General features: G+C 36.5%; 41 protein-coding genes, 2 pseudogenes and 1 riboswitch. Of the genes and pseudogenes, 17 read left to right on the top strand and 26 right to left on the bottom strand.

Annotation, left to right across the window (positions count from 1 at the left end; all coding sequences use genetic code 11):
• Positions 1–463: 463 nt before the first annotated feature.
• Complete coding sequence (locus V179_RS0124805) at positions 464–1,267, bottom strand: alpha/beta fold hydrolase (protein WP_028393860.1); 804 nt, start codon at positions 1,265–1,267, stop codon at positions 464–466.
• A 137-nt stretch (positions 1,268–1,404) separates the two neighbouring features.
• On the opposite strand from V179_RS0124805, the gene V179_RS0124800 reads away from it, so the two are divergent.
• Positions 1,405–2,673, top strand: a complete 1,269-nt coding sequence (locus V179_RS0124800; RefSeq protein ID WP_028393859.1) for a dicarboxylate/amino acid:cation symporter — start codon at positions 1,405–1,407, stop codon at positions 2,671–2,673.
• Between the two features lie 377 nt (positions 2,674–3,050).
• Here the strand turns inward: V179_RS0124800 and V179_RS0124795 are convergent, their stop codons facing one another.
• Complete coding sequence (locus V179_RS0124795; RefSeq protein WP_028393858.1) at positions 3,051–4,244, bottom strand: class I SAM-dependent rRNA methyltransferase; 1,194 nt, start codon at positions 4,242–4,244, stop codon at positions 3,051–3,053.
• Between the two features lie 303 nt (positions 4,245–4,547).
• Here V179_RS0124795 and gdhA point away from each other — a divergent pair, with 303 nt between their 5' ends.
• Complete coding sequence (gdhA, locus tag V179_RS0124790) at positions 4,548–5,927, top strand: NADP-specific glutamate dehydrogenase (RefSeq protein WP_028393857.1); 1,380 nt, start codon at positions 4,548–4,550, stop codon at positions 5,925–5,927.
• A gap of 360 nt (positions 5,928–6,287) precedes the next feature.
• Here the strand turns inward: gdhA and V179_RS0124785 are convergent, their stop codons facing one another.
• Positions 6,288–8,522 carry a HAMP domain-containing sensor histidine kinase gene (locus tag V179_RS0124785; RefSeq protein ID WP_028393856.1) on the bottom strand — a complete coding sequence of 745 codons (2,235 nt, stop codon included), beginning with the start codon at positions 8,520–8,522 and terminating at the stop codon, positions 6,288–6,290.
• Positions 8,500–9,195, bottom strand: coding sequence for a response regulator transcription factor (locus tag V179_RS0124780; protein ID WP_028393855.1), 696 nt, complete (start codon positions 9,193–9,195; stop codon positions 8,500–8,502). The genes V179_RS0124785 and V179_RS0124780 overlap by 23 nt, the downstream gene beginning before the upstream one ends.
• Before the next feature lie 241 nt (positions 9,196–9,436).
• On the opposite strand from V179_RS0124780, the gene V179_RS0124775 reads away from it, so the two are divergent.
• Complete coding sequence (locus V179_RS0124775; RefSeq protein WP_028393854.1) at positions 9,437–10,900, top strand: alpha-amylase; 1,464 nt, start codon at positions 9,437–9,439, stop codon at positions 10,898–10,900.
• 83 nt (positions 10,901–10,983) lie between these two features.
• On the opposite strand, the gene V179_RS28695 is transcribed toward V179_RS0124775, so the two are convergent.
• Positions 10,984–12,018 (bottom strand): hypothetical protein, encoded by a 1,035-nt coding sequence (locus V179_RS28695; protein ID WP_034302579.1) that lies wholly within the window; start codon positions 12,016–12,018, stop codon positions 10,984–10,986.
• Between the two features lie 249 nt (positions 12,019–12,267).
• Between V179_RS28695 and pepT the strand changes: the two genes are divergently transcribed.
• Entirely contained in the window at positions 12,268–13,500 is a 1,233-nt protein-coding gene (gene pepT, locus V179_RS0124765) for a peptidase T (protein ID WP_028393853.1), read from the top strand.
• A 131-nt stretch (positions 13,501–13,631) separates the two neighbouring features.
• Here the strand turns inward: pepT and V179_RS0124760 are convergent, their stop codons facing one another.
• Positions 13,632–13,955 (bottom strand): MGMT family protein, encoded by a 324-nt coding sequence (locus V179_RS0124760; protein ID WP_028393852.1) that lies wholly within the window; start codon positions 13,953–13,955, stop codon positions 13,632–13,634.
• A 269-nt stretch (positions 13,956–14,224) separates the two neighbouring features.
• On the opposite strand from V179_RS0124760, the gene V179_RS0124755 reads away from it, so the two are divergent.
• From V179_RS0124755 to V179_RS0124745, 3 genes are all read left to right on the top strand, one after another.
• Complete coding sequence (locus V179_RS0124755; protein WP_028393851.1) at positions 14,225–16,006, top strand: sensor histidine kinase; 1,782 nt, start codon at positions 14,225–14,227, stop codon at positions 16,004–16,006.
• Positions 15,984–16,721: a LytR/AlgR family response regulator transcription factor gene (locus tag V179_RS0124750; RefSeq protein ID WP_028393850.1), complete on the top strand. Its 738-nt coding sequence runs from the start codon at positions 15,984–15,986 to the stop codon at positions 16,719–16,721. The genes V179_RS0124755 and V179_RS0124750 overlap by 23 nt, the downstream gene beginning before the upstream one ends.
• Before the next feature lie 131 nt (positions 16,722–16,852).
• Entirely contained in the window at positions 16,853–18,658 is a 1,806-nt protein-coding gene (locus V179_RS0124745) for a carbon starvation CstA family protein (RefSeq protein WP_028393849.1), read from the top strand.
• 52 nt (positions 18,659–18,710) lie between these two features.
• Here the strand turns inward: V179_RS0124745 and pulA are convergent.
• Positions 18,711–20,918: pseudogene (pulA, locus tag V179_RS28690) on the bottom strand (type I pullulanase); the annotation flags it as partial.
• Positions 20,919–21,424: 506 nt separating this feature from the next.
• A complete protein-coding gene (locus V179_RS0124735; protein ID WP_028393848.1) occupies positions 21,425–22,810 on the bottom strand; it encodes an MATE family efflux transporter in 1,386 nt (461 codons plus the stop codon).
• 458 nt (positions 22,811–23,268) lie between these two features.
• Here V179_RS0124735 and V179_RS0124730 point away from each other — a divergent pair, with 458 nt between their 5' ends.
• Positions 23,269–23,976 carry a pseudouridine synthase gene (locus V179_RS0124730; protein ID WP_028393847.1) on the top strand — a complete coding sequence of 236 codons (708 nt, stop codon included), beginning with the start codon at positions 23,269–23,271 and terminating at the stop codon, positions 23,974–23,976.
• 143 nt (positions 23,977–24,119) lie between these two features.
• Here the strand turns inward: V179_RS0124730 and V179_RS0124725 are convergent, their stop codons facing one another.
• From V179_RS0124725 to V179_RS0124715, 3 genes are all read right to left on the bottom strand, one after another.
• Positions 24,120–25,424 carry a sensor histidine kinase gene (locus V179_RS0124725; protein ID WP_028393846.1) on the bottom strand — a complete coding sequence of 435 codons (1,305 nt, stop codon included), beginning with the start codon at positions 25,422–25,424 and terminating at the stop codon, positions 24,120–24,122.
• Between the two features lie 364 nt (positions 25,425–25,788).
• A complete protein-coding gene (locus V179_RS0124720; protein ID WP_028393845.1) occupies positions 25,789–26,658 on the bottom strand; it encodes a DUF3298 and DUF4163 domain-containing protein in 870 nt (289 codons plus the stop codon).
• Between the two features lie 23 nt (positions 26,659–26,681).
• On the bottom strand, positions 26,682–27,161 hold the full coding sequence (locus tag V179_RS0124715; protein ID WP_028393844.1) for a sigma-70 family RNA polymerase sigma factor: 480 nt from the start codon (positions 27,159–27,161) through the stop codon (positions 26,682–26,684).
• A 213-nt stretch (positions 27,162–27,374) separates the two neighbouring features.
• Here V179_RS0124715 and V179_RS0124710 point away from each other — a divergent pair, with 213 nt between their 5' ends.
• Together V179_RS0124710 and V179_RS0124705 are read left to right on the top strand one after the other, a co-directional pair.
• A complete protein-coding gene (locus V179_RS0124710; protein ID WP_034302560.1) occupies positions 27,375–28,805 on the top strand; it encodes a polysaccharide deacetylase family protein in 1,431 nt (476 codons plus the stop codon).
• A 320-nt stretch (positions 28,806–29,125) separates the two neighbouring features.
• A complete protein-coding gene (locus V179_RS0124705) occupies positions 29,126–30,808 on the top strand; it encodes an MFS transporter (RefSeq protein ID WP_028393842.1) in 1,683 nt (560 codons plus the stop codon).
• Positions 30,809–30,885: 77 nt separating this feature from the next.
• Here V179_RS0124705 and V179_RS0124700 read toward each other — a convergent pair whose 3' ends face one another.
• Positions 30,886–32,298 (bottom strand): MFS transporter, encoded by a 1,413-nt coding sequence (locus tag V179_RS0124700; RefSeq protein WP_028393841.1) that lies wholly within the window; start codon positions 32,296–32,298, stop codon positions 30,886–30,888.
• Between the two features lie 608 nt (positions 32,299–32,906).
• The gene (locus V179_RS0124695; protein ID WP_028393840.1) at positions 32,907–33,956 is read right to left on the bottom strand and encodes an NAD(P)/FAD-dependent oxidoreductase; all 1,050 of its coding nucleotides are present in this window, start codon (positions 33,954–33,956) and stop codon (positions 32,907–32,909) included.
• Between the two features lie 187 nt (positions 33,957–34,143).
• Here V179_RS0124695 and V179_RS0124690 point away from each other — a divergent pair, with 187 nt between their 5' ends.
• From V179_RS0124690 to V179_RS0124675, 4 genes are all read left to right on the top strand, one after another.
• Positions 34,144–34,989 (top strand): ABC transporter ATP-binding protein, encoded by an 846-nt coding sequence (locus tag V179_RS0124690; RefSeq protein WP_028393839.1) that lies wholly within the window; start codon positions 34,144–34,146, stop codon positions 34,987–34,989.
• Positions 34,940–35,866, top strand: a complete 927-nt coding sequence (locus tag V179_RS0124685; RefSeq protein WP_028393838.1) for an iron-hydroxamate ABC transporter substrate-binding protein — start codon at positions 34,940–34,942, stop codon at positions 35,864–35,866. Before V179_RS0124690 ends, V179_RS0124685 begins: the two co-directional genes overlap by 50 nt.
• 93 nt (positions 35,867–35,959) lie before the next feature.
• Complete coding sequence (locus tag V179_RS0124680) at positions 35,960–36,970, top strand: FecCD family ABC transporter permease (protein ID WP_028393837.1); 1,011 nt, start codon at positions 35,960–35,962, stop codon at positions 36,968–36,970.
• On the top strand, positions 36,967–37,974 hold the full coding sequence (locus tag V179_RS0124675; RefSeq protein ID WP_028393836.1) for a FecCD family ABC transporter permease: 1,008 nt from the start codon (positions 36,967–36,969) through the stop codon (positions 37,972–37,974). The genes V179_RS0124680 and V179_RS0124675 overlap by 4 nt, the downstream gene beginning before the upstream one ends.
• Before the next feature lie 287 nt (positions 37,975–38,261).
• Here the strand turns inward: V179_RS0124675 and phnX are convergent, their stop codons facing one another.
• The 5 genes from phnX to V179_RS0124650 are packed head-to-tail and all read right to left on the bottom strand — an operon-like array spanning position 38,262 to position 43,576.
• Entirely contained in the window at positions 38,262–39,077 is an 816-nt protein-coding gene (phnX, locus tag V179_RS0124670) for a phosphonoacetaldehyde hydrolase (protein WP_028393835.1), read from the bottom strand.
• Positions 39,074–40,168, bottom strand: a complete 1,095-nt coding sequence (gene phnW, locus V179_RS0124665; protein ID WP_028393834.1) for a 2-aminoethylphosphonate--pyruvate transaminase — start codon at positions 40,166–40,168, stop codon at positions 39,074–39,076. Before phnW ends, phnX begins: the two co-directional genes overlap by 4 nt.
• A 21-nt stretch (positions 40,169–40,189) precedes the next feature.
• A complete protein-coding gene (locus V179_RS0124660; protein WP_028393833.1) occupies positions 40,190–41,182 on the bottom strand; it encodes an extracellular solute-binding protein in 993 nt (330 codons plus the stop codon).
• A gap of 26 nt (positions 41,183–41,208) precedes the next feature.
• Entirely contained in the window at positions 41,209–42,831 is a 1,623-nt protein-coding gene (locus V179_RS0124655) for an ABC transporter permease subunit (protein WP_028393832.1), read from the bottom strand.
• Positions 42,824–43,576: an ABC transporter ATP-binding protein gene (locus tag V179_RS0124650; RefSeq protein WP_028393831.1), complete on the bottom strand. Its 753-nt coding sequence runs from the start codon at positions 43,574–43,576 to the stop codon at positions 42,824–42,826. The genes V179_RS0124655 and V179_RS0124650 overlap by 8 nt, the downstream gene beginning before the upstream one ends.
• A gap of 249 nt (positions 43,577–43,825) precedes the next feature.
• On the opposite strand from V179_RS0124650, the gene V179_RS0124645 reads away from it, so the two are divergent.
• On the top strand, positions 43,826–44,590 hold the full coding sequence (locus V179_RS0124645) for a DeoR/GlpR family DNA-binding transcription regulator (protein ID WP_028393830.1): 765 nt from the start codon (positions 43,826–43,828) through the stop codon (positions 44,588–44,590).
• 419 nt (positions 44,591–45,009) lie between these two features.
• Here V179_RS0124645 and queF read toward each other — a convergent pair whose 3' ends face one another.
• The gene (gene queF, locus V179_RS0124640) at positions 45,010–45,510 is read right to left on the bottom strand and encodes a preQ(1) synthase (protein ID WP_028393829.1); all 501 of its coding nucleotides are present in this window, start codon (positions 45,508–45,510) and stop codon (positions 45,010–45,012) included.
• Between the two features lie 125 nt (positions 45,511–45,635).
• Positions 45,636–45,682: riboswitch (PreQ1 riboswitch) on the bottom strand.
• Positions 45,662–45,793: a hypothetical protein gene (locus V179_RS32110; protein WP_268745219.1), complete on the bottom strand. Its 132-nt coding sequence runs from the start codon at positions 45,791–45,793 to the stop codon at positions 45,662–45,664. It overlaps the preceding riboswitch by 21 nt.
• 293 nt (positions 45,794–46,086) lie before the next feature.
• Here V179_RS32110 and V179_RS0124630 point away from each other — a divergent pair, with 293 nt between their 5' ends.
• Positions 46,087–47,490 carry a purine-cytosine permease family protein gene (locus V179_RS0124630; RefSeq protein WP_028393828.1) on the top strand — a complete coding sequence of 468 codons (1,404 nt, stop codon included), beginning with the start codon at positions 46,087–46,089 and terminating at the stop codon, positions 47,488–47,490.
• Between the two features lie 496 nt (positions 47,491–47,986).
• Here V179_RS0124630 and V179_RS0124625 read toward each other — a convergent pair whose 3' ends face one another.
• Positions 47,987–48,871: a LysR family transcriptional regulator gene (locus tag V179_RS0124625; protein WP_028393827.1), complete on the bottom strand. Its 885-nt coding sequence runs from the start codon at positions 48,869–48,871 to the stop codon at positions 47,987–47,989.
• 120 nt (positions 48,872–48,991) lie between these two features.
• Between V179_RS0124625 and V179_RS0124620 the strand changes: the two genes are divergently transcribed.
• Positions 48,992–50,182 (top strand): coenzyme F420-0:L-glutamate ligase, encoded by a 1,191-nt coding sequence (locus V179_RS0124620; protein ID WP_028393826.1) that lies wholly within the window; start codon positions 48,992–48,994, stop codon positions 50,180–50,182.
• A 59-nt stretch (positions 50,183–50,241) separates the two neighbouring features.
• Here the strand turns inward: V179_RS0124620 and V179_RS0124615 are convergent, their stop codons facing one another.
• The 5 genes and pseudogenes from V179_RS0124615 to V179_RS0124590 all read right to left on the bottom strand — a co-directional run bounded on the left by V179_RS0124615 (position 50,242) and on the right by V179_RS0124590 (position 56,905).
• Positions 50,242–51,492: a nickel pincer cofactor-dependent isomerase, group 22 gene (locus tag V179_RS0124615; RefSeq protein WP_028393825.1), complete on the bottom strand. Its 1,251-nt coding sequence runs from the start codon at positions 51,490–51,492 to the stop codon at positions 50,242–50,244.
• Positions 51,493–51,693: 201 nt separating this feature from the next.
• Positions 51,694–52,038, bottom strand: a pseudogene (locus V179_RS32590) (4-hydroxythreonine-4-phosphate dehydrogenase PdxA); the annotation flags it as partial.
• Between the two features lie 285 nt (positions 52,039–52,323).
• On the bottom strand, positions 52,324–54,096 hold the full coding sequence (locus V179_RS0124605; protein WP_028393823.1) for a sigma-54-dependent Fis family transcriptional regulator: 1,773 nt from the start codon (positions 54,094–54,096) through the stop codon (positions 52,324–52,326).
• A 272-nt stretch (positions 54,097–54,368) separates the two neighbouring features.
• Positions 54,369–55,178, bottom strand: a complete 810-nt coding sequence (larE, locus tag V179_RS0124600; protein WP_028393822.1) for an ATP-dependent sacrificial sulfur transferase LarE — start codon at positions 55,176–55,178, stop codon at positions 54,369–54,371.
• A gap of 380 nt (positions 55,179–55,558) precedes the next feature.
• Positions 55,559–56,905, bottom strand: coding sequence for a gluconate:H+ symporter (locus V179_RS0124590; protein ID WP_028393821.1), 1,347 nt, complete (start codon positions 56,903–56,905; stop codon positions 55,559–55,561).
• Between the last annotated feature and the right edge of the window lie 766 nt (positions 56,906–57,671).

Raw genomic sequence — 57,671 nt, 5'->3', positions numbered from 1 at the left:
CAAAAATCATTTATAACTACACTACTTCTCAATCCACTTTTCACAAATAAACTGACCTCGTTTTGTAAATAGGCTAATTTCAGTAACCCCTTTCTTTGCGAGGTATTTCATCAGTATATAGACCTCTTCATTACCTTTAATCCCTTTTCTACATTTCGAACATTTTGGTTTAATTTTAAACCTGTCTATTCCCCCATCTATCTGATTTCTATTCGTTAGATCGTTCTCTCATAAAAGTAAAGCGAACAGCAGCGGTAGTACCGGATATCTCCTGAGTAAAAGACGAAAATCACTTTCCAAATTAGTTTTAAAAAATTTTCTGCTTTCAAGCTTAATTGTTTTGTATTATATTTAACCACCATTTCCCTCCCTATCCTTTTTAAGAAAATTCTGGTGGGAAGATTCATTAATAAATGTATTCGATGAAAAAAGCATGGCAAGATAACCATGCTTTTCGTATCAGCTATTCTGTTTGTATAAACCGATCAACCACCTCATTAAACCTTTCTGTTTCTTCTATAAATGGACAGTGGCAGCTGTTTTCAAAGATTTCGAGTTGTGAACCTGATATTTTTCCCTTCAGATATTCACCAGCTGCTACAGGAATAACCTTTTCTTCTCGACCGAAGCAAAGCAGCGTAGGTACCGTGATACTTGGCAAGAACTCGCGGTAATCCACTATTGACTGGTCAAATAGAATTGCACTCGCAATAGATTCAGGCATCTTCGTTACTTCTTCAAGCATCCAGGCTGCCTCATCCGGTTTCAATTCATCTTTAAACATGGATGTTAGAAATCCTGTCAAAAACTTAGAACGGTTCGTCTGGATTTCCGTCATGAAGGCACTTAATGTCGCAATATCGAAGGCTCCAATTTCAAAGTCGGGCCATTTAAAGTCCGAAGCAAGCTCATCGACTATGATGGTTGAATGTATATTTTCTGATCCAAACTGCTTTATATAATCCCATACGACGAAAGCACCCATCGACCAGCCAACGAGCACAACACCCTTTAAATCCATTTTTTCAATAAATGTATGCAAATCCTTAGCATAAGTCGCTACTGTATTTCCATGGTGTACATGAGTAGAACGTCCATGACTTCGAAAGTCTAATAGAATAGAGCGGTAATTCTCTGCAAAAAACGATTGCTGCTTTTCAAAGAAGCGACTGCTCATCCAAACACCATGCAGGAAAATCACAGGTCTTCCTGTCCCCTTTTCTTCATAATATAAGTCAATTCCTTGCTCAATCGTTACATAAGCCATCGTACCCCTCCCATTCCTAATAATATTAAACAGTTTTTCTACAGCCCTTCAAAAAATAGATTGAAAAGCTGTATTTTACATATGATAATAAACTCTATGTATCGTTATCATTTTTCATGAAAGAAGGATTAAATATTTTGAAAAACTTTTTTTCCAATTATAAATCATCGCTGATGTTACTTATTGCAATCATAATTGGTGGTTTTGCTGGCATTATTTTCGGAACAAAGACATCTGTTGTACAACCGTTAGGTGACCTGTTTCTTAATTTAATGTTTATGATGATTGTTCCTCTCGTATTCTTTAGTATAGCTGCAGCCATCGCCAATATGGGTGGTATGCAGCGCCTTGGTAAGATTATGGGGAGTATTTTCATTGTCTTCCTTGGGACTGCCATTATTTCTGCTTTTCTCGCTTTTGCGGGAACAAGTATTATAAACCCATTAGAAGGCACGGATACTTCTGCCATTAGAAGTTTAATGGATCAAGTGGAAAAACCAGAAACTTCATTAGAAGATATCTCTGTGCTCGAGCAACTTGTAAATACCTTTACCGTTTCCGATTTTTCTTTATTATTATCACGAAGTAATATGCTTCAACTTATAGTTTTCTCTGTTCTTTTCGGCCTGGCTACAGCATTGGCCGGTGAAGTGGCCAAGCCAGTAGCTGCATTTCTAACAGGCGGAACAGCAGTTATGATGAAAATGGTCAAGATTGTCATGTATTATGCTCCCATTGGGCTTGGTGCCTATTTTGCGGCGGTGATCGGTCAACTCGGACCACAGATTCTTGAAGGATATGCCAGAGGATTTATTCTTTATCTCGTATTAACTCTCGTATACTATTTTGGATTCTTCACGTTATACGCTTATCTTGCAGGGCGCAGTGAAGGTGTTAAGATTTTCTGGAAAAATGCATTTACGCCATCGATTACGGCCATCGCTACTTGTTCAAGTGCTGCCAGCATTCCTGCAAATCTTGAATCTACTCGTAAGATGGGAGTACCAAAGGATATTGCTGAAACGGTAATTCCGCTTGGTGCAAACATGCATAAGGACGGCTCTGTTTTTGGCGGTGTATTGAAAATTGTCTTCTTGTTTACTTTGTTTGGCAAAGACATGACAAGCCCGTCAAACATCTTAAGTATTATTGCAGTCTCTTTCTTAGTCGGAGCGGTAATGGGGGCCATCCCTGGAGGTGGCTTGATTGGGGAAATGTTGATTCTTAGCATTTTTGACTTCCCACCAAGTGTTCTGCCAATTATCGCCGTAATTAGTACGATTATTGATGCTCCTGCAACCCTTTTGAACTCAACAGGCAACACAGTATGTGCCATGATGGTCACACGACTTGTTGAAGGGAAGAATTGGTTGAGGAAGTCTTTTTCACCAAGTGAAACCGTATAATGTTATGAAAAGAGGATGTCCCAAGTAAGGTCATCCTCTTTTCTTCTTAATAAATTTTGTATGAAGAACATGGGTCCGGGGCTTCGCAACTTACTAACCTAGCCAATCTACATGGCAGAAAAACGTACTTTCATTTCAAAATCCTGCTCCACACCGCCACCATTGTGATTAGGAGCTTGTAGCGTGCTTCATGATATAACCTTCATAATAAATAGTAGCGATTTAACGCCATATTAGTTTTGTATGTGTTCCATGTGAAACGAAGATGTTCCAAAAGAAAGAGCCTGGCCTTTTACTCTAAACAACATTTATTGTGTTATCTACTCATATTATTAATAATATATTGTAGGAATCTGATTGGTCATCACCATTTGTGATCACTTCAGCTTTCTAATGAAAACAACCTTCAAATAATTTCCTTCTTTAAATTCCTTTATTGTTTTAAAATCATCCGGCAACGAGAATTGCTCTTCTATTTTATATGTAGATCCACTTTCTTTAAATGCTGCATCAATGAAGCCTTTAAATTTTTTCATATCAAAGGAGCTGCTGTTCGTTGAAGCGACAATGATTCCATCATCCTCTGTGATGGCAATCGTGTCATTTAGCAAATTTTTATAATCCTTGGCTGCACTAAAGGTAAATTTCTTTGATTTAGCAAAGCTTGGTGGGTCGAGAATCACCAAATCAAACATTAACTTCTTCTTGATTGCATATTTAAAATAATGGAACACATCCATTACAACAATATTCTGTTCTTTAGGGTCAATACCATTTATACTAAATTGCTCGCTCGTTTTCGGAAGGCTGCGATTGGCAAGGTCAACACTTGTTGTTTTAATCGCTCCACCCAATGCTGCAAAAACAGAAAAAGCTCCTGTATAAGAAAACATATTCAGCACCGTTTTTCCTTTTGAATATGTATCACGAATGGTCTTTCTGACGTCTCGTTGATCAAGGAATACTCCAACCATCGCTCCATCATTTAAATACACAGCAAAATTCACACCATTTTCCTTAACAATTAGCGGAAATTCCGGTGGTTCTCCCATGACGAAATCATCTTCATCCATATACTGTCCCTTCGTATCGAAGCGTTTCTTTTGATACACTGATTTAACCACAACACTATTAATCAATGCCTTTAGCACAAACTCTTTAAATGCATAAATTCCCGCACTATACCAGTTGAGGACGAAATGACCATCATAATAGTCAATGATTATGCCGCCAATGCCATCGCCTTCTCCATTAAAAATTCTAAAAGCAGTCGTATCAGGGTCTTCAAAGAAGGATTTTCTTAATGCAATCGCCTTTTGCAGCTTTTTATCAAAAAAGGACTGATTTACTTCTTCCGATTCGCTATTAGTAAGAATCCAGCCAATTCCTTTGTTTTGAATACCATAATACCCTTTACCTAAGAATTTCCCTTTCTCATCCGTTACTCTGATGATCTTTCCCTCTTCTTTAAGGTCTTGACTATTTATTACAGCATCTTTTTCAATTAATGGATAACCTTTAACCAACTTATTGATGAAATTGTTTTTTATTTTTATATTCATTTGAAACATCCTTTAAAATAGTTTTCACGCTTATTTCTATCATCTCATGCTTTGTAGGAAAAATGCAAAGGGGGCCATGTCTTTACAACCACGACTTATTAGAATTTGCAACAATGTGGTGATTAAAATTGGCCTTCTTAGTCCTTTGAAAAAAGGGCAGAGTGAGGCGTTTTTATCAATTATTCAATAGGTCATTTCATTCTTTCATCTCAAAAAGACATGATTATTATCTATTATTCAGATTGTTAAGGTTAACCGTAAGAGATAAAATATATTCAAAGCAAAAGCAAACTATTTAAGGAGTGATACATCATGGTGGTTCAAGAACCATTACAAGGTCAATTACAAGCAGCAGAAGAGTATGTAAACAACGTATATGAGCTTGTTAAACAACGCAATCCGCATGAATCTGAATTTCATCAAGCCGTTAAAGAAATCTTCCTCTCTCTTACTACAGTATTCGCAAAATACCCACAATATATTGAACATAACATACTTGAAAGAATGGTAGAACCTGAGCGAATGATTACCTTTAGAGTACCATGGGTTGATGATAAGGGAAAAGTTCAAGTAAATCGCGGCTTCCGTGTTCAATTTAATAGTGCAATCGGTCCATACAAAGGCGGACTTAGGTTTCACCCGACTGTGAACGCAAGCATTATTAAATTCCTTGGCTTTGAGCAAATTCTGAAAAACTCCCTTACAGGTCAAGCAATTGGCGGTGGCAAAGGCGGATCTGACTTTGATCCGAAAGGAAAATCAGATCTTGAAGTCATGCGTTTTACACAAAGCTTCATGACAGAGCTTTATCGCCATATCGGTCCTGATATTGATGTTCCAGCAGGGGACATTGGTGTTGGAGCGAGAGAAATCGGCTACTTATTCGGTCAATACAAACGCATTCGCGGCAGTTATGAAGCTGGAGTTCTTACTGGTAAAGGCATCAGCTATGGCGGTAGCCTTGCTAGAACTGAAGCAACTGGATATGGTGCCGTTTACTTTGTACAAGAAATGCTAAAAAGCAAAGGCTTGAGCTTCGAAGGTAGTACAGTAACCGTATCAGGTTCAGGAAATGTATCGATTTATGCGATTGAAAAAGCGACTGAGCTTGGAGCGAAAGTTGTTGCTTGCAGTGATTCAAATGGATATATTTACGATGAAAAAGGCATTGATTTAGCTACTGTTAAACAACTGAAAGAAGTCGAAAGAAAACGACTTAGCGTATATACAGACATTCATCCGCATGCAATGTATTTTGAAGGTAGCAAAGGTATCTGGACGGTTCCTTGTGATATCGCATTACCGTGTGCTACTCAAAACGAATTGGATGAATTTGATGCAGAAATCCTTATTTCGAATCAAGTAAAAGCAATCGGTGAGGGAGCAAATATGCCTTCTACATTAGAGGCGATTGATCTTTTCCACAAAAATGACGTTCTCTTTGCTCCAGCAAAAGCTGCAAACGCTGGTGGAGTAGCTGTATCTTCTTTAGAAATGGCACAGAATAGTTCACGCATTGCTTGGACATTTGAAGAAGTTGATGCAAAACTGCAAACGATTATGAAAAACATTTATGAAAATAGCTTAAGCGCATCAGAGGAATTCGGTGAACCAGGAAACCTAGTTCTTGGATCAAACATCGCTGGCTTTATTAAAGTTGCGGACAATATGATTGCACAAGGTGTCATCTAATTCGAATCCATTATGTTACAAAAAGGGTGTCCCATTAGAAAATGGTGACACCCTCTTTCTTTATTTAAAGCGCAACTTGTTTAAAAAATTCCATGTAAAACCTATCTTTAACCATCTATTTTTTCTGTTATAAATAACAAAACTAGATTGATAACATTAAAAGAAGCGCATCGATTCATTTATTCATGTCGAAATAAAATTGAGATCAATAATATTTCCTTGTTTGCTATTTTATCAGCCGATTCATGTACTATATCAGCCGAATTCCTAATTTATCGGCCATTTTCTATATTTTATCAGCCAATCTCCTCATATTTCAGCCGTTTCAATAAATAACGGAAATTCCCCTTCTTTTATAGTTCACATCGTATTTATTTTCACGGTCACTTTAAATAAATCTCCATCAATTTCAAGATTCAAATCTCCGCCATGCATATCCATAATGGACTTGGCAATGGCAAGCCCTAGACCTGATCCCTCTGTATGACGCGACGTATCTCCTCGTTTAAATCGGTCAAACATTTCATCGACACTGTCACCAAGCTCATACTTTGTCACATTTTTAAACGTAATTACGGCTTGACTGTTCATTTTTTCAACCGATATATAGACTCTTGTTTGTTCCATCGAATACTTCAGAATATTGCCGATCAGATTATCAAATACCCGCCATATCTTTTGCCCATCAACAACGGCATAGACGGGATAATCTGGGCAATTGACACGGAATTGCAACGTTGAATTTTGGATGTTCTCGTCATACTCAGCAAGCGTTTGCTGTAGAAGCTGGACAATATCTGCCTGTTCCTTGACAAGATTAATACTCCCACTTGCCATTTTTGAAGCTTCAAAAAGATCTTCAATCAATCCTTGCAATCTTTTGGATTTGCGATTGACGATTTCAATATAAGCATTCCGATCTTCATCTGCTAGATTTGGATTCTTCAACAACTCAGAATAAGTGATGATTGACGTAAGCGGTGTACGTAAATCATGACTAACATTTGTAATTAACTCTGTCTTTAATCGTTCACTTTTAGCCTGTTCAGACTTCGAAGATTTAACACCTTGTTTCATACTATTAATATCTCGAGCTAATCCAGCTAACACCGATTTCCCCTTCATCTCTATATCAACGTTCATATTTCCATTTACAAGCTCATTCGTATGCTTAATGATCCTATTAAAATAACCGGTGCGATTGAATATATACAATACGGTCGGCAGCCCAATAAATAGTAACCCTAGGACATAACCGAAAATAAGTCTAGGTTCCCAAACTACAGCAGAAAAGGCGAAACCACAAGTGTAAATAATAAATAGTATAATCGTTATCCGAACACCAACACTTGTATATAGAAACGACTGCTGCAGTGATTGAAACAAACGGGATAGAACGGATCGCTCCCATTCAACTTTTAGATGACCACTGCCCTTTTTATAAACATGGATTAATTCGACTGCTTGGAACGTGATTAACATCATTATCATTATCGTAAGGAAAAAAAGTCCAAGTACATCTATTACCCAATCTACCGGATTACCATCCCCATAATTACCCAGGCCCCCATAGCTGCCAGGTTCCAGATTAGTAGCCAAAGTCGGTACAGCTATTGTCAGCATAATTCCGAAAATAACCATCCTGAGATCGATTGGAATCCGCTCATAATGGGTAATCCACTTAACTTCAACCATCCGCTGAAAAGGCCTGATTTTTTGATAAAAATACAAGCATAAAAATATAGCCAAAACGGTAAGTCCAAGAATTGTATAAAAGTAAACTTTATCAATTTGATAATTTTTGTAATCTAGTATCACTGGATTGTTTTCTGGAGCAGATTTTGAAACGCCTATTTTTCCTTCAAATCGATTATTTGTTCTGTTTATTGTAATGCCTTCTAATTCCGAATTATAACTTCCTGGCTTTAGATAGCCATATTTACCGGACGGAAATGTCCGTACATACCACATACTTTTATTTGTAAAAATAGTATCAAGATGGTCACCTTCATCCATATTCACATTGGTGAACACTTTACCCGTTGATGTGTCTTTCAGATAATACTTAAACACATCCTTATATTCATTCAATTCATTATGATAGTTATCCTGAAGTTCTTGAAAGGAACGATCTATCTGCTGCTCTTTTTCCTTCCGGATCTTGGCTTCTACATACTCATCACTATTAAAGTTTTTCGTGATGTCTGCTATTTTTTTATCACGTTCTTTCGTATAGGCTTCAGCTGATTCCTTATTTCCAGCTAGATTCGCGTCCGAAATGCGACTCTCGTATTGATCTTTTATATTTTGAATCTGTTCAGATAATCCGCCATATCGATAACGGTGTTCTTCAATTTCCTCAGGTGTAACAACCAGTTTTTTTTTCACATCTTCTGCTGTTACGCCATTTAATTCAAGCAAATTAATAGTATCCACAAACTGACTGAAATGATTTTCAAAGAAGTCTGTTTCATAGTATTCCTTGTTTATATATCGGCTGCTATGATCGCCAATAAAAAAGACCCCTTTTAAACCACACGTAAATAAAACCAACCAAATTATTAATAGATAGTTACTTTTCCATTTTATACCCAATTCCCCATACCACCTTTAAATACCTTGGATTTTTCGGATCAATTTCAATTTTTTCACGGATTTTCCGAATATGTACGGCAACTGTATTTTCCGCATTATAGCTCGGTTCTTTCCAAACACGTTCATAAATGTCTTGAATCGAGAAAACTCGGCCGGGGTGATTCATAAGTAGTTTAACAATTCTGTATTCAATCGGAGTTAACTTTACTGCCTCTCCATTGACCTCAACAATCTTCGCTTCCGGGTCCAGAGTCAGTCCGTTCAAATTGAGGATCTTATTGCTATCTTCATACGTCCCAAGTGTCACATACCTACGAAGCTGTGATTTAACGCGAGCTATTAACTCAAGCGGATTAAAAGGCTTTGTCACATAATCGTCTGCACCAACCTGAAGCCCCAATACTTTATCGGTGTCTTCACTTTTTGCACTTAAAATAATAATCGGGATATTCTTTTGTTCACGAATTTTGAAAGTCGCGGCAATCCCATCCATTCTAGGCATCATCACATCTAGGATAATAAGATGAATCGGATGCTCATCCAACTTTTCTATGGCCTCAATACCATCACAAGCTTGAACGACTGTAATGCCCTCATATTTCAAATATATTTCGATCGCATCGCGAATTTCTTTTTCATCATCTACTACCAATACAGAAAAAGGTTTTGTCATTTTTTTCACACTCCTTTCTTTACTATATCAGAGTTAGTTTGAATTAATTTACATTCTAAAGGGTAAATCTTAACATTTACTTACTAGAATTCTTAAGAATTTCTTAAGGTTTTCAGTAACAGCTATCTAGGGTACAATTTAAGGTAACTTGGTTCATGCAAAACCTATATGGCGTTAAAACGCCACCATCTACCATGAAGGATCAATCGTGTAGAACGAAGTGTCGAGACGGGGGATAATAATGAATCGGAATCATACAATGATGCAGTTTTTTGAATGGCATGTTGAGGCAGACGGTACACATTGGAAACGGCTAACTGAAGCCGCTCCAAAATTGAAGGAATGTGGCATAGACTGTATATGGATTCCTCCAATTACAAAAGGACAATCTGTTAAAGATAACGGTTATGGAGTATACGATGTTTACGACCTTGGCGAATTTAACCAAAGAGGAACGGTACGAACTAAATATGGCACGAAAGATGAATTGCACGAGGCAATCGCTACCTGCCATGATCACAAAATCAGTGTCTATGTCGATCTGGTCATGAATCATAAAGCAGGAGCAGATGAAACGGAAGTATTCGAGGTAATTGAAGTCGACCCATTCAATCGAAAAGATGAGATTTCCGAGCCATTTGAAATTGAAGGCTTTACAAAATTCACTTTTCCGAATCGTGGCGGTCAATACTCTACCTTCACTTGGAGCTATGAACATTTTAATGGTACCGATTACGATGCCAGAACTGGCAAGAGAGGCATCTACCGCATTTTACATAAAAAATGGAATGACAAAGTAGCTGATGAATTTGGAAACTACGATTATTTAATGTTTGCGAATATTGATTATGAGCACCCCGATGTTGTCCAAGAGATGATCTCATGGGGAAAATGGCTGATCGATACTGTTGGATGTGATGGGTTTAGATTAGATGCCATTAAACATATTAACTACGACTTTATTCGCGACTTTTCGAATACCATGCTTGAACATACTAAGGAAAATTTTTATTTTGTCGGGGAGTTCTGGAATCCTGATTTGGAAGCTTGCCGCTCCTATCTTGACCATACCGAATACAATATTGATCTCTTTGATGTGGCTCTTCATTATAAACTTTGCGAAGCTTCCAAAGCTCGGGGCAAATATAATCTCCAAACGATATTTGACGATACTCTCGTCCAATCCCATCCAATGAATGTCGTAACTTTTGTTGATAATCATGATTCACAACCTAACGAATCATTAGAATCATGGGTAGAAGATTGGTTCAAACAAGCTGCCTATGCAATGATTTTGCTTCGAAAAGATGGCTATCCTTGCGTTTTTTATGGCGATTATTATGGAATTGGGGGGCCTGAGCCCATCCCAGGAAAACAAGCAGACATCGATCCTCTTCTCTTTGCCCGTTATCATAAAGCATATGGCGATCAAGAAGATTACTTCGATCATAAGAATGTCATTGGCTGGGTTCGCCGTGGCGTTCGAGAAATTGAACATTCTGGCTGTGCTGTTATTGTTTCTAATGGTGATAGTGGTAAAAAAAGAATGTTCGTTGGTGAAGACCGTGCTGGTGAAGAATGGGTGGATCTGACAAATAATCGGCAGGATAGGATTACGATTGCAGATGACGGCTTTGCTGAATTCCCTGTTACTGGCGGAAGTGTCTCGGTTTGGGCGTTGGCTGAAGTGAGCAAAAAGGAGTAGAACTGATACTCTACAGTCATTTTGAGTATGAGGAAAAGGGGTTTCTCAAGGGTCAGACCCTTACGAGACCCCCTTCTTTCTCTCTAAAAAGAACCTTTCTTAGCATCTGCAATCTTACGCCAGTTTTCCAGTTTTGGATGATCATGCCCCATGAGCTTATAATAGCTGTATGCTAGCTGTTCTGATTCAATCATAATTGATTCAATGCCTTTTTCCATATAGCCGTCAATGAATGGTTTTGCCTTTTCAGTTAACTGGTGCGCTAGTGCTTCAATGAGAAAAGCTGCATCCTCTTCATACTCTAATGCATTAAATGCTTGCATCAGTTTTTGTACAGCCAAATCTGATTTAATCGTCCCAAGTATGGACGTTCCGTAAATAATGGCATCAGGATTCGTAATATAAAACGAAACCTCATTCACCACTTGATCGCTTTGAAAGCTGATCAGTACATCCGCTGTCACTTCCAATAATACATCATCTTCTCTCGTCAATAGGCCTGCGAGTAATGATAGATACTCATTCTTTCTGAGTACTCCTATTAAATAGACCGTAAAGATCCCTGCAAAATTGAAATAGTCCTCATTCAAATTTTCGTTTAATAAATGAGCAAGCTCCGCATCTGTAATCCAACCCTTTTTTGCGAGCACATCTGCTGTATGTTTCGTCTGTTGAAAAAGGGCTTCATTATATTCCTGGGAATGGTCTAATGCATCAAGTAACCGGCTATACTCCATCCATACTTGGCGCTCATCTCCATACAGGAGAATGTCATATAATCGAATGACATCCTCAGGTAAGAAAGCTGATAATTCTCCTTTGTACTTCATCGCTAACTCTGGCTTCACTACCGCAAATAACTGCTGATACATATGTAGCTGTTCTGGAGTTGCAGCTTTTGCTCCTTCTAATAGAATCCTTACTGCTTCTTCGTTCATTGGATGCTTTTTTAAATCCTCAAGCATAGAAATAGAATGAGTATCAACCATCCATTTAATCAGCTTTACCGTCCACTCTTCTGGAATATTTGGAAAATCACGCAATGCTTGTAAGACGAATTGCTTAATATGAATATCTTCGCTTAATAGGTGAGGTTGAATTTTTTCTAAAAAATGCAATAGTTCTGCTCCCTTCAATTGTAAATCGTACTACAGTTATAACATAGGAAGTGTAGAAATCCCATCACTGAACAATATCATTCACTTTTTGCTGAAGAACACCCGTTATAGAATAATCTTCGGTAACGTACTACCATTCATTCTCGTTCTGAAACTTTTTAAGTAAATGCTGTCTCAGAACCCCCTATGTGAACATGCAATCTAATCGTGATAAGATAATACTACATATCTAAAAGGAGCTGAACTAAAATGAACAAAGAAATCATTGAGCGCTTTACTTCTTATGTAAAAGTGGATACTCAATCCAATGAAGAAAGTCTATCTTGTCCGTCAACGCCTGGTCAACTGAAGCTGGGTCATATGCTTGTTGATGAGCTAAAAGAAATTGGAATGACAGAAGTGTCGATGGATGCCAATGGATATGTGATGGCAACTTTGCCTGCGAATTCATCGAAGAACATACCAACAATCGGCTTTTTAGCCCATCTTGATACAGCAACAGATTTCACAGGGAAAAATGTCTTGCCAAAGCTCGTTGAAAATTATGATGGAAATGATATTATCTTAAACGAAACCCTACATATCATCCTATCACCAAGAGATTTCCCTTCATTATCGAACTATAAAGGTCACACCCTCATTACAACAGACGGATCGACACTTCTTGGCGCTGATAATAAAGCGGGAATTGCCGAAATTATGACAGCCATGCGTTATTTAATTCAACATCCTGAAATTAAGCATGGGAAAATCCGTGTTGCCTTCACACCTGATGAAGAAATTGGACGCGGCCCTCATAAATTTGACGTCACAGCTTTTAATGCGAAATACGCGTATACAGTAGATGGTGGTCCACTTGGTGAATTGGAATATGAAAGCTTTAACGCAGCTGGTGCCAAAATTACCATTAAAGGTACGAATATCCACCCTGGTACAGCAAAGGGGAAAATGATCAATTCGATGAAAATTGCTATGGAGTTACAAAGCAAGCTGCCTGCTGAACAAACACCTGAGCTTACGGAAAATTACGAGGGCTTTTATCACTTACTTTCATTCCAAGGAGATGTTGAACAAACGAAGCTCGTTTATATTATACGTGACTTTGATAAAGTTGAATTCCAAGCGAAGAAAACGAAACTTGAAAACATCGTAAACGAATTAAAAGAAAAATACGGTGATAACAGCATTGTTCTCGAAATGACGGATCAATATTACAACATGAGAGAAAAAATTGAACCTGTCAAAGAAATTGTAGATATTGCTTATGAAGCAATGAAAAAATTAGATATCGAACCGAAAATCTCACCGATTCGAGGTGGGACAGATGGGTCTCAGTTATCCTATATGGGATTGCCTACACCGAATATCTTTACAGGCGGCGAGAACTTCCATGGAAAATATGAATTTATTTCAGTGGACAATATGATCAAAGCCGTAAACGTAATTGTTGGAATTGCTGAGTTATTTGAAAAGAAAGCGTAACAAGATAAAGAGGGTGCCCAAAGGGTCTGACCACGCTCGCTATACACCAAGTTCATAAGTAGTACTTACACTTAATTTGAACGGTATACCGCGGGGGCTGACCCTTTCTTTATGGAACCTTCCTTATTTTTTTAGTCTTCATACATGACCTCTGAATGGAACTGAAATTCCTGAAGATCAATGGAACCATCTATCCTGAATTCAACCCCTTCACTTTGTAGGGAAAGCTTTTGAATCTGAAAATGCTCATCATCTTTTATACCTATCAAGCCTTTCGAATTAACGACTCGATACCATGGCAGACGATGTTTTTCGCTCATAGAGTGAAGGATTCTGACAACCTGCCGCGCCCCTCGTGGACTACCAGCTAATTTAGCAATTTGGCCATAGGTCATCACATTACCTTCTGGAATATTTTGAATAATCGAGATAACTTTTTCAGTAAATGGTTTCATGTTCTTCCTTTCATTATTACTCTGATTAATCATAGATTTATATGAAAGAGTGTGGAACTTCTCCTTCGCTTTATTGGGAAAAATTTTTCATACTACTATAGTATACTAGCTCTTATTAGATAACAGCCTCGTTTAAGAAGTTAATTGATATGCTTATTATTAATTATCATCTTTAGTGTGTGTAAAAAATCCCTTATAATGAGGTGGAAAAGGTGAATTTATTTCCATAATCATACTCGTGTTTGAATAATAATAAAGGAAGGATGACAATGTTCAATTTAGCACCATTAATGCTTGAAAAAGTCGGAATTATTGTTATTGTTGCTTTTCTATTCGCACAAATGAAATCGTTTCGCCAAATTGTACAAAATGAGCATAAAACAAATGAGAAAGTCATGCTCATTTTGCTATTCGGGGCATTCGGAGTCATCAGCAACTACACAGGCATTGAAATTCATCATAACACCATCGCGAAAGCTGAATGGCTTTCAGAAATAGACCCAGAAAGTGCCCTGGCCAATACTAGGGTGATGGGTGTCGTCATTGGTGGGTTGCTCGGTGGTCCTACCGTTGGTATTGGAGCAGGTCTAATTGCAGGTATCCACCGGTATACACTTGGAGGATTCACAGCATTTTCTTGTGCACTCTCTACGATCTTGGCTGGAATTGCTGCTGGATATTTTGGCAGAAAGCGAAAGCAAAATGGGAAAAAAATAACATCTACTTTTGCCGTCTTAATTGGAATGACAGTAGAAACTGGACAAATGTTGATTATTTTACTAAGCGCTAAGCCGTTTGAGCATGCATTAAGTCTTGTTCAAATTATTGGCTTTCCCATGATTGTCGTCAATGGATTCGGTACATTGCTGTTTATGTTCATTATTCAATCGATGATGCGTGATGAAGAACGTGCACGTGCAAACCAAACTAACCAGGCCTTTCATATTGCCGATCAAACTTTGCCATTCTTTCGACAAGGTTTAAACATTCGATCCTGCAAGGAAATATCAAAAATTATGCTGAAATTGACAGATGCCGATGCTGTTGCGATAACAGATGAACATCAAGTCCTTGCCCATGTTGGGGAAGGTTCAGACCATCATATACCTAAGTCGCAACTTGCTACAGGTTTAACCAAACGAGTCCTTGGAAGCGGCACCATTTCTGTTGCAAGATCAAGAGAAGAAATCTTCTGCTTTCATAATCATTGTTCGTTACAAGCCGCCATCGTCTTACCTTTAAAGGTGCAAAATAAAACCGTAGGTACTTTAAAAATGTACTTCACCCAACCAGATAAGTTAGACAAGGTGCAACAGCAGTTAGCAGAAGGTTTAGCTAACTTATTCTCAACACAATTAGAACTTGCTGAGGCAGAGAGACAAATGAAACTGTTGAAAGATGCAGAGATTAAAGCTTTACAAGCACAAATTCATCCGCATTTTTTATTTAACAGTCTGAATACAATTTCCATATTATGCCGAACAGATGTAAGTAAGGCTCGAAAATTACTTCTTGATCTAAGTTCATTTTTTCGGGGCAATTTACATGGGGCGAGACAGATGCTCATTCCCTTAGACAAGGAATTAGAAAATGTTAAAGCATACTTGTCATTAGAGCAAACTAGGTTCCCAGACAAGTACAACATTGAACTTCAACTAGAACCTGGACTAGAAAAAATACTTATCCCGCCATTTACATTGCAGCCTATCGTTGAGAACTCCATTCATTATGGCTTTAAGAAAAGCAAGGATGAAGGTAACATCACCATTCAAATTTTCACTAAAAATAATACGATGCGAATTGTTGTCGCAGATAACGGAAATGGAATTCCAGCAGAAAAGATTAAATTACTCGGTAAACAGATTATGCAGTCAAAAAAAGGGACAGGCACTGCCATTTTTAATATAAGTCAGCGGCTAAATGGCATCTATAATGGTCAAGCTAGTTTAGCTATAAACAGTGAAGTAAATGTTGGGACAACCATTACGATTTCCATCCCTCTTGATAGTAAAGGAGTTTTTGATCAAAATGTTGAAAGCCTATATAGTTGATGATGAACCATTAGCAAGAGATGAATTGAAATATCTACTTATTCGAAGCAAACAAGTCGAAATCTTAGGTGAAAGTGATTGTCTCGAAGATGCAATTGTAGATATTCCTAAGTTAAAACCAGATCTAGTATTCTTAGATATTGAACTTGCTGAAGATAACGGCTTACAGCTAGCCAGGCATATTCTCACCCTAGATCCATTACCAGCCATTGTCTTTGCAACAGCCTATGACGAATATGCACTACAAGCCTTTGAATTGAACGCATTAGACTATTTATTAAAACCATTCGATGAAAATCGGATTCAAAAAACATTGGAGAAAATCCAGCATATGCAAAGAATAGGTGAAAAGGAAAACAACTCTCACCTTATATTGAAAAAAGATCATAATGGGAAAATTGCTGTCCTAGTTGATGAAAGATTTGTTTTATTAACATGTGATGACATTGTTTTCATAGAGTCATCTGAAGGAAAATCCATTATCCAAACGACGGAACAAACATACAAAGTCAACGAGGCATTGGTCGTTCTCGAAAAAAAGCTAATTGGGGGCAAATTTATCCGAGTTCATCGCAGTTTCATCGTGAATATAGACCATATTATCGAAATTGAGCCATGGTTTAATTCTACCTATAATTTAATTATGAAAGACAGTTCGAAAGTTCCTGTGAGCCGTACCTATGTAAAGGAATTGAAGCATCTTCTTGGTTTCTGAATATTTTGTAGCTCACCTTTCCATTTCTGCAACTCAACTTTCTATTTTTGTATTTCAAATTGAAAGGCTCTTATTTTTGTTTTTATTTAGTATGATGGGACTAGAGCATTAAGGAATGGGGGAACAGAAAAATGAATGCGATTACAATTGTTATTGGTTCTATCTGCATACTCTTAATTGTATACCGTTTATATGGTACATTCATGGCGGCCAAGGTTTTGAAGCTTGATGATTCAAAGCCGACACCTGCTCATAAATTAAAAGATGGGCAAGATTATGTACCTACTAATAAATGGGTTACGTTTGGACACCATTTTGCAGCGATTGCTGCAGCGGGACCGTTAGTTGGACCAATATTAGCAGCTCAATTCGGTTATTTACCAGGATTGCTTTGGCTTCTAATTGGGGCAGTAGTCGGTGGAGCTGTCCACGATATGGTTGTTCTCTTTGCTTCGATGCGAAGAGATGGAAAATCATTATCAGAAGTAGCAAAAGAAGAGCTTGGGCCTGTTGCGGGTTTCTGTACTGGCTTAGCAATGTTATTCATCATTACCATTACTATGGCAGGACTTTCATTAGTAGTTTTGAGCGCATTAGAAAGAAACCCATGGGGTACATTCGCTGTCGGAATAACGATTCCGATTGCAATGGGGGTTGGCTTGTATCATAAAAAAACAGGTAACTTAAAGGTGGCGACGATTGTAGGTTTTGGCCTCATTATGGCTGCTATCGTCTTTGGGCCAAATATTCAAGGCACGGCATTTGGCGATTTGTTAACATTTGAAAAAAGCACACTTGCTCTTATTCTACCAATCTATGCATTCTTTGCAGCCGCTTTACCAGTCTGGTTATTGCTAGCACCACGCGATTATTTAAGTACATTTATGAAGATTGGTGTATTCGCAGCATTAATCCTTGGCGTATTCTATGTAAATCCCGCTGTTCAATTCCCAGCATTTACGGAATTTATTAATGGCGGTGGGCCAATTATCGCAGGACCTGTTTGGCCATTCATCTCCATTACGATTGCTTGTGGAGCAATCTCAGGCTTCCATGCATTCGTTGGTTCTGGTACAACACCGAAAATGATCAATCGTTGGAGTGATATTAAAGGTGTTGCTTTTGGGGCCATGCTTGTTGAATGCTTAGTTGCGATTATGGCTTTAATTGCTGCAGTTTCCCTGCAACCAGGAGATTATTTCGCAATCAACTCAACACCAGAGAAATATGCAACACTAGGAATGGAAACGGTTAACCTTGATAAACTGAGTGAAGAAGTTGGGATGGATCTCGAAGGAAGAACAGGTGGAGCCGTTACACTCGCTGTCGGGATGACATACATCTTTACGGAAATTCCAATTTTCGAGAAAATGGCATCCTACTTTTATCAGTTTGTTATTCTATTCGAGGCTGTCTTTATTTTAACGGCTATCGACTCAGGAACTCGAGTTTCACGTTATTTGATTCAAGATTTCCTTGGAGACTTCATTAAACCGTTAAAACGGACAGATTCACTTCCTGCTAATATTTTTGCAAGTGCGCTAGCATGCTTTATCTGGGGATATCTCCTTTTCTCCGGTGACATTAGTTCCATCTGGGCGTTATTCGGAGTATCGAACCAATTAATGGCTGCTATCGGGCTTATTGTCGGTGCAACTGTAGTTCTTAAGATCGCTGACAAGCGTTGGTATATGTTAACATGTCTGGTTCCACTGGCTTACTTGTATGTAACAGTTAACGTCGCAGGGTACTGGATGATTACAAATGTATACTTAAACACAGAAAACGCTGGATACAGTGTGTTAAATGGAATCCTTTCTATCATTATGCTAATTCTAGGTCTTGTAATCATTATTGCTTCCATTAACAAATGGACTCAACTATGGAAAATTCCACAAACCGTATTAGTAGAACGGTCAAAAACGGAAGCTTCCTAATAATATAAGTAGGGGATGTCCCTTTTGGGACATCCCCTACTATATTCTACATTCACTTTGTTTCCAGCACAAAAGTAGTTAATGCTGGAACTGTAATTTCATTGGATTGGATTTTTGCAATTGTTTTTGTTCCAGCTTTTTGTCCATTTACAAGCAGAGAGAATTTCCCGTAATTTGGCAATCTTAGATTGATGGCCTGCATGTTTGCGTTATGAACGACAGTTAGTACGGTTTTTGACTTTTTTTCCGGACTTGTTAAAGTATAAGCAATTACATTTTTCGGTGCTTCCAAGAAAGTCAAATGTTGATGAATTTCCTCCGCTGTTCCAAGGCGAAATGCAGGATATTTTCCCCTTAAATGAATAAGACCTTTCATATATTCAACTTCTTGATGGTATTCCGCTCTCCGCTCCCAATCAAGTTGATTGATTGTGTCTGGCGACTTATAGCTATTATGATCTCCGCCTTTTGTACGCATAAATTCCTGACCAGCATGAATAAACGGAATTCCTTGCGAAGTGAGAATAATCGATGATGCTAGCTTATGCATTTGTTTCCGTTCCTCTTCTGTAGCATCAAGATTCGTTAACGCAAGCTTATCCCAAAGAGTGTGGTTGTCATGGGATTCTACATACGTTACAACTTGACCCGGATCAAGATAACTGTCCATACTTTTGGCAACAATACCTTTTTTAATCGTTTCTTCAAGCCCAGATTTCCCATTTACAAAACCTGCATCACGTTCTTCAAAAACACTTCCCTTTAAGCCATCGCGAATCTGATCATTAAAATGAGCGATTCGAGGCATCGCAGCTGCATTCTTTTGGTTTGCTTTCTTCTCGGCAGCTAGTGGAGTGTTTAAGTCCCAGCCCTCACCAATTACAATGATGCTTGGGTCAATTTTATCCAAAGCCAAACGCACTTCATTCATCGTTTCAACATCGTGTATGCCCATTAAGTCAAAACGAAAGCCGTCAAGATGATATTCCTTTGCCCAGTAAGTAACTGAATCGACAATGAATTTGCGCATCATTTTACGTTCAGAGGCTGTATCATTGCCAACACCAGATCCATTTGCTAATGTTCCGTCTTCGTTATAACGGAAGTAATATCCTGGCACTAATCGGTGGAAATTCGATTCACTAACAGAATACACATGGTTATACACAACATCCATAACAACACGAAGATTCTGCTTATGAAGCGCTTGAATCATTTGTTTCACTTCAGTGATTCGCACCTTTGGATTATATGGATTTGTTGAATAAGAACCCTCTGGTGCATTATAATTCTTCGGGTCATAGCCCCAATTATATTGCGGCACATCCAGCTTTGTTTCATCAACAGTTTCATAATCGTACATAGGAATAAATTGAACATGAGTAACGCCCAAGTCTTTAATATGACTAAGACCCGTTTTCACACCTTTTGGACCCTTTGTGCCCAGTTCGGCAACTCCCAAATATTTCCCTTTTTGCTTAATCCCGCTTTCTTCTTGGATCGATAAATCACGAATATGAAGCTCATAAAAAATAGCATCCTCTGCTTTTTTCAAAGCTGGTTTCTTAGTTGACCAATTCTTTGGATTTGTACTTGTTAAATCCACAACCACGCCTTTTTCACCATTTACGGTAACGGCACGTGCATACGGATCGACTGCTTCTGACCACTTGTCACCAATCCTCACTTTATACGTATAAACCAACCCATCCTGGTTTCCTTGCATTTCAAATTTCCATGTTCCCTTTTCCGCCTGTTTCATGGTTATTTCTTTTCCCGTTTGGTCGTCCCATTTGTTATATATAACAAGCTTAGCCTCGCTTGCAGTAGGTGCCCAAAGCCGAAAAGCAGTCATGTTTTTGGCGTACACACTCCCTAAATCATTCCCATCGTAATAAAAGAGGCGATCAAATTCTTCTGAACGAATCACTGTACCCATCTCTACAGTCGAAGTTCCGAAGTGTTGCTTCGATACTTTATACGTTTTTTTCAAATCAAGATTTTCTTCTGTTATTATTTTTATTTTGTTTGTCGTTGTTTCACTTTGATTATGGGCTTGAATTTCCTTAATTTGTACTCCTTCAAAAGTGATTCCAGCAAATTTCCCATCACTTAATGAAAATGGAAAATTAGTTTCTAACGTAATTTCATTCATTTTATCTATTATTGCACTGACGATTTTTGGCGTACGGTCTATTTGTGATGAGTTATAATACACCAGTTCAACCCCTCGTGTAATCCAAATTTCCTCCGGTCCTTCTACCTTTCATTTCGTAATAATGCATTCATTGAATTCCCTAAGTCAATCGTTACGTTGACGAAATTCAATACCTTTCCAAATTCAAGTTCATCTTATCCATCAGCCTACCCAAAGATTCCGCTTTTTCTTGGTTTACAGTTTCTTGATTTTAGACCGTTGTGTTTTGGTAGCAAACGTTTGCACAGAATTGCTAGAAAAAACAAAGTGTAATCTGTCCATCGTTGACATTTGCACTTTTATTACCCTAATATTGCCCCTTTCCAATTTTTTAAATATTCTATATTTTAATTATAATCAAAATATTGAAATTTGCATATGGTGATTTTTAAATAACTAACTTTAGTAGTAGTACGTTTATAAGATCGTTGCTGCTCTAAAAATGGGCCAAAAAGCAAAGAGTCTGACTCCGCAACGACTAAATTCAGTATAAGATACGTGTAAGAACACGACATCCTGATTTAGAGTGCGAGGTCAGACCCTTATGAGACGCCCTCATTGCTTCATTTTTATGGAGAAACAACTGGTTCTATCTTTATGTCATCTTGCTTTACGAGCGCATGCTTCTCCCATTTCCGGCTCTTCCATCTGAAAAACATAATGCATGCTCGTGTCCACTCGTCAGCAGCAATGGCAAGCCAAATTCCTGGTAAACCAAGACCGAGGTGGAAGACAAAGAAATATCCTAGCGGAAGACTCATTCCAACCATTGAAAATGCGCCTATCAAGACGGGATATTTAGCATCCCCTGATGCACGTAATGAATTAATTAGAACAATGTTTATCGTACGACCCGTTTCAAGCAGGATACTTAAAAGCAAGACACTTGCACCCATTCGAATAATTTCAGGATCATCAGAGAATAGGCCCATCAATGGTTTTCGAAGTAGAATAACAAGCATAACCATAGATAAAGTAACGACTAATGCCCACTTCACGCTTTTCCACACCCGGAAGTACGCGTCATCTTTCCGATTTCCACCGACATAACGACCGACTATAATTGACGTTCCCATTCCAATAGCCATAGCAAACAAGTATATGAACATAGAGATATTTGTAGCATATTGTCTTGCAGCTAGAGAACTAGCACCAAGATACGTTGCATAATATAAGAACACGATTTGACACGTTTGATACATGATCTGCTCAAAGGCAGATGGCAAACCGATTTGTAGTATTTTACGAATGTACTCCCACGATAAAGAGAAATAATACTTAAGTTTCACGCGAACTTCCATCACTTGATACAGAAGCCAAAAGAATACAAGCAACGCAAGGAATCGGCTAATGACTGAAGAAATAGCCGCACCTTGAACACCTAACTCAGGAAACCCAAACTTCCCGAAAATGAGTGCATAATTTCCTATTATATGAATCACGTTCATTCCAAGGGAAACAAACATTGCTTCCTTCGTAAAACCATGAACCCGAATTATGGCAGCTAATGAATTAATAATTGCTTGTAGGAAAATAGCTCCTCCAACAATCTTCAAATAACTATGAGCATAAAAGAGGATATCCCCCGATAAGTTCAAACCTTGCATCAATCTCTCACTATAAAAAACAAAAACAATACTTATCAAGATACCAACTATTAAATTAAGGACAACTGCAATTGCAGATATTTTAGCAGCTTCCAAAATTTTTCTTGAACCGATATACTGAGCAATAACGATGGCAGCACCATTACCAATCACTTCTAAAATAAGGATAGCGATATGGAGATATTGATTGGCAGCACCTACACCAGAAACTGCATCATCAGAAATTGCACTCAACATAAACGTATCGACAATCCCCATTAACATGAATAGAAATATCTCTAAAAAAATAGGCCATGTAAGCGAGAATAGATTAAGATCTTTCTGTATCTTCGATGATTGTTTTACCAAAAATTCACCTTCTTACTCTCTATACTTTATTAAACAAATAGTATCGTATCACAGTTGAATTGCAGTTACACGAACTTTTTGAAGTGTTAACAAAACATTATGATTATTATCAAGATAGAGGGTGTCCCCAAAGAAGGGACAGACTCCGCAACGGCTAAATACAGTATAAGATAAAGAGATGAAACACGATATACTGAATTAGAGTGCGAGGTCAGACCATTATGCCCACATCCTCAACCTTTATAATAATTTTTATGGTGATTTTTTCATACTAAAAAGTGAATTTTCAATCAGTGGGTTACTGCCCCATTAATACGGGATAAACTAAGATCTTTCATCCTATATGTATAGATCGGAAATGGGAAGGAAATTGAAGATTATTACGTACTACCTTGTGCAAAGACATGCATTTGCGTTATCTTAGAATCACAAATCTAAATATAAAGGTGTGCGTACTTTTGCGAATTAACAAGTATATTAGCGAGTCTGGGATTACATCAAGACGAGGTGCCGATAAGTGGATTGCTGAAGGCAAAGTAACAATTAATGGCGTCACCGCTGAGTTAGGCAGCCAGGCTCAGCCAGGAGACGATGTGCGAGTGGATGGAAAACCGGTTATTATCGAACAACAAGGAATATACCTTGTCCTCAATAAGCCAGTTGGTATTACAAGCACTACTGAAAAACATATCAAAGGAAATATTGTAGACTTCGTAAACCACCCATTGCGCATTTTTCATATAGGTCGACTTGATAAAGATTCCGAAGGATTAATCTTACTCACGAATGATGGCGATATCGTAAATGAAATTCTACGCTCTGAAAATAAACATGAGAAAGAATATATTGTACAAGTAGACAAACCAATTACAGACTCATTCTTAAGGAATATGGCTTCAGGCGTAGAAATCTTAGATACTAAGACACTTCCATGTAAGGTCACTCAACTTGGTAAAAACCGTTTCAAAATTATTCTAACACAAGGTTTAAATCGACAAATTCGTCGTATGTGTTCTGTACTCGATTATCAAGTAGTAAGTTTGCAGCGGATTCGAATCATGAATATTAAGCTAGGCGAACTTGCAGTTGGCCAGTGGCGTGATCTTACTAAGACTGAAAAAGAGCAATTATTCTCCGAGCTTAACTACACGCCTCGAAAACGATAATTCTATAAAAAGAAAGGTGTCCTCAAACAAAGGGTCTGGCTCCGCAACAAATACATACCGTATAAGGTATGTGTATGAAACAAGACATATTATATTGATTTAGAGCGCGAGGTCAAACCCTTATGAGACACCCTTTTTCACGATTATGACTTAGGTATATAACATGTAACAACTATTTCACGATCCAGTACATGAAACTTAATCTGTCCATCATATCTTTTAACAATTTCCTTTACGATAAATAACCCCTGTCCTCTTATCTTGCCCGCCTTTTCTTTTTTAGTTGAAAAGCCTCTTTCAAAAATATTGTCGATCACCTTTTCATCCACATCATGTCCGGTATTCGTTACTTCAAAAAAATATTGACTGTTACTTACTTTACAGGCTACTTTAATTCTCCGATCAGACTCTGGCAATTCTATTGTAGCTTCAATCGCATTATCGATTAAATTAGACATAATTTTTATCAAATCAGTTGATTTAATTTTTGAAAACGAATCATCGCAAATATCAAACGCAATTTCAATGGAATGGTTATTCGCAGTAATTCTTTTTGTTTCAATTAATACAGATAGTCCAGGGTTATTGACATTCAATTTAATATTCTCAATCGCATGTACTTCTTTAAAGAGATACGTTAAATACTCTAAAGCTTGTTCATGATTGCCCAGTTTCAACAAACCGTGGATGACTTGAATATGGTTTGAAAAATCATGACGTAAAGACTGCACAGAAGAGATTAAAGAACGGAACTCCGATTGATACGTTACTTCTGTCTCTCCCACTTCTTTTTTCAACTCTTTTTGATACCACTTTTCGATGATTAAAAAGGATAAGAGCAAGACAACTACGAATAGGCCATTAAAAATCAGCATATATGAATTGTTTTTTATTACATCATCACCGATATTATTGAGCACTTGTGTACTTATATCAATGCCTAGAAAGCCGATTATCTCATTTTGGTTATCAATAATTGGCACCCCGACGGAAAGATATTGTCCATATACCGGATCATTAATAACGCCCGTATAATACGTTTCCCCCTCATATGCTAGTGATACCTGCTTTTCTGGTACAGTACATTCTAAGCCTATTTCTATATTGTCTGACTTTAACATCCCTGGTACCATTACTCTCGAAACTCTAGGATTATCGACGGCTAGTGAATAGAGATGTAAAGCACCGATTTTTTCTTTCGCATCATTAAAGTATTCATTGATAGCATGATACTCTTTTCCTTTTACCGGATTTTCAAGAAACTTCTTGTACAGCTCTATATCCATGGAAGCTGCGATGCTCTTTGCTGTCTCAACATTGTGGACAGCAATCGATTCTTCTATTGTCTTTTTAATAGTAAGATAAGATGCAAGTATATTCACACCCGTGAAGAATATGACTAAAAATAGGGCCAATCCAAAAATCAATTTTATCTTTGTCTTTTTCATAAGAAAGTTTTTTCCAACCTTTATTATGGATTTCTTGAGCAGAGCGAAACATCAATCAGTTGGGGTTTTCTTCACCCCCACCTTCGTTTCTTCGAGTCCTCTTAGCCTTGAGGTGGGCGGTCTTACTGCCTGTTAATGCGGGATAAATTACCCTATATCAACTTAATGATATCGTACGTTTATTCTACTATACTTTAAAAGGGTTACATAACAAAAAAAGGATTATCTATAAAATCAAATTTTTTTCATTTTAATAAGATTACTAGCTTTTAAAGCCGTCTAATAATATGGAGAGTAATAAATTGAAAGGAATACAAAGAGGGGAAATGGAAGAATAGAATCTTCTATCCTTCCACTGAAATTATTACTTAATATACTCTTTTCCGACAAGAATATCCGAAATTTCATCTGTCGGAATGATAAATTCTACTGGTCCCATATAGCCTGGTGCTACCTCATATTGATCAAAGGCGATAACGAGCTTGTTCTGTTCATTAATGTAGAATTTTTGATTTCTATCAATTTTTTCAAATCTTACCGGATCGTCTTCACTAACCCAATAGATTTTATTCGGATCACTTTTCATCTGCTCAGCTATCTGAGCTTTGATATTTTCACTTAATACATCTATATAGCTTTCATTTTTAAATAAACTTTTTAAGGTGAGTAAGACTTGATTTTTTTTATCTACCGTATCGAACTGCATTTCCGTAGAAGAAGATGCCTGGGTAATGACGTTATAGCGGCGAATTGAGAATATGGAATCATTGTCAGTCAGCACTTCATACCCACTAGTGACAGCCATATTTGCATTTTCTCCTTCTTTCAGTTCTGCCAACGTCTTTGTAAACTCTTGATACAATTGCTTACTTTCTGCAATATATTTTTCATTCAATGAAGCTTCCAGACCTGAATTGTCCAAACCAGAAATCGCAGGAACTTTAATATCCATACTTGCTTGGTTATCCTTCTCTTCTTTCCACTCCTGAAATGTGATTACATCAATGACCTTGCCTATAATCGGAATATTAGACATCGCATTAGCAGCCGAAGGACTCGAATTGACCGTTGCGATTAACAAAATAGCGGCAGCCACTGTACCTATTGACCATTTATACGCTACCTTCCTTTTTTTAGTGGAAGTTTGAAGCGCTCGGTTTACAACATCATCCAACTCCTTTGGAATAGGTATGTCCATATAATGATCTTTTAATTTTTCCAACTTTTTATCCATTTTCTATGGCCTCCTAGGATCAATTAATCCATTTTAATACGTAGTAATTCTAGTGCTTTATACAATCTCGTTTTAATGGTATTAATGTTTTCTCCTAAAATTATTGCAATTTCTTCTAGCTTAAGATCTTCAAAATAACGAAGGATGATGATCGATTTATATTTAACTGGTAAATCGTCAATCGCCTTTTGTAAGTCTATATTTTGATAGTCATCCTCATGGCCTTGACTGAAAAACTCTAAAGTATCCACATCTGCAAGTGTCACTTTCTTATGTTTACGCAAAAAATCCAATGCAGTATGAACAATAATCTTATAAAACCAGCTGTTAATCGACTGAGAATCATTAATCTTGTCGACCGAGATTAATGCCTTTTTAATGGACTCTTGAATAATATCAAGGGCATCATCTTTATTTTTTACATAACTATAAGCAAGCCGGTAGTAGTTTTCCTTTTTTTCAGTTATTGTTGTAATAAGTAATTGACGGATATCCTGAACCATTACATGAAAGAGCTCCTTTTTCTTGAAGTTGGTACGTACCATTTAGTGTTACATTGGATAGACGTGTGAAAATCTAAGAAAGTTTGTACCACCAACAAAAAAAGATTGGCTAAATTTACATATTAAAAAAGTAAGAAATTTGCAGTTTTTTGAAACAAATCTTTTCCTCTAAACGTCTATCTGATAGACTAATAGTATAAGGGGACTCGTATTATGAAAATAAAAATAGACCAATTAAAAAGAATTAAATTTAAACGTGTTTTTACATTATTAGTATGTATATTCGTACTAGTTTTATCCATAAGATATGTCATTTCTGAAAAAGCTCAGGCCACAATTAAAAAAGAACCAGAAATTAATTCAGACAGAAAATACCCTACGGTAGAGATACAAACATTGATTAAAGACCAAACCCATGGCGGATATTCCGTAAGTTATCCATCATTACATATAAAAAAAATTGATCAATCGTTAAAAACATATGTAAAAAAAGAGATTGCCAACTATCAGCAAACGCTTGCACAGAATGCTATCTCGAAAAACATCTCAACAGAATTAACAATTACATATGATATTACACATTATAGTGAGCAAACGGTAACCATTCTATTTAACAAGTATATATTTACAGGTGGTAAATGGGGAGAACCATCCATTCAAACATTTACCTTCGATCTTCCTTCAAAAAAGCAGATTTCACTACAAGATATTTTCTATGAAAATAGTGATTATTTGAACAGCTTATCAATGATTGCTTTTACTGAATTGAAGCAGAATAAAAATCTTACAGAATTAGAACAGTTAAAAGAAAAAACGAAACCATCGATTGAAAATTTCAGCGAATTTTCTTTGCTCGAAAATACGATCGTCTTATACTTCCAGCCATTTCTAAAGCCAACTGGCTATTCTGAACCACAATCAATCGCAATAAAAAAAGAAATATTCGATTCAATATTGCTAGATCAATATAAAAACACCGAAGCGAATAAAAACAAAATTAAAGAAACGCCTCCAAGCCATATCGTGACGGAAATTCCAAATTCAAGTGGGATTGATCCAACAAAAAAAGTCATTGCTCTTACCTTTGATGACGGTCCAAGTAAAGGACCAACAACTTTAATCCTGGATGCATTGAAAGAATCTGACAGTCACGCCACGTTCTTTGTACTTGGAAGTCGTGTTCAATATTATCCAGAAATCATTCAAAGAATGCTTGAGGAAGGCAATGAGGTTGGCAATCACTCTTGGGACCATCCCCAGCTGTCTCGCTTGACCGAAGAGCAGGTACAACACCAAATTTTAGACACTCAAGCGATCATTAAAAAAGTAAGCGGTCATGAACCTATTCATCTTCGTCCACCTTATGGCGCGATTAACGATAACGTTCGGCAGTACTTAGGGGGGGGATTGAGCGTTACTTTGTGGAATGTCGATACAGAAGATTGGAAATCACGAGATAAAGACCAGATTGTCCAGTCAGTGATGAGCAAAGTTGCAGACGGCAAGATTGTCCTTATGCATGATATTTATGCTACGAGTGCCGAAGCTGCCATCGAAATCATTAAACAGCTTAAAGCTCAAGACTATCAATTAGTGACAATTTCCGAGCTTGAAGAAGTGAAGAAACAGCGGCAAGAAGCTTAGCTATACCTAACAAAGGGTAAAAACACAGCATACTATTTACGTTGAGCCTATCCCGTATTCCTGCCATACCATATAATAAATGCCTCGCCTAGATTTGTGGCGGGGCTTTCATTTTGCTAAAACTGATCAATCAGTGAGGGGTTCTTCATCCTACCGAATGTTAGTTCTATTCTCTATATGTACTCTATTGTAGTGTTGAAAACTGTACCTCCCTTTCATTCATATTTCAAGGCAATTCTATTGTAAAAATTTCTACGAATCTTTTGACTAGGTTATCCGTATTAATCATTAGGACAATAGATTTTGAAAGGAGTTACTTTATGGAAAACATCTTTCTATTTTCACTCATTATTGGGATAGTATCTTCACTTATCCTAGTACCCATTTACAAACGGGAAAAATCAAATGAAAATGAGGATAAACAGCTAAAATTAGGAGCCTTAATAGCCACTTTGATCCTGTTAGTACTAATTATGTTTTCATTCTATTATCTAAGTAATCTGGATAGGAATCTATCTTCTTTATGGTTGTTAGCCATTATTATTACCGCTTTGGGCGCAGTACTTGCAACCGGTAAGGAAAGAATCATTAAAGCCATTCTATTCGCTGGAAGTCTTATCCTCGCAGCCTTTTTCCTAACCGCAGGTCTGTTTAATGCCGATGAAAAGTATGACCAGGCAAAGATGGAAGAGAAAGTCGAAATCAAAACGTTTGATGAAAAGGCGACGCCTGCAAGTGTTCCACCACAATTTGCACGCAACAAAATGAGAAAGGCATTCGGCCAAGTTCCAAATACAAGCTATTTCGAGCTCGGAAGACTACAAATTCAAAAAGTAAACGGGGATTATGTATATATTGCGCCGGTTGAATTTTCAGGATTTTTCAAATGGTGGAAAGGAGAACAAACACCTGGCTACTTTATTTTAAGCGCTACTGATTCTACAGCCAATCCTAAATTCATAAAGGAAGAGATGATTTACACTCCCTCCTCTTATTTCAATAAAAATATTGAGCGTCATATTCGAATGCAATATCCGAAACATATCTTTTATGGAGAGGCACAATTAGAGATTGATGATGAGGGGAAACCTGTTTACGTACGTTCGTTTGGTGACTTTATTTCTGCTCGGAATGGATTTACTGTAAAAGGCCTAGTTGTTGTAAATCCTAAAACGGGGAAAACGACTGCATATAATTTAGCTGATGTCCCAGAGTTTATAGATGGCGCTGTTTCACCTGAAGTAGTCAGCTTACAAAATAGTTATTTCGGCAATTATGTACATGGTTTTTGGAATAGCAAATTTGGTAAATCGGATGTAAAACTTCCATCAGATGAAGGTACAGTAGCCAATGTAACACCGATTTTTAGTGAAGATGGAGATATGTATTATTTCACTGATTTCACAAGTCCAAAAGAAGGCGTGGATTCCATGCTCGGTTACTCACTTACAAACTCAAGAACTGGAATAGCGACGTACTATACAGGCAATCTTGAAGAATCGTACATGGATTCACAAGGAGCTTTGCAAATTATCGAAAAGAAATTTATTGAAAAGAAATGGCATGGAGAGATGTCAGTTCTTTATAACTTCTACGGCGAAGCAAGCTGGTTAACACCTGTACTTGATTCTAATGGTTTTCTACAAAATTACTTTATCGTATCTGCAGCTAATCCGGAAATTTCCACATATGGGATCACTCCAAACGAAGCATTAAAACAATATAAGACAGCCTTGCAAAGAGGTGGAGGTACTGTCGATGGAAGCTCAAAAGCAGAAGAAAAGCAGTTAAGTGGAACTGTCGTAAGAGTCTATAAAGAAAAGTCTGGGGACTTCACTGTTGTTTCTTTTTTATTAGACAACCACCAAAGCTATATGATTTCTTCTGAAAAAAATCCGAAGTCCATCTACTTAAAAGAAGGAGATAAGGTGAACATTACCTATTTAGCGACGGGTGAAGATTTCTTGCCTGTGAAAAGTCTAATAGTTGAAGGACTGGACTAATCTTATCCCTATAGAAATGCAAAACACGATGAAGCTATCAAAGCCTTCATCGTGTTTTTATTGATAATTTAGTTGATTTAATTTGAAGCTTTTCTTTTTTCAGCCAAATCAACAGCAAGTTGAAGCGTACGTTTCTTACTCAACGGATATAAAAATGTTAAAATTAAGAACACAATTAGAAGGATGACCGCCGGCACTAAAGTAGCTAGTGCATGAATACCATCTAATGCGCCTTGTGTTTGCGCTTCACGAGCTGCATCATATCCAACAGCTGCAATCGCAAAACCACCAAGACCACCAGCAATGGCTTGCCCTACTTTACGAGCAAATGAATAGATCGAGTAAACGGTTCCATCTTCACGTAATCCTGTTAAATATTCATGATAATCAATTACGTCTGTTACGAATGCCCAAACTACTAAATTAAAGAATCCATATCCGAACATTGCAACAGCTAATAGAGAAATAAATTGAGTCGCAGATAAGTTAGGTAAGAAGTATAAAAGAGCATATACAGCGGCTGCCAATAACACACCTGCTGCTGCTACTTCTTTTTTGCCAAACCTAGCAACTAATGGTTTCACCATTGGCATAGCAATAAATGTAGTAGCTGTTCCAACAAAACCTACGATACTTAATGCTGCAGCCGTACCAAAATAATCTTTAAATAAATACACGTTAACTGCGCCCGTAAGCATGAAACACACTAAAAATATTAGAGCCATAGCAAGAAGCCAAATTAACGGTTTGTTTTTCATAAGACCTTTTAATGTTTGACCTAAATTACCTTTTGGCTTTTCAGTTTCAGGTGCGACAATACGTTCAGTTGATAATTTATAACATGCCATATAACAAGAGATAGAAAGAATACCAAAGATAATGGCTCCCATTAGAAAACGGCCTGAATCTGCTTTATTATCTACAAATAAGATCAATGGACCAACTACATTAATAATTAGACCTGCCAACGCACCACCCAAAGCTCTGAAAGTAGATAAAGTTGTACGTTCAACTGGATCACTTGTGATGACAGATGCCATCGAACCATAAGGAATATTAACAGTACTATATAAAGTACCCCAAATGATATAAGAAGCAAAAGCATATGCCAGGTAAAAACCATCAGACATTCCTGGAATATGAACAAACATTAATATCCCTGAAATAACAAGCGGGAATGACATTCTGAAAATCCACGGTCTAAATTTACCGTTTTTACCCGCTTTCCTTGTGTCAATGAAACGTCCCCACGTAACATCCGCTATCGCATCCCATAAACGAGCAACTAAAAAGAGTGTACCAACTATTCCCGCATTAATATGGAAAACATCTGTATAATAAACCATTAAGAATGAAGAAACAAGAATAAAGAAGAAATCATTCCCGAAATCACCAAACAAATAACCAAGTTTATCTCTCATACCAAATTTTCTACTTACCCCATTTGTTGCCCCTGTTTCTTCAACTAATTTTCTGGCAGCCTGGCCCATTTTTACCCCTCCATTTAAAAGCATAATTCCCCAATCAATATTGGCAAATCCCCAATTTTCTATAAGTAGTTTGAAAATCTCTACTAAATCAGGAATTTACAACATATGGATCTCCATTTCCCTTTAAAGACTGTTCTAAATTAATAATTGGAAGCCTTTTCAAAAAGTATTAAAAAATTTTTATTACATCTCGAGATTCGCAGGTAATTAGTTTAATAAACTAATTAATTTCTGTATGAGTAGAATATCACCCTTCATTCACTTCCGTCAACATTTTTTTGTAAGCGCTACAAAAATATTTTCTAGGACTATATTCCTATTCTTAGAATATAATTGATCCTTTTGATTGGATCATTTAGATCAGGATATGTTAAAAACACACTGTTGCTTTTGGCATACCTAGCTCCACAGAAAGCGAACGCCTAATCTGAAAAGCAGCAAGCGAGCTTCTGATAGCTAAAAAAGTACCTTTGCATAATCTTAACCAGTAAAATATAGATGAGGAGACCATCTCATACATATGGTGTCTGACATATTGGCATTTAAGACGGCCTCCTCTATTTATCTTAACAATTATATATCTCGTTAAAAGATACTAAAACAATGATTTAATAAATCAATTGTTTAATTAAATCCCTATTCCGTTTTTTAAAAATTTCATTATGTGAAGAGACCATCGCACTTTTACTAGCGTCAGGTTGAATGAATCGCTTAGCCTTGTTAACGGCGTTTGCTGCATCTTGGAAAGCACCAGCAATTAAATGAACTTTTCCTTCATAATGAAGAATATCACCAGCGGCATATAATCCATCTATTGAGGATTCGCTCGTAGCATTACCTGCAATATAAAAATTCTCTACTAAATCAATATTTAATGGACTATTTCCAAGTAGTGCCGAATCACGTTCATAACCATGATTAATGATTACATCATCAATGGACAAATGTGAAACATTGCCTGTTTCGGAATTCGTCAATTCAACACGTTCTATTACTTCATGATTCTCACTAGCCATTAGCTTGGTAATAGATGTATTATAAAAACATTCTGTGGAACTTTGCATTAATTGTGTGACTTGTGCTTCGTGACCTGTAAATGTATCTTTCCTATATGTGATATACACTTTCTTTGCAATAGGCTCTAGCTCATTTGCCCAATCTATGGCAGAATTCCCTCCGCCTGAAATAATGACTGTCTTATCTTTGAATCGTTTCAAAGACTTTACTGTGTAATGTAAATTCGATATTTCAAATCGTTCTGCGCCTTCAATTTGTAACTTTTGAGGATTCAATATGCCACCTCCAACAGCCACAATGACTGTTTTTGAGAAATGCCTTTGACCAGAAGTAGCTTCTAAGACAAAAAAACCTTCTTCATTACGTGTGATTGACTCTACCTTTTCATTCAAGACAACTTCAGGGCTAAATGTTAATCCTTGCTTAACAAGTTGTTCGATCAATTTTTCTCCCGGAATGGGTGCCAGACCTCCAACATCCCAAATCATTTTCTCAGGATATACATGTATTTTCCCACCTAATTGTGGTTGGAATTCAATAATCTTCGTTTTCATTTCTCTAAGTCCACTATAAAAAGTTGAATAAAGCCCTGCTGGACCTCCTCCAATGACAGTCACATCAAATAATTCCGGTTGTTCCATCGCAATTCACTCCTCAGCATCTAATTATAACTGATTATCATTCTCATTTAAAGATACATCCTATTTATTATTTTTACAATAGAAATAATAGTTGACAGCATAAATATATAGACTTATATTAGGGTTGTACTTTGAAAATGATAATCATTATCATATATACTTAGATGTTCCAAAAGGAGGTTTCATCGTGGCACGTCTATATACAGATGACCTAAATATTGGTTATGGAGAACGGTTAATTGTAAAAAATCTCAATATAGTCATTCCCGATAAAAAAATTACTACCATTATTGGTTCCAATGGATGTGGAAAATCAACACTGCTGAAAGCCATTACTCGAATCATTTCACACCAGTCTGGAACGGTTGTATTAGATGGGGAAAATATCTCAAAGGAGAACACAAAAGTACTTGCAAGAAAAATGGCGATCTTGCCGCAAACACCAGAAAGTGCTAGCGGATTAACAGTTGGCGAGCTAGTATCTTATGGCCGTTTCCCTTATCAAAAGGGCTTTGGCCGCCTAACTAAAAAGGATTATGAAGTCATTGATTGGGCTCTTGAAGTTACAGGAACGAAGGACTTTAAATACCGTTCGGTAGATGCACTATCAGGAGGTCAGCGTCAACGCGTGTGGATTGCAATGGCTCTTGCACAGGAAACCGAAATGATTTTTCTAGATGAACCAACAACTTATTTAGATATGGCACATCAGTTAGAAGTTTTGGAACTTTTACAAAAACTAAATCAAGATCAAAAGCGCACAATTATTATGGTCCTACATGACTTAAACCAAGCTGCCCGATTTGCTGACTATATTATTGCTTTAAAAGATGGGGAAATCGTAAAAGCAGGAAGTTGTGAAGAAATTATCACCCATGATGTGTTAAGAAAAGTATTTCAAATCGATGCTGAAATCGGCAGAGACCCAAGAACTAATAAACCAATGTGTTTAACTTATAATTTATTAAAAGGAGATTCATATCATGAAGAAATTATACTTTCCGATTATCCTACTACTATTGCTAGTTATTAGTGCTTGTAGTAATAACACAACACAAGATGAGAGTAAAAAGGACGAGAATCAAGAAAAAAAGCCGGAAACCATTACATACGAATCTGAAAATGGACCGATTGAAGTCCCAGCTGATCCACAACGTGTAGTCGTGCTGTCAAGCTTTGCTGGAAATGTCATGTCATTAGGCGTTAACCTTGTAGGTGTTGATGAATGGTCTAAAATGAATCCAAATTTTGAAGAAAAACTTAAAGGCGTCGAAGTAGTAACAGATGAAAGCTTGGAAAAACTTATTGAATTACAACCAGATTTAATTATCGGTTTAGACAATGTTAAAAATATTGATAAACTACAAGAAATTGCCCCAACTGTTGTTTACACATACGGAAAAGTGGATTATTTAACACAGCATATTGAAATTGGTAAACTGTTAAATAAAGAAAAAGAAGCACAAGCTTGGGTGGATGATTTCAAACAACGGGCACAAGCTGCTGGAAAAGAAATTAAAGCTAAAATTGGTGACGACGCGACTGTTTCTGTCATTGAAAACTGGGATAAACAACTATATGTTTACGGCGATAATTGGGGGCGCGGAACTGAAATATTATATCAAGAGATGAAATTAAACATGCCAGAAAAAGTTAAGGAAACTGCATTAAAAGATGGTTGGTATGCATTGTCCTTAGAAGTACTTCCAGAGTTCGCAGGTGATTACGTCATTTTAAGCAGAGACTCTGAAACAGACAATTCATTCCAAGAAACAGATACGTATAAAAACATTCCAGCTGTTAAAAACAATCGAGTATTTGAAGCAAATTCAAAAGAATTCTACTTTAATGACCCACTAACTTTAGAATTACAATTAGACTTCTTTAAAAAATCATTTCTAGGTAACTAATTTTTTTGAAAGAGGATATCCCATAAAGAAAGGGTCAAAGCCCTATTACTGGGACATCCTCTTTCATTTTAAAAAAGGAAAGATGAGAGACTAATGAAGAAGGATAAACAACAATCTATTCAACTATTATTAAAGTTTTTAGCAGCATTCATTTTATTTGTTAGCATGTTTCTTGTTTCAATCATATTTGGTGCTGCCGACACTACTATGAAAGATGTTTGGCTCACACTTACATCTAATGCCACTAGCAGTGCTATTTCGATTATCCGCGAAATTCGTTTGCCGCGGGAAATTGGAGCAATTTTTGTTGGAGCAGCATTAGCTGTCTCTGGTGCTATTATGCAAGGAATTACAAGAAATCCCCTTGCTGATCCAGGTTTGCTTGGTTTATCAGCAGGAGCGAATACAGCTTTAGCAATCACCATTGCCTTTATTCCTTCCGTAAATTACTTTGGTATAATGGTTGCTTGTTTTATTGGAGCAGCTTTAGGTTCCTTCTTGGTTTTTGGGATTTCCACCATGAAAAAAGGCGGCTTTTCTCCACTCCGAATTGTCCTAGCTGGTTCTGCTATTTCTGCTTTTCTATATGCAATCGGCGACGGGATTAGTATTTATTTTAAAGTGGCTAAAAATGTTTCTATGTGGACGTCTGGAGGATTGATCGGAACAACTTGGGGGCAACTTCAAGCTATTATTCCTGTCATTTTAATTGGTATTATTATTTCTATTGTTCTCTCAAGACAATTGACGATTCTTAGTTTAAATGAAGAAGTCGCTGTAGGATTAGGTCAAAAAACAGCACAAATAAAAATTATTCTTTTTGTTGTTATTATCCTTCTTGCAGGTGCTTCTGTGGCGCTAGTCGGAAATATGGCCTTTATCGGCTTAATGATCCCGCATATTGTTCGAGCAATAGTAGGGACAGATTATCGCTACATTATTCCTATGTCTGCCATTTTAGGCGCTTCTTTTATGCTTCTAGCTGATACACTCGGACGGACTCTGCATTCTCCATATGAAACACCGGTGTTTGCCATCGTTTCACTAATAGGCTTACCTTTCTTCCTAATTATCGTTCATAAAGGGGGCAAGGCATTCTCATGATTCAGTCCGCATTAATTAGAAAACAAAGAATCATTTTATGCACTTTACTAGTACTCATTTTACTAACAATTATAATAGGTATGGGATTAGGCTACGCTTCACTTTCCTATGATCGCCTTCTTCCAACTCTGATTGGTCAAGGCACGTTTAAAGAGGAATTTGTTCTATTTTCTATTCGACTGCCCCGAATTTTTATTACAGTATTAGCAGGAATGGCGCTTGCCCTATCTGGTGCTATTTTACAAGGAGTCACTCGCAATGATCTAGCTGACCCCGGCATTATTGGCATTAACTCTGGGGCAGGTTTAGCAATCACGGTTTATTTTCTATTTTTCCCGATAGATGTTAGTTCATTTGTCTATATGCTACCATTAGTCGGGTTTTGCGGGGCATTAGTAACTTCCTTCTTCCTATACATCCTGTCCTATAATCGCAGGGAAGGCTTACTGCCGACAAGATTTGTATTAGTTGGAGTTGGTTTATCAATGGCTTTTTCCGGAGCCATGATTGTCCTGATATCATCTTCTGAACGGGAAAAAGTCGACTTTGTTACTAAATGGCTAGCCGGTAATATTTGGGGAACGGATTGGCCTTTCATTTTGGCTATGCTTCCATGGCTAGTCATTCTCATTCCATTTACTTTATACAAAGCAAATCGCTTAAATATTCTTGGCTTAAGTGAACCTGTCGCAATTGGTGTTGGTGTTTCCATCGAAAAGGAACGTATCAGTTTGCTTTTAACAGCCGTTGCTTTGGCTGCTTCTGCCGTCTCCGTTACAGGGGGAATTGCATTTATTGGTCTTATGGCTCCACATATTGCTAAAGCATTAGTCGGCCCGCGAAATCAATTATTCATTCCTGTCTCTCTTCTAATGGGAGGATGGTTATTATTACTCGCAGATACAATCGGCCGTAATTTAGTCGATCCTGACGGAATTCCTGCTGGCATTATGGTTTCATTAATTGGTGCTCCTTATTTTATTTATTTGCTATTTAAAAAATAGCTCACATATGGTGATGTTCAATACAAAACTTAAATGGCGTAATAAGTACTAAACCGTGTACAACGCTACACTCACCTAATCACAATGGCGGCGGCGCGGAGCCTGAATTTTCGATGATATCTTAATAAAAATAGTATACCTGATAAATAATTTAGGCATAGTAGTAAGTCGCGGAGCCCCGCCCCATGTCCTCATACAAAAAGGTAAGCCCCCATACTCTACTTTATAAGCAGATTATGGGGGCTCTGTATTGCATATAGCTTGCTTACTTTATTAATGTCTTATAATTATCCTGCATTCGGTCGCTTACCTTCTGCAATAAGACCATTTATATGCTCAATTAAACTTGGAAGTTCACTCATTGTTTTAATCGTAAAATCAGCTCCATTTTCTTTGAAAACTTGTTCTGTTTTAGTCATGACAGCTTCCTTTTCAGCTTCAGATAACTGATTAAATTCAGTTAAGCTTAATCCCATTTCTGAGCTACCAACGATCACGCCGACTGACCAAACCCCTGCATGAACTCCCTCTTTAATATCAGAAACTGTATCGCCTACTTTAACGACCTTCCATGATGCTGTTAACTGAAGCTTCTCCATGTTTCGATAAATCATATAAGGATATGGTCTTCCAAACGAGTTTGTTTCATCAGCGGTAATATAACAATCCGGACTGTAGCCTTTTTTCAACGCATTAGGAACAACAACATCCATCATCGTATTCGTATAACCTGTTGTTGAACCAATTTTTAAGCCTTGATTTCTCAATACTTCAACCGTTTCAATCACCTCAGGAATTGGGTCCGTATACTCTGATAATGAAGCCATAAGTGCAGGTTCGAATTCAGCAAATAAATCATTTACATCTTGGTCATTAAATGCTCGTCCGAATTTCTCTTCCCATAAGGCAGATACTCTAGGCATGGACAACATCGCACGAATATGGTCAATTTTCAACATTCCCATTGGAGCCCTTGCTTCCTCCATCGTAACATCAATACCTACATTCTTAAAAATATCTACAAATACATTTACTGGTGCAAAGCAACCAAAGTCAACTGTTGTTCCTGCCCAATCAAAAATTACACCTTCAATTTTGTTCATTTTGTCACCACTCCCATATATTCTTCAATAATATTGCATAATTCATGGATATCTTCCTCGTAGATTTCACCAATATTGCCAATGCGGAATGTATCTACATCTGTTAACTTCCCTGGATAGATGACAAACCCTCTCTCTTTCACATATTGGTAAAATTCCCCAAAGTTGAATTGTTCGTTCGGAAACATAAATGTAGTAATAATCGGTGATTGTTTTTCAGCTGAAATATAAGCACGAATCCCTACTTTTTCAAGTCTCTCTCTTAAAACCCCGTTATTCGTTTGATAACGAGTAAATCTAGCAGAAACACCGCCTTCTTCTACCAATTCATCAATGGCTTTAGAAAATGCTGCTACTACATGTGTTGGCGAAGTATAGCGCCATTTTCCATCTTGGTCCATCTCTTTCCATTGATCAAATAAATCCAATGACAAACTTCTAGCATTTCCTTTACATGCTTTAAGTTTTTCTAAATTAGCAATGACAAACCCAAATCCCGGAACACCTTGAATACACTTATTTGCACTACTAATTAAATAATCAATCCCAAGATTAGGCACATTAATTTCTATTCCACCAAAGCTACTCATAGCATCAATAATTAATGTTTTTCCATATTCCTTAGACAGACTCGCGATCATCTCGATCGGATTTAAAATACCAGTCGTTGTCTCACAATGTACCATGACGATATGGGTAATTTCCTGATCTTCTTCTAAAATCTCTCTAATTTCTGCTTCATTTGGATATTCATTATATGCGACACTATATTGGCTAAAATTTAGACCGATATATTGAGCCATTTTTACGACACGCTCACCATAGGCACCATTCGTTATGATTAACACCTTATCCTGATCCGATATAGTAGAGGTCATCACGGATTCAACAGAGAACGTGCCACTTCCTTGCATGAGTACAACCGTGTACTCTTCCTTCGTTGCCGATGCAAATTCAAGAAGCTGATCCCTAATTTTTTGAGTAATATCTTTATAGTCTTGATCCCAAGTGCATCGGTCAAAAAGCATTTCCTCTTTCACTGTCTTAGTCGTTGTTAATGGACCTGGTGTTAAAAGTTTATAGTTTTTCATATGCCCTTCACTCCCTTTTTACTATTTCGCTGAATTGAAGAATTCTTGGTGTTGTTTTAATAAATCAACAGTTAGTGGTTTTTCAAATTTCATAGAGTGTGTCGGTTTGTGAGTATCAGAAACAGTTTCACCCTCATAAAGTGCTACTGGATAGTATTGCAATAAATCTTTTCTAGCATCTTTAATAATGACTTCAGCCATTTTCATTGCTAGCTTCGTTGTTTCGTCGTCTTTTTTCACAACTGCAATCGATTCTGTAAGAGAAAAATTGCCTTCAATCGGGTCAATATAATCAATTGGTGCACCTGATTCCTTCGCTACTACCGCTTGATGACGAAGACCAAAGCCAGCCGCTACTTCTCCAGCTTGTACTTTCTTAATCGGGCCTGAACCTGAACTTTCAAGATGTGGACCACTATTTGCAATTAAATCATGAAGAATTGTTTTCCCCTCAGCTTCACCGTACTTAGAGATAATCGCTTGAACTAACAACCAGCCTGTTGAAGAATCCATAATATTAGGAATGGATACTAAATCTTTATATTCTGGTTTTGTTAAATCTTTAATAGATGTTGGCATTGTTAAGCCTTTTTGTTTAATGACTTCTGTATTTACAAAAATTGAACCTGTGTTAGCTAAAACCGGCGTATAAAATGATGGGTATTTTTCTAATGCACCAGTTTCAAACGCTAAGTCTGCAAACATTGGATGTTGTTCCTGGGCACTTTCTAAAAAATAAGAACTCATCGTAACTAAATTGGCATCAATTTGATCTCCTTCTGCCATGAGCTTTCCACCTAATTCGGAAGTACCTAATGATTGAAGAATATATTCCCCTTCATATCCAGCATTTTTCAATGCACTTTCCATGGCAGCAACAGCTTCTTCATCACCATTCGTTTGAATAACAACCTTTTTTGCACCAGCTTCTTTTTGACTATTACATGCTACTAATGTAAAGACTAAACATAAACTAAACAGAGTAATCATCATTTTTTTCATGTTTTTAAACATACAATTCCCTCACTTTGTCTTGTGCATTATGAATGATTTATTGATTGTCTTTTTTGGAAGTAATCACAAAGTATCTTAATCAGTAAATTTGTAAAAAAGATTAATAGCGATAATACAAAGATTTCATTAAATTTAGCAAAATGCTGCAACTGTTTAATTTCGGTAGCTACTAATGAAGTTTGAGCTGTAACTAAAAAGATAATCCCACTCACTGTAACCATTGAATTGATAAAATAATAGCTAATCATCTCAATCACGGTTGATGCTGAATTTGGTAGAATCACCCGATAGATGGTCTTCAGCCAACTATCTCCCAATAATTCTCCCGTTGTTTCCCAAGATGGATTCATTTTAGACAATGAATTTTTTGCCATTAAATATGGTGTCGTAAAGAAATGGACAATATTACATAGGATGATAATGATGAATGTCCCTTTTAAACTACTGCCATTAAAGAGCAGTAAATACGATAAACCTAACACCATACCTGGGACTGTGTTCGTAATCATTGAAATACTATCAATCGTTGACTTCCCTCTCAAAGGTGTACGAGCGTTTAAAATGGCTGAACCATAGGCAACGAGTGTACCTAATACAGCCGTTAATGCAGCTACTATCACTGAATTTTTATATACGTTTACTAAATCACTTGATTGGAAGATGTCCATCACATGCTTAAATGTGAAAGTAAGATCATAAGGATAACTAGCTAAAAATGGTGCAATAAACATGATGGCAAAGACAGAAAGCATCGCTACGATAATTGCCGAGGAAATGATGCCAAAAATGATATCTCTTCCTTTATGCTGCATCAGCTCAATCGCACTAAACTTGTCATAATGGAAATTTAATTTTTCAAGATAATTTAGTAGTAAGACACCAAACACAGCTGGTAGTAACATCAAAATTGCAATGACTGCACCTTGGTTAAAATCTGGAATCGATCCGAGCATCACTTGGTAGAGTTGAGTTGCTACTACCGCATACGTTCCGCCTACCGAAGCTGGTATCCCGAAATCTGTAAAACTCAAAACGAATGAAAGAACAAAAGCTCCTCCTAAAGTTGCCCATAATGGCCGGACAATCGTGTTCATAAAGCTTCTTAACGAGCCGTCACCCATTAATTTAGAAACAATGATAAATTTTTTATCAATGTACTTGAAAGAGTTATTAATGAGCAGGAACGCTGCCGGTAATGTATAAATGACATAGCCAATTAACAAGCCATTAAGCCCATAAATGTCAAACAAACTTTGGCCAAAAATTTTCGTTAGTAAGCCTTGGTTTCCAAAAGAATACATAATGGCGAACCCATACGTAATCGTTGGAAGTAACATCGGGATAAGAATCCCTGTTTTTATAACTGTTTTGATTGGTCGATAGATTCTTGTACAATTGACGGCATAGGCAAGTGCAAATGCCAAAATCGTTGTGATTACCGCTGTTATACTAGAAACTTTTATACTGTTTCCAAATGCCTCAATTAAGTCCTTATGAGACAGAATAGAAAGGTAATTCGATATGCCAAGTCCTTGATTCGTTTCAAACGAGCGAACAAATAAAGTGCCAAGTGGAAATAATAGAAACACTGCAAATACTATTAGTATAGATAAGAAAATAATTCGCATTTCTGTTTTAGCTTTAGGCATGCTGTTCACCAAATAAGTTATAAATATTTTGTCTCTTAATCTGTAATTGTTTCAGGATAAACTCTTCAACGAAATCATTTTTTGGTTGATTAATAATTTCCTGAGGTGTTCCAAATTGAGATATATTCCCCTGATTGATAATTAGAATTTTATCTGACAACGTTAATGCTTCTTCGGGATCATGCGTTACAATAATCGTCGTAAGCTTATACTCTCTTGCAATAGATTGAATGCGCTGTTTGATGGATTCTTTGATGACTCCGTCTAGTGCGCTCAAAGGCTCATCTAGTAATAATATTTTTGGTTTCATAACTAATGTTCTTGCAAGAGCTACCCTCTGTTTCTGACCACCCGATAACTCGCCGATTTTCTTTGTTAAATGAGGTTTTAACTCTAAGAATTCGATGTATTCTTGAAGCTCTTTCTCTGACACTAATCCCTTCTTATTTCTTAAACCATATACAATATTTTCATAAGCACTTAAATGGGGAAAGAGCGCATAATCTTGGAATACAATATTGAATCCACGATTCTTCATCGATACATGACTCATATCCATATCATTAAAAATAATCTTTCCATGGTCCAATTGAGTTAAGCCTAAAATAATATTTAATAAAGTAGTTTTTCCACTCCCACTTGGACCTAATAGAGAAACAATTTCACCAGCTTTAATTTCAACATTAATGTCATCTAAAACTACTTTTCTATCGAATTGTTTGCTTACATTTTGTAATTTCAGCAAACTGTTCACCCCCCTTAAACACAACCTTAGTATAAAAACTATATGTAAATTGAAATAAAGATTCACGTAAACACTATGTAAATTTTGCATATTTTATAACTAAGTTAATACCAATTTATGAACAATTTATCCTTCATTTATTAATAACTTATCTTATTATTTATGTAAATATATTGAATGTATAATAAGTAATCAGTACACTAGAATTAATGCTGCTTTAAAAAATGATAACTTTGAGTAGGTGAATTTATGTTTCCAGTTGAAAGACAACAGAAAATTATTGAATTGTTAATGATAAAAAAAGTGCTTAAGATATCTGAGCTAACTGAAGAATTAAAAGTCTCTGTTGATACTCTTCGTAGAGATCTAAACCTGCTTACAAGACAAGGGAAAATCGAAAAAATTTATGGTGGAGTTAAACTAGTTGAACCAAAATTTGGGGAATCTACAATTGACGAACGCATGGTCAGTCATTTAGATGAAAAAGAATCAATTGCACGAAAATGTAGCGAATTGATCTATGACGGTGATTGTATTTTTATTGATAGCGGCTCAACAACCTATCAAATTGCAAAATACATTAAAAATAAGAAGAAGCTAACTGTAGTGACGAATTCAATTCCTGTTGTATTAGAATTAATCAATAGCGATGTCGAGCTGATAATCATTGGAGGAAAGGTCAGACATAATGAACAATCTGTAGTAGCTTATGATTATTTATTTAATTTTAGTGAATTGAATATAGTAAAAGCGTTTATTTGTGCCAGTGGGATCACAATCGAAAAAGGAATTTCTGATTATAACTTAGAGGAAGCAATTACGAGGAAAAAAATAATTGAATTATCTAAGGAAATTTATGTTGCCGCTGACAGTACAAAATTCGGTAAGGATGTCACAATTGGGATTGCAACGCTTGATAAAATTCATTACATTATTACAGACCAAAATGTAAATAAAAATCTTATCGATACATTTAAGAAAACAAGCACCCATTTAATCCTTTCAGAAAGATAATCCTCATCCAAAACGAATATAGCGTTATAACGCCTTCAATTACCATGAAGGATTAATCCCGTAGCACGCTACACTCACCTAATCATAATGGTGGCGGTGCGAAGCAGGTCTTTGCAATACTCTCTTAATAAAGTAAGTATATCTGCAAAGTAGATTGGCTGTATTAGTAAGTCGCGAAGCCCCGTCCCCATGTCCTTATACAAAAAAACGGAAATTCCACTCGTAATGAACAAATTGAGCAGAATTTCCGTCTTATTATTTTCATTTTATAATTTTATTATTATATGGAATACATTAATATTAGTTAAATATTTCACATGAAGTTCATGATTTTAGGAGAATGCAATATTCTTTTAGACAAACCTCTTCATCAAACCATATTTTTCCATACCACTATGTTTCCTTGCTTGTTTCAACTATTAACGATTATCTATTTTTTCAGGATAAAGATCATGATTCATTAAACGGAAATTAGCCATCTCTTCGTATTTAGTACCTGGTTTCCCATAATTGCACCAAGGGTCGATGGAAATACCGCCACGTGGTGTAAATTTCCCCCAAACCTCAATATACCTTGGGTCAAGTAATTTAATTAGATCGTTCATAATGATGTTGACGCAATCTTCATGGAAATCACCATGATTACGAAAACTAAACAGATATAATTTTAGTGATTTACTCTCGACAATTTTTTTATCTGGAACGTAAGAAATGTACATCGTTGCAAAATCAGGCTGATGTGTCAGTGGACATAAACTAGTAAATTCCGGACAGTTAAATTTCACGAAATAATCACGATTCGAATGAAGACTATCTACAGCTTCCAATACCTCAGGTGCATAGTTGAATGAATATTGCGTATGTTGATTTCCTAATAGCGTTAAATCCTTTAAACCTTCTTCATGGCTTCGGCCAGACATAAAAAATCCCCCTTTAAATGGTTCCCCGACACTGTTTTAAAAGAGAGATCCGCTAATCATTCTTTTACAACTAACAGGATAAAATATAAAAAGCCCTGTCCAGTATGGACATGGCTTAATGTCATGTATCCATAGTTTTTTATAGAGGGTATCAGCTATGAACCTCTCCCGTTTTAGCTCGGGCATTCTCTTCTTTCATATCATAAAGAACACTTGGCAAAACGTCAAATGAAAATTTATTCCGCAATAACGATCGGTAAAACCCCACTGATTGAAGTTTCAATTTACTTCCCCCCAACTACTAATGCTGTTCTTAATTCATATATCAATTGGAAGGAATCATCAAACAGTCACCCATTTCACTGAATATACTACAAATCCTATGATATAAGGAGGAATTGATAGATGGAGTGGTCTTTTAGTAATCTAACCATCAAACAGCCGCAATAATGACGTTTGCCATGTCTTTATCTATATTGATATATTAAATATAGAATATTGTGGGATGACGAATCTGTGCTTAACAGGCGAAATGTAGATTGTGAAATTATACACAAAAAAGAGGAGTCGATACGTATGAGATCTGTCAAAGTAACAGATCACAAAGTGATAGAAGATGAAATGAAAGATGATTTTTCATTAGTTAGAGTACCACGACAGCACAGGAATATGGGATGGCTAAGTATTACTAATATTACTTTCGGTATAGCAACAGCCATTTTCTATTTTCAAATGGGGAGCGTTATGGCGCTTCAATTCGGAGCCATTAATGCAATCATATCCTCCATATACGCGATTATCGTAGCTGGTGTATTAGGAACATTCATTGCTTATCTTTCAGCAAAATCCGGTATGAACGTCAATTTATTATCTAGAGGTGGTGGATTCGGCTATATAGGTGCATCATTAACCTCATTTATTTATGCAACGAACTTCATTATGTATTGTGCATTTGAAGGCTTGATTTTAGTTTACGCTGTTCATACCTTCTTCCCAGTTCTACCAAAATGGGTGCTTATCCTTTTCTTCGGAACCATTGTTATCCCGTTGAATTGGTTTGGTATAAAACAACTGGATAAATTACAAAAGTGGTCTTTACCGATTTTCGGTATTTTTTTAGTAACCGCAATCATTGTATCGATTAACACACCTTCCCTATACGAAGGGGAATTTTGGACATACATGCCTGAGGGCGTTCAAATAGGAGGCAAAGCTCTATTGTCCTGTATAGGAATGCACCATGGGATTATGGGTCTAACAGCCCTTCTTGGTTCAGACTATGCCCGTTTCCTTAAACCTAAAGACATTAAGGTAGGATCGGTTGCCATTGGCTTTATTCCGCAAATTTTTTGTTTTGGAGTTATGGGTGGTCTTGGTATATGGTTTGGCGTTCGTCTAGGTGAACCAAATCCAGGTGTATACATCGTGCTACTTCTTGGTATCGGTGGAGCGCTGTTCACAATGTTAACCCAACTAAGAATTAATGTGACAAATATATATAGTAGCTCCTTATCCCTTTCCAATTTCTTCGAAAATATTTTTAAATTTACACCAGGCAGACGTTTCTGGGTAGTTGTAACAGGGATATCCGCGATAGCTTTAATGCTCGGTGGGATAGTGAACCATCTGGATACAGCCATGACATTCCAGGGAGTCTTTTTATTAGCGTGGGCAGCCATATTAGTCAGTGACGCCATGATTGTCAAAAAGTTATTAAAAATTGGACCCGGTTATTATGAATCCAGACAGGAGTATCTATATAAATGGAATCCTGTAGGAGTCGTGTCATTACTAATTGCAAGCGGTTTAGGAACGATCGCAGCATTAGGATATATGGGGACGTTTTTACAAAGCACTGCCGCATTCTTTGCTGCAATTCTAGCAGCTATACTTACAGTAATATTAGCAATTTTTACAAAAGGTAAGTATTACAACAAAGGCGAACCAAATGACATTCACAAGGAAGATTATATAGCATAAGAATGTTTATTTGATTAATAAGTTACGTTTACAATCTCCTGATTTTTTACTATTACCCCCCCGGTCCCCCTTCCGGATAGCCTTTTATTAGGCACTTGATTCGTTTTCTCGCTATCTTCCCTTTCACATATGAGAAATGCTTAAATATGTAGGTTAAAAGATGGGAATTGTATTTGAAGATTTTTCATTTGGCTCAGACTTTCTAATTTTTGATTTGGAAAAGTCCAAATGTTTTTACCTATAGCCTATTTGTTCTAAGGTATTGAACTTGATTCCCACGCCCATCTAAACCTGCAAGCTATTTTTCAATGTCCAATCCTTAACCACTGTACAAATTAATTTGAATTAGGAAAAAGAGTAGCCAGACTATTCTTTTTTCTCCTGTTTTATAAATTCGATTTGTCCTTAAAAAAAATAAGTAGTTATATTTTATTTCTCTCTCTGAGCTCAAGAGGTCGAATTTACAAATGATTCTTTAACAGAAAAACTTTTACATCTATTTATTTTCTATGATCTCAACAAATTTTGTTGAAGCTGGCGATAGAGGCACACTCTTTAAAAAGCAGACTCCAATGTTCCTCTTCGGTATTTCCTCCATTAATTGTACTTCATACAATAAGCCATTATTTAAATAATCATGAGAAAATTCTTTCGTCACACACGCAATTCCTAAATTTATCTTAGCAAACTCCAATAATAAATCATGAGAGCCTAATTCAAATTCTGGCGAAATCTTAATACCTTTAGATATCAGATAATCCTCGACATACTTTCTAGAAACCGATTTGGGCTCGAGTAATATTAAAGGCAGTTTTACTACTTCATTAAGGCTTATTGGCTTAGATAAGCTTTTCTTATATTTCTCGCCACAAACAAAAATATCTTGGACTTCAATACATGGTATAAGTTCTAAAGTAGAATCATCAAGGGGAAAATTACAAATTGCAATATCAACCTCTCCTGATTTTAATATAGAACAGATCTCTAATGTTGTACCATTAACAATCTTTAATTTGATATTGGGATACTTATTATGAAAAGCTTCTAAATAAGGAAGTAAATAATACCTAGATATCGTATCACCAACACCTATCTTTAATTCCCCTGTCGTTAAATTTTTAAACTCCAAAATCTTTTCTTCCCCAACATCAATTAAATTAAGTGCCGAATGAACATATTCAAATAGAAGACTACCCTCATTTGTTAATGATACTCCCTTTGGGGTTCTATTAAATAGACGGATATCTAATTCTCTCTCTAATTGCATGATCGCTTGACTGACAGCTGGTTGTGACATATAAAGGTCTTTTGCTGCCTTAGAAAAACTCTCGCTTTTTCCTACCTTATAAAATACTTTATATAAATCTAATTTACTTACCATATAAACACTCCTTATACCTACCATTCGATATATCCATTTTACTTATATCACTAAAACGATGTATAGTACAAGTAGGGACATACTATAAATTAACTTTACTAGTTATAAGGAGCGATTATTTTGGAAAGAGTTGTAGGAACTGTTGTAAGAGGTCTTCGTTGTCCAATCATCAATCAAGGGGATAACATTGAAGAAATCGTTGTCGATAGTGTGTTAAAAGCTGCAGAAGTTGAAAGTTTTAACATTAATGATAAAGATATCGTTACATTAACAGAATCAATCGTAGCTCGTGCTCAAGGGAATTACGCGACTATTGATCATATTGCTAAAGATGTTCAAGCAAAATTTGGAGAAGATACTGTTGGTGTTATTTTTCCTATCTTAAGTCGTAATCGTTTTTCAAACTTGCTACGTGGTATTGCAAAAGGAGCTAAAAAAATTGTTTTAATGCTTAGCTACCCATCTGATGAAGTTGGAAATCACTTAGTTGATATAGACGTTCTTGATGAAAAGGGAGTTAACCCTTGGACCGATGTTTTAACAGAAAAACAATTCCGTGATCATTTTGGCTATAATAAACATCCTTTTACTGGTGTTGATTATATTGAATATTATAAATCTTTAGTTGAAGAACATGGCGTTGAATGCGAAGTAATCTTCTCAAACAATGCAAAGACGATCTTAGATTACACGAAGAGTGTCCTTACTTGCGATATTCATACGAGATTTAGAACAAAGAGAATCTTAAAAGCAAACGGCGGCGAAAAAATTTATAGCCTCGATAATATTTTATCGGAGTCTATTGATGGCAGCGGATGTAATGAAGCATACGGGTTGCTTGGATCTAATAAAGCAACTGAAGATAGTATTAAACTTTTCCCACGTGATTGCCAACCTATCGTTGATAAAATTCAGCAAATGCTTAAAGAGAAAACTGGCAAAAATGTTGAAGTTATGGTTTATGGCGATGGAGCGTTTAAAGACCCGGTAGGTAAAATATGGGAATTGGCTGATCCAGTCGTATCACCAGCTTATACATCAGGACTTGATGGCACACCTAATGAAGTAAAATTAAAATATCTTGCTGATAATAACTTTGCTGATTTAAGAGGTGAAGAACTGAAACAAGCGATCTCTCAATACATTAACAATAAAGATGCGGATCTTGTAGGTGCTATGGAAGCACAAGGGACTACTCCTCGAAAACTTACCGATCTGATCGGTTCTTTATCAGATTTAACTTCAGGAAGCGGTGACAAAGGTACACCTATTGTCTTCATCCAAGGTTATTTCGATAATTACACTAAATAAGATTCATTCATAATATAAAAAACGGCTTCCTTTTGGAAAGCCGTTTTTTATGTTTGTAATTACATCTGCAAGAAATAGCCGTCTTCATCAAACTGCATTTCATGTAGATCCTCTAATACTTCGATGTTTTCTTTATCTTTTAGTTCATTAAATATAACCTCAGATACGTATAGCTCACCAATATGAAGAGTATTTGGGATACGTACAATTCTTGCCTCAACAGACGCAACGCCCCAGTTAGCACGTAGCGCTGCTTTTAATGCTTCCTGATCATTGTCAAGAACGATTGGAATTTTTGCTCGATCTAAAAATGTACTCGTTACAACATTTTCATTCATTGCTTGATAATCAATTTTTTCAAACAAGCGTTTAGTCGTTAAATCAGATAAGCCGATACCAAGGGCATTTCCATGGCTAGCCTCACTTATATTTGAAGCAATGACATATTTAATACTTGGCTTTTTCGGCTCTTCTACTCCCAATACACGAATTCGGCCAATAATATTTGTATCCATACCCGTGCCACTGTAATTTTTACCGATTTCATCCACTACTAAAATATCCATTTCTTCTACTGGTAAACTTGGCATCATCGCGAATGCTTTCACCAATAATTCTCTTTCACGTTCTTCAATTTTGTCTGGCTCGATCGCTTCGATAATCGCTGTTTCCTCATGGGCATTTTCAACAATAGCGATTCCAAACAAAGTATTGGAATTTTTAATGCACACTTTCCCAACTTCAGGCATCATATCGCGAATTCCCTTAATGCCATATGTGTGTAATGCTAGCGCCTGTTTATGCTTTCCAATACCAATAGATGCCATTTTCAAGACACCGCTCTCGATGTCCTTCTTAAAGTCTGTATGCGGCTTAACGCGCCCCATAATGATAATGCCATCGGCTTGAGAAGCATGTTTATCAAGATATACGGGAACACCATCTGAAGTAACACCAACTTCAACTACTTCCATAGAAGAACGAATTTCACAACCCGTTGACTCTTCGGTAACCCCTAGTCCTTCTAGTACCTCAACTTGTCCTTCAGCAGTTGCACCACCATGACTGCCCATAGCAGGAATGATAAATGGCGTAGCGCCTAATTTTTTAATCTCATCTGCAACACTTTTGACGATTAATGGGATATTTGCAATACCGCGACTTCCGACTGTTATTGCAATTTCCATTCCAGACTTAATTTTCTCGTCTGCCTTCACATGTTTAAATTGTTCCGTAATCGTTACAGGGATGTTATCTACACTTTCGAATTCGAATTTTTGTCTTATTTTCGCTACTTTTGGAAAAGACATTATTCTACACTCCTTTCAAACTAAACAGCTTTTTAAACAAAGGGGAGCAAGAGATCTATAAAAAATCCCTTGCTTTACTACCATTATTATTAATTGTTTCTCATGAGCTAATTCAATCGCCATCCGAATCGCTTCTTCGCTTCTTTTAACGATAACTCGTCCGCAATTTTTCCCTAGCGATATATTGCGCAGCAACCATGCAAAGTCACCACGTTTTACCCTAAAGAATAATGTATCTGCTAGAAGTGGTCCCTGTACATTACTACCAGAGCTTTTTCTAGGCTGGAATAACTCTTTCTTCCTCACCATTTCCAAAAAGTCCATTTTCCAACATGTGAATGAATTATTAGCACAAACTGCGATCAGAGGAGATTTAATTTCTGCTTTTGTAATATTTCGTGTGCAAGTTTAATAACTGAATATTTAACGCTCTACGTTAACTTTATTGTTTGCATCAATTAACCCAATATGAGTTGTCACATGAATAACTCTTAAGCTAGGAGCAGATAACATCATTGCGGAATCTTTCGTATTTGTTAATTCTGCACGCAATAATAGTTTGTATTGATTGCGTCTTTTTAATACGGATCATATCGTCTAGTCATTATTGCATGATACGTTTTCTATTTGTCTCTCATTCAATATCTGCAACACATAACTTAAACTGCTCCATACATGGTTTATTTTCAAACACTAAAACCGCTTACAGCAGTAATGATAAATCAAAACGTTGCATTAAGCAATTTTTTTTATTATTTTTCTATAAATAATTATTACGTTGCTATTTGCATTAGCTTATACTTCATTTTGTGCACAAAAAAACGCAAGCTGTTATTTTAGCTTGCGCCACAATGTAGATCGATTAATCCCTAAACGTTTTGCTGCTTTTGATTGATTTAACCCTTCCTCTTCAAGGACTTTAGTTATCACTTGTTTTTCGATTTCTTCTAGTGTGCCACTTATATCGATATGTCTTAACGTTTCATTGTTCTTCTCTTGCTGCTCTAATCGTTTAAAAACTGTTTCAACTTCTTCCTTCTCGATATAGTAGGAATGTGATTGTAAAAATAATTGTTCAATTACTTGTTTAAGTTGTTCTACATTTCCTGGCCAATCATAATTCATAATTTTCTCCAAAGCGTCCAGTCGAATTCCAACTACTCCATTTCCATATTTCGGATGTAATTCAGAAATAAATACATGAACTAAATCCTCAATATCTTTTCTACGTTCTCGAAGTGGAGGTATATGAATTTTTAATTGAGCCAATATACTATACAAATCACTATGAAACGTGCCATTTTTAACTTTTTCTTCAATATTATCCTCAGAAGAAACTAGCCATTGTAGCTTTTTATCATTTTCATTCTTGAGTATCTGATATAACTCCTTTTGCATATAAGAGTTCAATTTATCAATGTTTTGTAAGTAAATAACTCCATTGGCATATGTTCGAAAAAAATCACCGTTCATTAGATCTTTTAGTTGTTCTGCACTTAATAAGTCACAACGCAATGTGATAAATGGTTCATTCCTTGTTTTCCTTTTTAAATAAATGGAGTGGGCAACCAATTCTTTTCCATTTCCCTTTTCTCCTGAAATCCACACTGGTTCTTCACTTTTACTATATTGATCTATTTGCTTTAATACCTTCTGAATCAGTTCGCTTTTTCCTGAAATGGGGATATAAGAAGCCGATGTATGAAATTCTATCGCATTCAAGATCGCGTCCTGCCCCTGTAGAATAGCTTGATTAGGAAGATTTTTTTCAAAGTTCAATACGATAGCATCTTTTTTAGGATATGAAGTTACTTTCCAAAATGAATGATTGATGTGAACTATTTTTGTTTGCTTTTCACGTCTTAAGGCAGTTTCTTGTATTAACTTTTTTACATCTGTCGAATTCTCTAATTTCATCCAATGAAATTCTTTATTGAAGCGTTCATTCCCATAAATAATTTTTTCTTCCTTATTAATAACTCCGATTGCCTGTTCGTTACTATCAAGTATAGATTGAAATAAAGTAACATCCTGTTGAAGTCGCGAGAATAAGCGATATGACCTTCTCGTTTCTTCTAATGCATCAGTAATAGCTTCTTTTCCGGAAGTGATTAGAACGCCTGTCAGACCTAATTGCTTAGCAGTTTGAACCGTAACCACATCTCCAATTACCACTTCATAGCCTAGTTTTTTTAAATTCGCTAACTTTTCTTTAACATCGATATCATTTGTAATCGTTAATATTTTTATGTCTAAATCAAGAAGCTTACATATTGTCGCAGCGCCCTGTGTAATATTCGAGAATCCAACGATAGCAGCTTTTCCTGAAAATCCTTTTACAAGTGTTAATATGCGTAATACATCATAGCCAGACACTTGAATATCAATCACTGGTATAGATACAGCCTCCTGAATCATTGAAGCTGTACCACCACGACTGATAATGACATGATAGCCATTATTTTCAGCACCCTTTGCAATAGCAACTCCTTCATATAAATTACCTAATTCGATTTGTAATTGAATATCATCGACTTCTTGAGCGATCTCTTTCATCATTTCAAACAATCCCTCATAAGGGACAATTACCAATGCTTTAATCATTTTCCCCATCACCTTCTGTTGCAAAAAATCAACATAAATATTTCCTAGAAAAAATATATATAAAAAAACCCCTGTCAGGCTTAAGATAGAGAATTTCCCTATAGCTATTTACCTCAAAGGGATTTTATTATTTAGCTCTATTTCTGATCTACTCTTGTAGCAAGCACGCGATTTATGCTATAAAGCCAATCTAATCAACATGATTTGTTCTACACTCTTCCTATAAACCGTGTACAACCTCAGAGAACCTTGTCCGATTTTGTCTTTAACCTTTAGTCAAGACTTGTTGTTAGCACTTTGTTCATGCTGCCGCTTACATAGCCTTGAAGATCAAGGGTAACATATTTATATCCGAATCGTTGAAGGTTTTCCATGATATCTTTATGGTTTGTTAAAACTACCTGCATATCTTGAGGTTCAACTTCAATCCTAGCAATCTCTTGATGAGTTCGAACGCGCACTTGTCTAATCCCTAATCCTTTTATATAAGCTTCAGATTTTTCAACCTTTGTTAATTTTTCTTGCGTAATTTTTTCTCCATATGCAATTCGTGAAGATAGACATGCGAACGATGGTTTTTCCCAAGTAGGCAAATCTAATTGTTTTGAAAGTTCACGAATTTCTTCTTTATAAAGATTCGCCTCTTGCAGCGGGCCACGGACACCATGTTCTTTGGCTGCACGCACTCCAGGACGATGCTCACTCATATCATCAGCAATTAAACCGTATACAACGTTCTTAAATCCTTTTTCATGCATGATCGGAACGACTTGTTCGAACAATCCATTTTTACAGAAATAACAACGGTTCCGGTCATTTTCTGTGTAGCCCGGTATATTTAGTTCAGAGGTTTCAATAACTTGGTGTGTTGCACCAATCATTTTGGCTAGCTTCTTAGCTTCTTCTAATTCACTTGAAGGATACGTTTCGGAATCAGCCGTAACAGCCAAGACTTTTTCAACTCCTAAAACATCAACTGCAACTTTTAATAGCAACGTACTATCGACACCACCAGAAAAAGCCACAACAACATTTTCCATCTCTTTTAAGATTTCTTTCAGTCGTTCATACTTCTCATTCATCTTAACTCCACCTATTTCTATATTATTTAAACTATTTTTAATGTATGATTTGGTAAATTTATTGTTGCAAAATCAACCCTTTTTTATAAAGATTTGTTGTCAATTTGAAAAGGAATTTTGTACATTTTGCAACACTATTTGATTATAAGCGTTTTTTTTAACAAAGTAAAAGGAATTGTTAAAGCGATTTCAAGAGTTCAAATAGCAAAATCCCACAAGAAACAAAATAAAAAAATTGGCTTCATTTACTATACTACGGTACTAAAACTTTTCAGATTATCAAAAAAGGAGGCGGAATGAAATCATCCCCCCCCTTTATCAATCGGCTAAGCCACGGTAACAGCATTGCCTAATTACTTCAATTTAAATTGTCTTTTCGTTTAAATAAATATATCTAAAATTAAAGTACATGCCAAACCAGATAAAGCAACGATGGTAGAAAGTACAGTATAAGTACCGAATGCTTCTTTCAATGTCATCCCTAATGACTCTTTTACCATCCAGAAACCAGCATCATTAACATGTGACGCAATCGCACTACCAGCCCCAGTTGCAAGTGCAACTAGTTCCAAGTTAACATCAGGAACTGTAGCAAGAGATGGAAGAACTAATCCAGCAGTTGTTAAAGTAGCAACCGTTCCAGATCCTAAGCAGATTCGTAAGATTGCTGCAACAGTCCATGCAAAGAATACAGGTGACATAGCAGAACCTTCGAATAATTTAGCGACATAGTCACCTACGCCACCATCCATCAGTACTTGTTTTAAAGCACCGCCACCACCAATGATTAGAAGTAGCATCCCTAAAGAGTTAATTGCTGAAGTACAAGAATTCATCAACGTCTTAATTGACACATTTCTACGTAATCCCATTGTGTAAAGTGCAAACAATAATGAAAGCAGCATAGCAGTTGAAGAGTTACCAATAAAACGAATAACTTTTACAAAGAAGTTATCTCCAAATCCCATAGCCGGTTGAATCATATCAATAGCAGCACCTAAAGCCATTAAAATAACAGGAAATAATGCTGTAAACACACTAATACCGAATCCTGGTGTATCTTCTAATTTGAATGTTTTTTGAATCCCAAATGACTCACTGCCTTCTCTAGTAAACGCAGTCGGTACAATTTTTTTAGCAAGCTTAGGATACAAAATACCAGCTAAAATAACAGTTGGGATTGCAACAATGATTCCGTAAATTAATACTAATCCAATATTTGCACCATATTCTGCAGATACCGCTGTTGGACCTGGGTGCGGCGGTAAGAAAGCATGTGTACATAATGCTGCCGTGACCATTGGAAGACCTAGTTTAACAATTGAAACTTTCAATTCTTTTGCAATTGAGAAGATAATTGGAACTAGTAATACGATTGTTACTTCAAGAAATAGTGCAATACCTACAATAAATGAAGCAAATAAAACAGCCCATTGAATATTTTTTTCCCCAAATTTGTCAATTAACGTTGTAGCAATACGGTTAGCTCCACCTGCATCTGCAATTAACCTACCAAGCATTGCGCCCATTCCAAAGATTAATGCAATATGACCAAGTGTTCCTCCTAAACCGCTTTCAATAGATTTCATAACATCCGCCATAGGCATGCCCAGTGCTAATGCTACGATAACTGAAACAATGATTAATGAAACAAATGTGTTTAATTTAAAGCCCATAATTAAAATAAGTAATAAAAGTACCCCTATTGCTATAATTACTAATGGCATAATATCCTCCTGGTGTAAATTTTGTTAGTTTTTATTGATAAAAATGCTGCAATATTGTTTCTTTTACACATGATGATAAAGATATGTTCCGCTTAAAACGTTTCTGTACTTCTCCCAAATGACTAAAATAGTTCCTCTTTTATATTAACTCCCTTACCACACTTGCAAGTGCTTACAATAAAAGGTAGAAATATAAAGAATTAAGACGAAAAATTCTTTTCTCAACTATTCTTAGTTTGTACAAAAATAATCCATTTATTATGGACATTTTCTATGGAATTCTGACTTCTTCTTAGCGAAAGCATGTCCTTGATCATGGTAAAGGGATAATAATGCATCATATTTTACATTTAATGATTAGAAACATACAGAATCTGCTGAAACTGTTGGTTATCGCATCACCTTGTGAACGTAAATATTTTATACTCTTAGAATAATCTTGTCAAGTGGACAAATCGGCTTGTAATCGTTTATTTTTTCAACTATTATCATAAATTCATTACCAATCATGTGTTGTATTTTATTTCACTTCATTTTTACGATAGGAATGGTGCTTGGCTCTATTTTTCTTTTTCTATTCCATTTTGATTAATTTTTAGGCATTCTATACATTTAATATAGTAGTTGTACAATTAGAAACATATTCATATAAAGTGAAACGCTTAGGTGGACAACACTCTTGACCCAACATGGATGATACTAATATGTTTGATTTAGCAGCAAAATAGGCGAAAAAAAGAATAAAGTGCCCCAAAAACCTCATTTA

The organism is Bacillus cihuensis (assembly GCF_000504145.1).
Classification (GTDB): domain Bacteria; phylum Bacillota; class Bacilli; order Bacillales; family DSM-1321; genus Peribacillus; species Peribacillus huizhouensis.
The sequence above is the reverse complement of the archived record's forward strand: the minus strand, read 5'-3'. Positions and strand labels throughout refer to the sequence as shown.

Coding starts and splice junctions, on each gene's coding strand:
- V179_RS0124805 (WP_028393860.1), bottom strand. CDS start 1,267: ATGGCTTATGTAACGATTGAGCAAGGAATTGACTTATATTATGAAGAA.
- V179_RS0124795 (WP_028393858.1), bottom strand. CDS start 4,244: ATGTTTCAAATGAATATAAAAATAAAAAACAATTTCATCAATAAGTTG.
- gdhA (WP_028393857.1), top strand. CDS start 4,548: ATGGTGGTTCAAGAACCATTACAAGGTCAATTACAAGCAGCAGAAGAG.
- V179_RS0124780 (WP_028393855.1), bottom strand. CDS start 9,195: ATGACAAAACCTTTTTCTGTATTGGTAGTAGATGATGAAAAAGAAATT.
- V179_RS0124775 (WP_028393854.1), top strand. CDS start 9,437: ATGAATCGGAATCATACAATGATGCAGTTTTTTGAATGGCATGTTGAG.
- pepT (WP_028393853.1), top strand. CDS start 12,268: ATGAACAAAGAAATCATTGAGCGCTTTACTTCTTATGTAAAAGTGGAT.
- V179_RS0124760 (WP_028393852.1), bottom strand. CDS start 13,955: ATGAAACCATTTACTGAAAAAGTTATCTCGATTATTCAAAATATTCCA.
- V179_RS0124755 (WP_028393851.1), top strand. CDS start 14,225: ATGTTCAATTTAGCACCATTAATGCTTGAAAAAGTCGGAATTATTGTT.
- V179_RS0124750 (WP_028393850.1), top strand. CDS start 15,984: ATGTTGAAAGCCTATATAGTTGATGATGAACCATTAGCAAGAGATGAA.
- V179_RS0124745 (WP_028393849.1), top strand. CDS start 16,853: ATGAATGCGATTACAATTGTTATTGGTTCTATCTGCATACTCTTAATT.
- V179_RS0124725 (WP_028393846.1), bottom strand. CDS start 25,424: ATGAAAAAGACAAAGATAAAATTGATTTTTGGATTGGCCCTATTTTTA.
- V179_RS0124720 (WP_028393845.1), bottom strand. CDS start 26,658: ATGGATAAAAAGTTGGAAAAATTAAAAGATCATTATATGGACATACCT.
- V179_RS0124715 (WP_028393844.1), bottom strand. CDS start 27,161: ATGGTTCAGGATATCCGTCAATTACTTATTACAACAATAACTGAAAAA.
- V179_RS0124710 (WP_034302560.1), top strand. CDS start 27,375: ATGAAAATAAAAATAGACCAATTAAAAAGAATTAAATTTAAACGTGTT.
- V179_RS0124705 (WP_028393842.1), top strand. CDS start 29,126: ATGGAAAACATCTTTCTATTTTCACTCATTATTGGGATAGTATCTTCA.
- V179_RS0124700 (WP_028393841.1), bottom strand. CDS start 32,298: ATGGGCCAGGCTGCCAGAAAATTAGTTGAAGAAACAGGGGCAACAAAT.
- V179_RS0124695 (WP_028393840.1), bottom strand. CDS start 33,956: ATGGAACAACCGGAATTATTTGATGTGACTGTCATTGGAGGAGGTCCA.
- V179_RS0124685 (WP_028393838.1), top strand. CDS start 34,940: ATGAAGAAATTATACTTTCCGATTATCCTACTACTATTGCTAGTTATT.
- V179_RS0124680 (WP_028393837.1), top strand. CDS start 35,960: ATGAAGAAGGATAAACAACAATCTATTCAACTATTATTAAAGTTTTTA.
- V179_RS0124675 (WP_028393836.1), top strand. CDS start 36,967: ATGATTCAGTCCGCATTAATTAGAAAACAAAGAATCATTTTATGCACT.
- phnX (WP_028393835.1), bottom strand. CDS start 39,077: ATGAACAAAATTGAAGGTGTAATTTTTGATTGGGCAGGAACAACAGTT.
- phnW (WP_028393834.1), bottom strand. CDS start 40,168: ATGAAAAACTATAAACTTTTAACACCAGGTCCATTAACAACGACTAAG.
- V179_RS0124660 (WP_028393833.1), bottom strand. CDS start 41,182: ATGTTTAAAAACATGAAAAAAATGATGATTACTCTGTTTAGTTTATGT.
- V179_RS0124655 (WP_028393832.1), bottom strand. CDS start 42,831: ATGCCTAAAGCTAAAACAGAAATGCGAATTATTTTCTTATCTATACTA.
- V179_RS0124645 (WP_028393830.1), top strand. CDS start 43,826: ATGTTTCCAGTTGAAAGACAACAGAAAATTATTGAATTGTTAATGATA.
- queF (WP_028393829.1), bottom strand. CDS start 45,510: ATGTCTGGCCGAAGCCATGAAGAAGGTTTAAAGGATTTAACGCTATTA.
- V179_RS0124630 (WP_028393828.1), top strand. CDS start 46,087: ATGAGATCTGTCAAAGTAACAGATCACAAAGTGATAGAAGATGAAATG.
- V179_RS0124625 (WP_028393827.1), bottom strand. CDS start 48,871: ATGGTAAGTAAATTAGATTTATATAAAGTATTTTATAAGGTAGGAAAA.
- V179_RS0124615 (WP_028393825.1), bottom strand. CDS start 51,492: ATGTCTTTTCCAAAAGTAGCGAAAATAAGACAAAAATTCGAATTCGAA.
- V179_RS0124605 (WP_028393823.1), bottom strand. CDS start 54,096: ATGATTAAAGCATTGGTAATTGTCCCTTATGAGGGATTGTTTGAAATG.
- larE (WP_028393822.1), bottom strand. CDS start 55,178: ATGAATGAGAAGTATGAACGACTGAAAGAAATCTTAAAAGAGATGGAA.
- V179_RS0124590 (WP_028393821.1), bottom strand. CDS start 56,905: ATGCCATTAGTAATTATAGCAATAGGGGTACTTTTATTACTTATTTTA.